The sequence below is a fragment of the Proteus penneri genome (assembly GCF_022369495.1).
Lineage (GTDB): Bacteria > Pseudomonadota > Gammaproteobacteria > Enterobacterales > Enterobacteriaceae > Proteus > Proteus penneri.
In genome coordinates this window covers 2,191,203-2,248,873 of record NZ_CP059690.1, presented here as the reverse complement: position 1 = coordinate 2,248,873, position 57,671 = coordinate 2,191,203, and the positions used below count along the sequence as shown (strand labels likewise).

Sequence of the window (57,671 nt, the reverse complement as noted above, 5' to 3'; positions counted from 1 at the left end):
GAATGAATTTAGAGGGCAAAGAAATGCGCAACTGCTTGTTGAGCACATTTGGCCTTGTTAATACGAATAATTTAAGCAATTTATTGTGATATAAAGTAAAACGTTGTTATGACAACAACTATTGAGTAGACAATTGTATATAAATGCTATAAACCCGTGGATATATCCGTTACAATATGCGGTTCAAAATTTATTCCAATTGTTTTTGAAAACAACATAAAGACGAAAAAGCATGTTTGAAATCAACCCAGTAAAACACCAAATTGAAGAAGTCTCTGAAAGAACACATGTTCTCAGGGGGTATCTTTGACTATGATGCCAAGAAAGAGCGTTTAGAAGAAGTTAACGCTGAATTAGAACAACCTGATGTGTGGAATGAGCCAGAAAGGGCGCAAGCATTGGGAAAAGAGCGTTCATCTCTTGAGGCTATCGTAGAAACTATCGACCAATTAGACCAAGGATTAGAAGACGTTTCTGGTTTACTTGAATTAGCGGTTGAAGCTGATGATGAAGAGACATTTAACGAAGCCATTGCTGAATTAGATGTGTTAAATAAAAAGCTTGAGCAATTAGAATTCCGTCGCATGTTCTCTGGTGAATATGACAGTGCGGATTGCTACCTTGATTTACAAGCTGGCTCTGGTGGTACAGAAGCACAAGATTGGGCAAGTATGCTGATGCGTATGTACTTACGTTGGGCTGAATCAAGAGGCTTTAAAACTGAAATTATTGAAGAATCTGACGGTGATGTTGCAGGATTAAAATCAGCGACTATCAAAATTATTGGTGAGTACGCTTATGGTTGGTTACGTACAGAAACAGGCGTTCATCGCCTAGTTCGTAAAAGCCCATTTGACTCCGGTGGCCGTCGCCATACCTCATTTAGCTCTGCCTTTATTTACCCTGAAGTTGATGACAATATTGATATTGAAATCAACCCAGCTGATTTACGTATTGACGTTTATCGTGCTTCAGGTGCGGGTGGACAGCACGTCAACAAAACAGAATCTGCGGTTCGTATTACCCACGTTCCTACAGGTCTTGTCACTCAATGCCAAAACGATCGCTCTCAGCATAAGAACAAAGATCAGGCAATGAAGCAGATGAAAGCGAAGTTATACGAGCTGGAAATGCAGAAGAAAAATGCAGACAAGCAAGTAATGGAAGATAACAAGTCCGATATTGGCTGGGGTAGTCAAATTCGTTCTTATGTTCTTGATGATTCACGTATTAAAGATTTACGTACTGGTGTGGAAACGCGTAATACACAAGCAGTATTAGACGGTGATCTTGATAAATTTATTGAAGCTAGCTTAAAAGCGGGCCTGTGAGGAAAAACATGTCGCAACAGCAACAAGGTGCGGAGCAGGCACCTGATTTAAATAACGAACTGCAAACACGTCGCGAAAAATTATCCGCTTTACGTGATAATGGTAACGCATTCCCAAATGATTTCCGCAGAGATTCTCTGTCTAACGAATTACATCAAAAGTATGATGCAATGAGTGCAGAAGAGTTAGAAGCAGCGAATGTGGAAGTTGCTATTGCAGGTCGTATGATGACTCGCCGCATTATGGGCAAGGCATCTTTCGCTACATTGCAAGACATGGGGGGGCGCATCCAGCTTTATGTTTCTCGTGATGATTTGCCAGAAGGTATCTACAACGAGCAATTTAAAAAATGGGATCTTGGCGATATCTTAGGTGCTCGTGGGCGAGTTTTCAAAACGAAAACTGGTGAATTAAGTGTTCACTGTACAGAAGTACGTTTATTAACTAAAGCATTGCGCCCATTACCGGATAAATTCCACGGTTTAGCTGACCAAGAAATGCGTTATCGTCAGCGTTATTTAGATCTAATTTCTAACGAGGAATCACGTAAAACTTTCCAAATTCGTTCACAAGTTATGGCGGGTATTCGTCAATTTATGGTGAACAAAGGCTTTATGGAAGTTGAAACGCCGATGATGCAAACCATTCCTGGTGGAGCAAGTGCGCGTCCGTTTATTACTCACCATAATGCGTTAGATATTGATATGTATCTGCGTATTGCACCTGAACTATATTTAAAGCGTTTAGTTGTGGGTGGCTTTGATCGCGTATTCGAAATCAACCGTAATTTCCGTAATGAAGGTGTATCACCACGCCATAACCCAGAGTTCACTATGATGGAACTCTATATGGCGTATGCAGATTACCGTGACTTAATTGAATTAACGGAAGAATTATTCCGTACATTAACTGAAAATGTATTGGGTTCTTCGTTAGTGAAATACGGCGACCAAGAGTTTGATTTTGGCAAACCATTTGCCAAATTAACCATGAAAGAAGCTATCTGCAAATATCGTCCAGAAACGGTAATGGCTGATCTTGATGATATGGATAAGGCAGTTGCTATTGCTCAATCTATTGGTATTAAGATTGAGAAAAGCTGGGGCTTAGGCCGTGTTCAGTGTGAAATTTTTGAAGAAGTTGCAGAAAGTCACTTAATTCAGCCAACTTTTATCATTGAATATCCGGCAGAAGTTTCACCATTAGCTCGTCGTAACGACGATAATCCATTTATCACTGACCGCTTCGAATTCTTTATTGGTGGTCGTGAAATTGGTAATGGTTTCTCAGAACTTAATGATGCACAAGACCAAGCCGAACGTTTTGAAGATCAAGTTCGTCAAAAAGAAGCCGGTGATGCAGAAGCGATGTTCTTTGACCATGACTATATTACGGCATTAGAACATGGATTACCGCCAACAGCAGGTTTAGGTATTGGTATTGACCGTATGGTAATGTTATTTACTGATAGTCATACTATCCGTGATGTCATTTTATTCCCAGCAATGCGTCCTAATAAATAATTGTTATTCTAATTAAAGAATCGCAATTAATTGAAAGCCACCGATAGGTGGCTTTTTTATGTTTATTATTAATAGATTATATTTTTCATGATGATTAAATAATCACTTAAATAAAAAGGGGATTGCTGTTAGATTAGGGGAGCGTATAATTGGAAAAAACAACTGCGGGCGTAGTTCAATGGTAGAACGAGAGCTTCCCAAGCTCTATACGAGGGTTCGATTCCCTTCGCCCGCTCCAAAAACTCTTTTCCTCAAATACTCTCTCAATATTGTCCACTCAACATTTATGTTTATTTAGCTAATTTAAGAATATTCCAAACCTTATTTTTCCCCTCAATTATTCTTTTCTCTCTTTAATGCTTCTTATTTATTTTTATCGTAATCATTATATCAACGTTATGATTTTAAATGATTTTTTGTTTTTTATCTGGAATTATAAAAAATGATATATAAGTAACATTTTTGCTTCCTGCGCATAACTCTTTTTATGTATATAAAATAAAAAATCAAATTATAAAAAACTTTAGTAAAAAATTAAAATAAATTGAAAAAGTGTCGATAAGAGTACATTACGCCCTATTGGGCTTACTTTATCTTGTTAGTTGAGAAATTCGATGCAGAAACTTCGTAACATTACTATTCGTCTGATGATGATAATCATATTGGGGACTTTATGTGTGTTATTTGGCAGTGTTAGTTTTTATAGCGCATGGTCACTATCAAAAATATCTGAAGGTAATCAATCTGATAATAAAATAATTAAGCAAATGGCTGCTCTTAGCATGGGAAATGATCAGTATTTTCGATTCACTTCTCGATTAAATCGTCTTGTTGAGGAAAAAGCAAAAGGTAAAGACGTCGATTTTACACAAGCACAGCTGGCGATGGAAAATATGGAAAAACAGATTGCGTATATGAAATCTGTTTCTCCTGGGCCAATGGATGCAAAAGTATCAAAAGAGTTAATGGATATATGGCAAGCGCTTTTTGAGCAAGGCGTAAAAAAGCAGATGGAATTAGCACTCAATGGCACCATAGAGCAATATGAACATCATGCAAAAAATGTAACACCAGCATTGAGTCGTGAATTAGGTAATGTGAGTGAAAACTTTAATAATGTCGCAAATATAAAAATTGATAGTACGATTAAAGAAGTGAATGAGCTTATTGAAGTGACACAAATTGTTATTATTATTAGCGCCATTTTAGGGGGATGTATCCTGATCCTCACTGATCGTTATTTAGTGGTAATGTTACAAAAACCACTAGAAAGCATTCGTCAACATTTTGTGAAAATTACAGAAGGTGATCTGAGTCAGCCACTAGAGCCTTTTGGTAATAACTGTGCTGGGCGATTAATACCGTTATTAAATGATATGCAAAATAGTTTACATGACGCGGTAAGCACGATCAGAATGGGAAGTGATAATATTTATCGTGGTGCATCTGAAATTGCCAGAGGGAATAACGATTTAGCTTCTCGTACAGAAGAGCAAGCAAAGGCATTAGAGCAAACAGCAGCAAGTATGGAAGAGATAACCGCAGCTGTTAACCAGAATATGGAACATGCTTATCAAGCGAGAGAATTGGCTGAAGTTGCATCAGTGACTGTTGAAAAAGGCAATGAATTAGCTGAATCTGTTGTAACAACGATGGATGGGATCTCTAATAGTTCAAGTCAGATTGCAGATATTATCAATGTCATTAATAACATTGCCTTTCAAACGAATATACTCGCTTTAAATGCGTCAGTAGAAGCGGCAAGAGCAGGAGCTCATGGTCGAGGGTTTATGGTTGTCGCCAATGAAGTGCGTAATTTAGCAGGAGATAGTGCTAAAGCTGCGAAAGAGATTGAAGCCCTTATTGCTGATTCTACAACACGCGTAAAAAAAGGTGCAAGATTAGTGAGTAATATGGAAAAAATGATGGAAGATATTTTGACGGGAGTTAAACAGGTAACGTCAATAATGAAAGAAATCACGATTGCATCTGAAGAGCAAAGTAAAGGTATTGGTCAAGTGAGTGTAGCTATTACCCAAATGGATGGTGTAACGCAACAGAATGCCTCTTTAGTTGAACAAGTTTCAGCGGCGGCCATTTCATTAGAAAGGCAAACCGAAGAATTACAGTTATCTGTACAAAAATTCAATTTTGTTCATCGTTGATATAAAAAATGCATAGAGTATGTGTCTAAGGTGGTAAGTTTTACTCGTTAGACGCATGAACATAATAAATATAAAGCTTAATTTAGTCATTTATTGAGTATTGAAACAGCATAGTTCATGACATCTTCCATGAGAAACAGAAAATTATACCCAAATTAAGTGAGCTATAAGTAATAGTATTATTTCATTTATATTCAATTAATCAAAAAGTACTTTCTATTTCAATTCTTATAGTCAATCAGTGATTATATTATAGCTTGAAGCGATTTGATTTTTTAAATATAAAGATATACATCCCCTCGCTTATTATAAATAATAAGAGAGGGTGCTAAAGAATACAGAATCAATATTTAGAGTATTTTTTTTATATATTGTTCTGTCTTGCTTATAACATCTTGGTATTGAGGATGATTGAGATAAGCCTCATTGACGGTCTTATTTATATCATGGATTACTCTTTCTTTTTGTTTATCTGTCAAAGTCAATAACAAGGCTTTTAAAATTACTTTCACTGCCGCAATTTCATACGCTATATTGACAACTTTTTTTTCCATAAGATCCTCAAAAGAACGGCAGTTTATTGCTTTGTGATAAATTGTTTTTTATATTAATTAATTACTTAATAAAATCCAAGAAAAAATTAACTTGATAAAGAATATACGATTTTATCATGTTGTATATTAGAACAGTAAATATGAGGATATTTGAGATTTGAAAAACAGATATTCAGTAAATTTAACTTAGCATTGTATTAATGGGTAGAAAATCACAGAATACCCTATAAAACTAAGGGGTAAATTTTATAGCAATAGTAAATATCATTTTCATTAAGGTTGAGTAAGCTTCTTCACATATTGTTCAGTTAAGTTAATGATTTCATTGAGTTGAGGATATTTGTTCGATGTATCCTCAAGTACTACAGATATATTGGCCAACATATCTCTTCGTTGTTTATCACTTAGCGTGGAAAGTAAGGATTTGATAACAATTTTTAGAGCGGCAATTTCGCATTCAATTTCTTTTAAATTTTTATCCATGGTTTACCTGCCAGTATTTAATAGGTGAGTAATATAGGTAATTTTTTTGTTTATCACAATTATAGAAGCATATTATTTAGAGAAGTATCGCACATTATGTCTAGTGTTTTAACCTAATATAAAACATTAAAAATAATTATCAAATAGTAAATTTTATATGTGGCTGTAGATTAAGGCTTTATTGATATCCTCTGACATTATAATGAATAAGATAAATGATTAAAATTGATGTTAAATTTAGTTCTCTTTTAATGGCTTTATTGCTGGTTGTATAGTAAACAATTCTTAGTTGTAATAATAAGAATATATCTTTTAAAGATAATCTATTTTTGTCTCACATTGCTTAATATTGAAATCAGCAAGGGATGTCGTTATTTGTTGTCTATGAAAGATTAAATTTTTTATTTGTCAGCGGGGATATTATAACCCAATAAATTACATTAGCTCTGGTAATAAAAAAAGAGCTTATATTTTTTATATAAAGCTCTTTGGAGTTTGATTAATGATTATTTTGCTTCACAAAAGCAATGTAGGCATCAACCCAGCTTTGTATAAAAGTTGCTGTTTTCTCTGAAAACTTCCCATTCTCAACCATTCCGTCATACCATTTTAGATAACATTCTGGTTGATTTAGTGTTGGCATATTCAAGAAGGCTAATGAATTACGTAAATGCTGTTGAGCTATTGCGGTACTAATATTGCCGGTTGAAACGCCAATAATACCGGCTGGAATTTCATTCCAAGCATTTGTTCCATAAGGGCGAGAGGCTTGGTCAATCGCATTTTTAAGCACACCGGGTATTGAGCGGTTGTATTCCGGTGTGATGAATATGATGCCTTGGCACGCTTTTATTTGCTGTTTAAAATCGATAACAGAGGCGGGGGTATTGCTGTCATCATCTTGGTTATAGAGAGGAAGAGTACTAATATCAATAAACTGACAGGTAAATTCTTGAGGAAATAACTTAATTAAGGCATGTGCTGTTTGTTTATTAAACGAATCTTTTCTTAAACTACCAACAACGATACCAATTTTAAAATGACTCATCTTAGTTCTCCTATTGGAAGGATAAAATGAATATCAACTCTTATATTAGATATTCATTTTTTGATTTTATCTTTGTATTCAAAAACAGCAACAGAATACAAGAATATTTTTACACGTAAGTTGCGTAACTAAATGATAAAATTCGTATTATTATTTTTATTATTATCTGGTATTATCTTAATAATATAAAAACGATATAGTTTATATGACAACGTCTTTACTAAATAAATCCAATATTCAAAAATTGATGTGTTTAGTGTGATGTAAGTAGTGTTTTAAGTAAAAAAATGAATTGATATGAGAACTCATTGAAATTAAGGACGCTAGCTTATTTATTTAGTATGCAGTAGGTAATAGAAAATTATAATAAAATGGCTTAAAATGCGACAACTCATATGCTCTTATTTAAGTCTGATCGGAATTAAGGAAAAATGATGTCCTTATTACAAAATAAAAAGAATGTCCTTGCTGTATTTATGGCAACCAGCGTTCTCACATTATCTGGGTGTACGTGGACTGATTATTCTCGTCCAGTTGAAACGCCTGCGCCAGCACAAACTTACACAGCCAGTAGTACAAACTCAGCCAGTGGCAGTTGCACAACCGCTTTCTATGGCACCCTCATCAGAGTCTGTAGATAGTGGTGTAGATGCAGGAAAACTGGGGATAGCACCTCAAAGTGCTTGTATCAAACAACTTGATTCTTTGAAAACTTTTTCTCCATCTGACTATAAATCTATGATGAGCGCATTTAAAGAAATTAGCGAAATCAATGCGATGTACCGTAGTGTTCAAAGTACAGCAAGTAAAGATAGCTTAGATTTATTAAAAATGAGCATTGAATCAAAAACAGAAGTTTTATGTGCAAAAGTTCGCTATTTGTCGATTATGTCAGTTAATTCGACATTAAAAAAATTAGGTGAATAATTACTATGAAATTAAAGCAGAGTGTTTGTCTCGCTTTTATGCTGTTTCCAACGCTATCGTTTGCCAATAATGAGTTTAATTCTGTTATTGAAGATTTTGACCGTTATTTTGAAACGCAAGAGCCAATTAAAATTGAGCCTAAAACATCTGCTATAACTTCATCGTCAACGAGAACTGGTCAGGTTAATCGTAGAGTAAACCTCACCACAACAGCGACTCAACAAACAAAACCAGAGCGACAAGTTAAACCTTCTACGCCAGCTAAAACAGATAATCAAGCAGTCGAACCTATTAAGACGCCTGATATTACGTTGGCAGAAAATTGCCTTGTGTTACCCACTAATTATTCAAAATTAGAGAGTGATTACACTCGTTATTTAACTCCGTTGCTTTCATTTGTTCCTATAAAACCACAATTTACACCAGAGGATCTTAATCGTTATAGCTACAGAAATAATACAACGGTTTATAACCCGTTGACCCTTTATTCAAAAGAAAGTTATACAAAGCCTCAACGTAATGACAATTTCTTGTTAGATATTATTCCAGGAACATTTTATTCTGTTACGGCTATCCCTTTTCACTTTGCATATCAGTTCAATCGTTCTGTACTCGATCATAAACAACCGCTTTTTAATAAAGAGCTATTAAATCGTTTAGCAGATACGAGAAATAAATATCAATCGTTGTATCAAAAATACACTGAGCAGGCAGCTATAACAAAAGAGCATTTGGAAAAACTTCAAAATGCAAATAACCAAATTAAACAACTTGAATTAACGCTGGCTGAAACAGAAGAAAAGTTAGCTATAGCGAACAACCTACTTACTGATGACACGTTAAAACAGGCGGTTGCTAAGCTACAAAGTGATTTAGAAACAATACAAAAAGAGCGTGATTTATTAGTTAAACAATTATCTGAAAAAGAGAACGTATTACAGGCAACAACAGTAAAAAATACAGAGTTAGCAAAACAGCAACAAAATTTTGAAAACCAAGCGGGAATACTTAAAACCTTAGAGGCAAAATATACTCAGCTTGAGCAAGAAAAAGAACAATTACAATCTCAGTATCAGCAGGCTCAAACTCTGTTAAAAGATGATAGCGCGAAAAAAGAGATTGATAAATTACAACGTTCACTTGAGAGTATAAAACTAGAGCAAGAAAAATTAATTAGCCAATTAAATGAAAAGCAGATATTACTCGCTAAAATTGAACAAGAAAAAGAAACGATACAAGCTCAGTATGTTGAATCTCAGCAATTGCTAGTTGGTAATAATAAGCAAAAAGAACAAGAATTAGCTAATTTAGAAGCAGTAAAAAATAAAGAGATAGCAACATTAGAAAATTCGTTATCAACAATAACAACGGAACAAGAAAAATTAACTAAACAACTCACAGATGTACAAAATCAATTAGCAATAATAAAGAAAGAGAAAGAAGATGTGCAGACTCAATTTACACAGGCTCAACTATTGCTAAAAGATGACTCTGCGAAAAAAGAAATAGATAAATTGCAAAGTACATTATTGAAGATCACATCAGAACGTGAAGATTTATCTAAAGAACTTGCATTAAAAGTAGCAGAAGCAGAAAAGCAACAAGATGCTAATAGCAAACTTGTTGAGGAACAACGCAAAGAAATAGCACAACTAAAAATACAAGTTGAAAAAAGTAATCAGGAACAAACTCAACTTAATAAATCGCTTTTAGCTGTTCAACAGCAAAAAGAGCAAGTGGATGAGAAATTAAAAGCGATCCCAGAATTAAAATCACAGTTAGATAATAAAGTCACTGAATTAGCTGATTTGAAGAAGAGTTTATCTGCCGGTGAAAAAGCTGTTGATAATTTAATTGCTGATAAAAATAATCTGATAGCCAAATTAGAAAAAGCGCAAACTGAGCTATCTGAGAAATATCAAACATTAGATACACAATTTAAAGAGAATAATATCGTCTTAGCTCAAGTTACCACGAGCAAAACAGAGAGTGAGAAAGCTTTAGCATTACTAGAAAAACAACTCGCTGAAAAGCAAAATACGACGGATAAATTGAGTGCTCAATTAGCTGAAGCAAAAGTACAATTAGAAAAACAGAATACAGAAAACACACAAAAAATCAGTATATTAAAGCAACAGCAAACAGAATCTATTGCTAAATTAAATGAGCAAATTAAAGCAAAAGATGCTGAATTAGCAAAAGTTAATACAGACACTAATAATATTTTAAAAGAGAATAAAACGCTAAAAGAGCAGCTTGAGAAAATGGCGGGTGAAGGGCAAATGATTGCTGGGCAACTTGCTTATGCTTATTCGATCATTGGAAAAGATAATGCCCAGCGTAATAAATCCATTTTATCTGAGATCCAAAAACAAAATTACGTACAATATGACGATAATACCTATTTTAAAATCTTAAAACAGGGTAAACCAGTGGCTTCAATTACAGGTAAAACAGTTGTATTTACAATGCATGAATCATTGACTGACGGTACTGTAACTCTTAATTATGATAAATCTAAGCCACTTATCTTACCTTACCGTCAACTGCCATTACCACTGAATACCTTTATTGCAAAAGCGGGTATCAATGGTAAAGCCAAAATTTATATAAAACCAAGTGGCGGTTATGGGAAAAATGGTGTACCTGGGCAAGTACCTCCAGAATCCATGTCTATTGTAACAATTGAGATTTTAGATATTAAATAGAATAATTAAAAGTTAGCATCAGCTCTTTTCTTTTTATTTAGAGAAGAGCTGAAATTTTATTATCGCCATAAATACTCATCGTTCTTTAAGCAAAGTTCTCTTTCTAGCAACCAATCTTTTAATTTTTGACAATTTTTAGGATGTTCTGGAATACTGTTTAAAATCTTCCATAATGGTTTTATTAATTCAGAATTCGGTGTTATTTTTTGGATGTAATCTAAAGTATTATTAATTTCAATATTAAAGACAGGTTCATTTTTCCAATTATCGAGGAGAAACTGGATATTACTCTGTAATAAGTCATCAATAACAATTAGTCTGGCTTTATCCGCATTAAGTTTAATATTTATATCATTTAAAGATAAAAAAGAATCACTTTTATTTGATAGTTGTTTTTCTTCAAATAACTTAATATTTTCACACTGCTTAATTTGAAGCTCAAGTTCTCTTTTTGTGTCATAAAGCGTGAAAAGCTGAGGTGTAATGTGTTGAACCCACCACATAAAAAGTGGTTTTATTACAGCTTGAATTAAACGCATATGCTCATTGATATTGACCGTTGCTTTTAACGATTTATCCCAATCCGCCGGTGTTATTGTTGAATATGGTTGCTCTGCATGAAAATGATTTGCGAAATTAATAACATCACGTATATCTTCTTTAGATATAACAACAAAGCAGTATTTCTTTCGTAAAAACCAAGTGGACTGTAATAAACTGTCTAAGCTTTCACGGCATAAAACCCGAGCTAGTATTTTTATTTGTTGTTCATTAATATCACATGTAGTAATAGTGTTTTTATTCGAGCGGAAAGAAAACTGTAGATCAAACAAGTTATCTACAGTTTCTTCATTATTTGATGCCATTATCTTTTTTAATAGGGCTAAATAGCCATAATAATGGGCTTTGGTACTATATATATTTTTTTTTATCACGATATACAATTCACGTATAAGAATAGATTTCAAGTATTCTAACTATAAATTGCTTTTAGATATTATGATATTCGGTCGGATTTTTTATAATTTTGATCTGATATTTCTCGCTTTACTTGGCGTCATATTAAAACGACGATGATAGCTTTGTGTAAAGTATGATTGGCTTGAAAAACCTGATTCCATTGAGATATCAACAATACTCATTTCTGTGGTCAGCAGTAGTTGGTGTGCGTAAATAATTCGTCTTTCACAGATCCATGTTCTTGGTGAAGTACCATAAACATGACTAAAAAGCTCTTTAAACGTTGTTAATCCCATTCCAAACTCTCGAGCAAATTGTTTGAGCTTCCAATTTTTTAAATGATTTTTTTCCATAAAAATCTTTAAGCGATCAACTTGACGATGGCTAAGTTGACGAAATAACGCCATTAAGTCAGAACCTTGTTCAGTTGAAAGCAATAGAACTAAAAGCTCTTCAATGCGTAATTGAGTGAAAGTTTCAGGACAAGATTGAGCAGTAAGATATTCAAAGCCATTACTACAAAACTGAATGAGAGGTGAGTTTTGAAAACAAATAAAGGCTCGAGAAAACTCTTCATCTCTTTCTATTTGGCACAAGATATCGTTATGCTTAGACATGAAGTTTCTTAAGAAGTCATCAGAAATAGGGATATAAATAATATCGCTAGGCTCTGCGCCTTGAGTTTTTATTGTATAACTACCTTGTTGTAGAAAAAGAACTTGGTTTTCATTAATTGTCACTGTGTCAGTACAATTTTGTAATATAAGTGCATTCTTTCTTATAAGAAAGATCGCTTTTTGTTCATTTTCTAATATTTGATATTGTGGATAAAAATAAGATTTTTTTTGAATAGTACAATTATATTGCTCGGTTTTGTCACACTGTATTGTATTCATTTTTCGCCCAAAAAATATTATATAAGTATCACTGCATTTTTATAAAGATAAATATCAGAATATTTATAAAAACACTTCTTTATTATTGAATGTTATTAAAAATAAAAAAGAGACTATTTTCTTTAATTTGATGTGGTTTTTTTTTAGATATTAGGCATTGCATTTTGTTTTGTTAATTTAAGATAAGTCATTTTGTTAATTTAATGACATTCCTTATAAATTGCAAAAAGAAATTAAATACGGATAAATTTTTTCTTTGAGGCGCTCAGTAATAGTATGAGTATTAATGTAATTAATAATTTACGCTTTTTATAAATTTAAATAAAACCCATATATAACAATTAGTTGATTTTGATTATTTCTTTACAGTGTAAAAAAATAATAAATGCATTTAAAATGCAAAATTTATTATAAATGCTAATTCGTAGTAATTATGAAAAATATTTGTTAAATAAATTTTAAAAAATCAAGCGAGGAACATAACTATAAAGAAGATCAAAATTGAAAAAATAAATAATAATATTAAGTTATATTAACCACTGTTACTATAACGTTGTTTCTATATAATATAAAACAAGCCATAAACCATAAAATAGTACACAAAAAATTTATTATTTGTTTATTTGCTTTGTTTTTATCGTTTGTTTTTATTGTTTGTGTGATCAATGTCTCGTATTTTTTTTGATAAATTTTAGATAGAGTTAATTTGAGATATTGAATTTTTTTGAATGAACTTTTGTGAAAATATGGATTTAGGTGTTAAATGTTAATTTTTAATGAAAAATATTTATCCAAATAAGCTGATAATTATTACGATTTATTTACATTGCGCGTAGATTGTTAAAATAGTGTGTTTTATCTCCTAATTTAATTAAGCTAAATTTTATTTTGTTCAAGGAACAAATCAAAAAACTAAAAGGTAATAATAGGCTTATTGCCGGCATTATGCTTGCCGTTTGTTTATTAGAATGGTGAATGCATAAGTGTATTTATTGTCAGGGAGGTAAAAGGATATAGCTAATTATGGATAATAAGCGAACACTGCGAAATATTATATTCAGTGGGATATGGATAATTTGGACTCTTGCCTTAATTGCCTTTTGGCGTTATCAAATGGCGGGTGAATTTTTGATTATTCTAATCCTAATTTTTAGCATTATTATTTATTCTATAACGTTGAGGTTAAAAAAGGCCGCTATGTTTAGTCGTAAAACTGAAACACCAAAAGCAGCAGAGCCTGTTGCACCAGTAGTAATAGAAGAGAAAAAACCGATGCCAGAGCAAAAACTATACACGATTATTGCGAAAGGAACAGTATTCCAAGGCGATATTAATGTTGACGGCGATATTCAAATTTGGGGTAAAGTTGCTGGTAATATTAATGTTAAAGATGGCGTTATTCGTGTTATGCATGCGGGGCAAGTTGAAGGTGAATTAACTGCACCTGATATTATTATTGATGGTTTTGTAAAAGGTATCTGCGCTGCAAATAATTTAGATATCTTAGAACATGGCGAGTTACGTGGTACTAGTCGTTGTGGCAGTATGTCTATTAAGCGTGGCGGTATTTTTACTGGGCAATCAGAGCAAGTTGAACATCAAGCAAAATCAGTAGCTCAACAACGCGTTGTTTCAATAAAAGAAAGCTCTAATGCAAATAAAGATAAAGTTGTTGCTCCAGTAGAAAATCAACTAAAAGAAAACAAAAAATAAAGTACCATTTTTCTTTTCATTGTTCGTTACTTATCCTATTTTATCGCTATTGTCTTAATTTTATATAAACAGAGAATAACGATGAATTTAGAGACTCCCAGGCTACACCTAAGAGAATGGCGTGAAAGCGATAAAGCGCCATTTTTTTCTGAAATCAACTCTTCATCTGAAGTGATGCGTTATTTTCCTTGCACTTTATCTCGATTAGAAAGTGATAATATGGTTGAGATTATCCGTGAAAAATTTATTCAACAAAATGGATGGGGAATGTGGGCTGTTGAATTAAAAGAGACTCAAGAATTTATTGGTTTTGTTGGGTTAAATATTCCGGTAGCGCCTTTACCATTTAATCCCTGCGTAGAAATTGGTTGGCGAATTGCGAAAAAGTTTTGGCGAAAAGGTTATACCTATGAAGCGGCTTTAACTGTATTTAAATTTGCATTTGAGACATTGGGATTAGAAGAAGTTGTTGCTTTTACTGCAGTTTCAAATCTTCCATCTCAAGGTGTAATGCAGAAACTTGGTATGCATCAATCTGATCATTTCTTTCATCCATCATTAGATAAAACACATCCTCTAGCTGAGCATGTTTTATACCGTTTGAAGAAATCTGATTTTACTTTTTAGTTGAACGAATAGTACGCTTTTTTTCAGGAAGTGGTGGAACAGGTTTTTTATCATCAATAAGGTGACGTATTGCTAAAATTGGATGATAAATTAACATTCGTGGACCAGCCCAACGCATGATTTGTTTCATTGTTTCTCGCTTAGCGGGTTGATAACAATGAATAGGGCATTGTTTACAGGCCGGTTTATCTTCACCATAACGACATTTATCTAACCGGTTGTAGGCGTAATCGATTAATTGTTGATAATAATCTGAGTCAGTTTCAGGGTGCGAATGAGCATAAAGGTGAACCATTTTTTGAATAGTTTTTTTCTCACGATTTATTCTTTTTCCTGACATGTCTTTCTCTCTTAGTAATATGTTGTATTTATTATACATGTTATCATTGAGTCGATAGAGACGCTAAAATATTATGTAATGCATAATGATAAAAATTTTTATCAAAAAGACTTTTCTTTTTTCTTAGAATATACTACTGTATTTATATACAGTTTATTTGCCTTTAAATGGTGAAACCAATGCGTGTGGAAATTTTATTTAATAAACAATCTAAGATAACTGACTCCTTATTTCCGCTCTTAGAACACGAACTGAGAAAAAAGATCACTCCAGAATATCCAGATATGCAGTTTCGTATCGCCTTTAGTAGCATGAACTCGATTCAAGTTACGGGCATAAAAGATGAAACTAAGCATGAACACATAATGGAACTTATTCAAAGTGTTTGGGAAGATGATGGTTGGTTACAAATAGACGATGAATAAAATGTAGTAAATAAAGTAATAACGATTGCCAGAACGAATTGGCTTTTTACTTGTTTATATAAAAAAGCCAATGACATAGAAAAGGAAATCACTGGCAATCTAACTTTAACACTGTATGTCTATCAATGATGACAAATCTTATTTTCACTTGTTGTAAATCCCCCCTCTGCAGGAATAAATTTACCTTTCCTTTCTAAGAAATCAACTAATTCAGTCGCTGTCATATTTTCAGCTGAGCAAGTATGAAAACGTGAGTCATCGCCGAATTGTTTATGGATAGCATCAATTAGTGATAATTTAGTGAATGTCATTTCTGAAGAAAGGATCATTTGCAAAACTTCATGACCATGTATTGATGACATAGTGAGTGAGCCCTTAAAAAAACAAAAGATATATTAATTATGCATCTTTATGATGTGGTATCTTTGTTTTTAATCATAAAAAGCGATGATAATAAATCATCGCTTAAAAAGAGCCTTATTTTTCACTTCGTTGAAGTATTTTTTGCATTTCATCTTTGAGATGAAGTTTTTCTTTTTTTAGTTTGGCAACTTCATCATTATAGCCAGCTCCGTTAGGGCCTTCTAATTTAGCAATTTCTTGGTCGAGTCGATGATGTTTATCGTAGAGAGCTTCAAAGCGGGGATCACTATTTCTTAATTGAGAAACAAGGGATTGTTGATCTGAGAACATATAACCTCCTATGAAAAGAAATTGGGTCTCTATTTCAGTATAATCATAGATAGCTTATCTGCACGGCGATGTATCACAAATTTACATTTCATGAAAAAACGTGATTTTTCTTTTTAAAACATTCAGAATTATCCACTCATAGTACTATTTACTAAGATGTTAGCATTCAAGCACTAAAAATATTAGTATTCAGATAACGAGCAATAAAAACATCTGACTAATTTTATTAACGGCGAAGTGTTCGCTGTAAAAATGGAGAGAGTGATGAACAAAGTAATATTATCTTTAGTAGCAGCAATGTCTTTATCTGCGTGTGCACAAGCTACTGACAGTTTAGATAAAGTTGCGCCTTATCCTAAGGCTCAAGAAAATCAAGTTCGTCATGTTATTGAGTTAGAGAAAAAAGATAATGAAAGCAATTATCAGGTTGAATTAATTATCGGTAAAGAACTTAAAGTAGATTGCAATCATCAGTGGTTTGGTGCGGATTTAGATGAAAAGAATTTAGAAGGTTGGGGTTATAGCTATTATGTTGTTGGTGATTTAAATGGCCCAATGTCTACAATGATGGGATGCGCTGACAATACGAAAAAAGATGCCTTTGTACAGGCTAATATAGGATCAGATGCTTTCATCCGTTATAACAGCAAATTACCTATTGTTGTTTATGCGCCAAAAGATGTTGATGTGAAATATCGTATTTGGTCAGCGGCTGAGACTACTCAAGATTCTGTGAAAAAATAACAGCCAGCCCTATTTAGGATAGATCTTCATTTACTAAAAAGCCCTTTGTTGTTGAGACAAAGGGCTTTGTTGCGATTTAAAAGCTAAATATTAACGTATAACTAAAACTGACATTTTGGCATGGCGTACAATTGATGATGCTGTTGAACCTAATAAATAAGAGGAAACATTAGGTCTATGTGAGGCAATCGCAATTAAATCAGCATCAATGTGGCGGGCATATTCTAAAATTTCATCTTTTGCATTACCAACACCCACATTACATATAATTTGCTCATCAGGAATTTTTGCATCTTTGATCATTTCTTGTAGTGCAACAAAAGCAAGGCGAGTACGCTCTGACGAATCTTTGAATTTTTCAGGAATAGCGGCAAACTCGATACCAAAGAAAAGTTCAGCATTAGGTATAACGGTGAGGAAGTGGATCTCAGGTTTACCCACCTTTGCTATTTGTTCAATGTGAGTGATTAGTTCCTGAGAAAGTTCATCTTCTAAAATATCAATGGGAACTAGGATTTTCTTATACATTACAAACCTCACTTAGCGTTAGTTTAAAATAATTACTATTATCTCCTAATAGTAAAAAATAGCTGTGATCTGTGTTTTAAATAAGAGTGAGAATGATTATTTACTACTTTATAGTATTAAGCATTAAAAATTAAAAATAGTCTAAAATAATATTAGAAATATAATCAAAATAAGTTATACACCTTAACTTGTTGACAGGAAAGCAATTAATAAAGTCGTATTAAAAACTAAATTTTCTTTTTCTCATTAAAAATAGAAAATGCATAAAAGAATGATTATCAATTATATTATTGTTTTGTATCTATAAGATTTTATTAGTAAAAATAAGAGACAGAAAGATTTAAATATGGCATATTAATAGGTAATGACATCTCAATATGATGTTTGGACAGCAATCTTAGTCCCTAAACTGGATTGTTATTCAGAGTCGTCCTTTATTCTCACCAATGAGTTATGGAACCTGAAATAACCTGTGGAACTCTATTTATCTATGGCAATAGAGTAGGCTATTTAAAACCAAATAAGATTATTATTATGACACATAATCACATTGATGATATTGAGTTGGCTCGGGCTGATAATAAGCAGTCTGAAAAATTTAAGGCAGCTAAAAAAAGTACGTTAGTGAGTGTTTTTGTCAATATCATTTTATCCATTTGGCAAATTACAGTGGGCTTTTTCTCACATTCTCAAGGTTTAATTGCTGATGGTATTCACTCACTTTCTGATCTTATTGCTGACTTTGTTGTTTTAATTGCCAATAAAGGTAGTCAGAAAAAACCGGATGCAGACCATCCTTATGGGCATTTTCGTTATGAAAACGTGGCATCACTTATTCTTGGGGTTATTTTATTAATTGTGGGTTTAGGGATGGTGTTTTCAGCCATTCATAAAATTTTAGATCCATCTACTATTCCAGAAGTTCATAGTGTTGCTTTATATGTGGCTTTACTTGCATTAGCGGCTAAAGAAGGATTATTTCGCTATATGCTTGCTGTTGCAAAGAAAGTCGACTCAAATATGTTAGTCGCAAATGCTTGGCATGCACGTTCTGATGCTGCTTCTTCATTAGTTGTTGCGATTGGTATTATCGGAAGTTTGGCTGGATTTAAATTTTTTGACCCATTAGCTGCATTAATTGTCGGATTATTTGTTGGTCGTATGGGATGGCGTTTTACTTATCAAGCTCTACAAGATTTAATGGACAGAGGCGCTGATGAAGAAACGCTGGAAGAGATCAAACAGGTACTGGTTTCAACACCGGGTGTACAAGGTGTTCATGATTTAAAGACGCGTCGTTCTGGTGATTATTTACTTGTAGATGTACATCTTGAAATCAGAGGTGATCTCACAGTCAATGAAAGTCACGAAATTGTTGTTAATGCACGTAATAATGTTTTGCAAAATAAACAGATCTTGAGTGTAATGGCTCACGTTGATCCTGCTTAAATTAAATTGAACAACTAATAAAAAAGGTAATGATAGATTTTCATTACCTTTTTTGTACTTTAAATGACTATTTTAAAAATTGACGCAGTTTTCTTTTACTTGATTACTTAGCGCTGCAATCAGATTATCTACGGCACATTCCGCCATCGCATAGCGAGTCTCTTTTGTTGCAGAGCCGATATGCGGAACAGCAACCACATTCTTCATTGTTAATAAAGGTGAAGATGAAGATAAAGGCTCTTTTTCAAAAACATCCAGTCCAGCACCTGCGATCTCTTTTTGTTCTAATGCACTGATTAGTGCCAATTCGTCCACTACAGCTCCGCGCCCTGCATTAATTAAATAAGCATCAGATTTCATCATCAAAAATTGTTTTTTCCCCATTAAATGATGCGTTTCTGGTGTTAATGGCAACGTGATACAAACGAAATCAGATTGCTGTAATAAGGCCTCTAAAGAGCAATGCTTTGCTGCAAATTTATTGTTTGCTTCTGTATGTTCCGTTCGTGAGTGATAAAGAATATTCATATTAAAACCAAAGTGCGCGCGCTGAGCTAAGGCTTTGCCTATTCGCCCCATGCCAATAATACCCATAGTTTTATGATGAACATCGGTGCCGTACCAATCAGGTGTAATACTTTTAACCCATAAACCTTGTTTAACATTATCAGCAAGTTCAGGAATACGTCTTGCTACAGCAAGGACTAACCCCATCATGGTATCTGCAACAGTGTCTGTTAATACAGTTGGAGTATGCATTAGTTTAATATTACGTTTGGTGAGTGCATTAACGTCAACATTATCATAGCCTACAGAAACCGTTGAAACGGCTTTTAAATGAGGTGCTTGGTTAATAAAATTTTCATCGATATTGCCACCTGCACCGAGTAATCCAGAGGCATTAGCAAGTGCTAAACGGAAGTCATTAGAGTCTAAAGAGAGCGTTTTAAATTGTCTGATATCAGCAAAATCAGATAGTTTGTTGTACAGTTTTTCGGGCAGATCTTGGTAGAGCAAGACAGTCGGTTTCATTATGTTCTCCATACTCGATACTCGTCATACTTCAAATCACAGCGTTGTTGACTGCGTTCATTCGCACTAGTCTCACATACTACTGTATGCTCCTAGCGACTCATTTACTTGTCGCCTAGCTACACCTTGAATTATTTAGCGTATATATTCAATGTGTTTATTAATGGTGACTATTGTATGTAGTCGTTGACCCGTTTTTCTCCGAATTATTTAAAGGGGAGTGTTCTTACTCCGCTTAAACATATTAGCGGAGAAGTTAATAAGGTATGATAAAACCCATTGAATGTCAGTCTTATCATGTAATTCACTGATTAATTGAAATGTAACCGTTTACTTTAAGTGGGTGTTTATTTTAGAGATAAATAGGTGGAATGTATTATGTATTTTATTAACTTACTGTAATGCAATCCTAAATTAAGATGTTGTATTAAAATTTAAAGCGTATCAAAAGAGTGTAAACGTTTACACTAAATGTCGGTTTGATCACGAAATGATTTTGTGGATCTTGCTAAACTCTGTGTCAGTGAACAGAAACCGTCTTGCGCTTTTCCTTTGAATTGAATCAAAAGAGGTGAATGTGGAAATATTAGTAACGGGTGGTATGGGATATATCGGTAGTCATACTTGCGTACAAATGATCGAAGCGGGAATGACACCGATTGTTTTAGATAACCTTAGCAATGCGAATGAAGAAGTACTTAATCGTGTTGAAGCCTTAACAGGTAAACGCCCTCTGTTTTATAACGGTGATATTCGTGATGGCCAGCTATTAGCATCAATTTTTGCGAAGCATTCTATTCAGTCTGTTATTCATTTCGCGGGATTGAAAGCGGTCGGTGAATCTGTTCAGAAGCCAATCGAGTATTACGATAACAATGTTAATGGCACATTGGTGCTAGTGCGTTGTATGCGTGATGCGGGCGTAAAAAGCATTATTTTTAGCTCATCTGCAACCGTTTATGGTGATCCTCAAACGGTTCCTATTACTGAAGATTCGCCAGTAGGAGGGACAACTAACCCTTATGGCACCAGTAAATATATGGTTGAGCGTATTTTATCTGACTTATTTGTTGCTGATGAAAGTTGGTCTATTAGTTTGCTGCGTTATTTTAATCCAGTAGGAGCGCATCCATCAGGTACGATGGGCGAAGATCCTAAAGGTATTCCAAATAACTTAACCCCTTATATTTCTCAAGTGGCAATTGGTCGTCGTGAACAAGTCGCTGTTTTTGGTAATGATTACCCAACAAAAGACGGTACAGGTGTTCGCGATTATATCCACGTTATGGATCTGGCTGATGGTCATATCGCAGCATTAAATGAATTAGGTAAAAAAGCGGGCTTACATATTTATAATTTGGGAACAGGTAATGGTACTAGTGTGATTGAAATGATTGAAGCATTTCGTAAAGCTAGCGGTAAACCTATTCCTTATCAATTACAAGCTCGTCGTCCTGGTGATATTGCAGAATGTTGGTCAAGCCCAGCAAAAGCAGAGAAAGATTTACATTGGAAAGCTATTCGTTCAATTGATGATATGGCTGCGGATGCTTGGCGTTGGCAGTTACAAAACCCAAATGGTTATCTGAAATAAGATTTAAAGTAAGTATTCAGATAATCTTGAATAAATAAGAGAGAAGGTTATGTCGAAACTGATTTTTGATCCTGTTGAACATCCTCATCGTCGTTATAATCCGCTAACGGGTCAGTGGATTTTAGTTTCACCACATAGAGCGAAACGACCTTGGAATGGTAAAGATGAAAAGCCTCAGATTGCGACACTTCCCTCTTATGATCCGCATTGTTATTTGTGTCCAAATAACATCCGTGTTTCCGGTGATAAGAATCCCGATTACACAGGAACGTATGTCTTTAATAATGACCATTCTGCGTTGTTGCAAGATGAATATGATGCTAAGCCTTCATCAAACCCTTTATTTCAAACTCAAACAGTAAGAGGTATTAGTCGAGTTGTCTGTTTCTCGCCTGATCATGGAAAAACGATCCCTGAATTGCCCGTCAGTAGCTTACGTAAAATTGTTGATACTTGGGATAACCAAATAAAAGAGCTCAGTAAAGAATACCTTTGGGTTCAAGTCTTCGAGAATAAAGGCGAAACGATGGGATGCTCTCAACCTCATCCTCATGGACAGATTTGGGCGAGTGATTTCTTGCCTAATGAATTAGCGCGAAAAGATACGCAATTAAAATCTTATTTTGAAAAATATGGACGCAATCTATTAATCGATTATGTTGATGCTGAATGTAAAGATGCAAGTCGTACCGTAGTTGAAACAGAACATTGGCTGGCAGTAGTGCCTTATTGGGCTTCTTGGCCTTATGAAACGATGTTGTTACCTAAAGTGCATATTCGAAGAATGAGTGAATTAAATAGTGCTCAACGAGATGATCTTGCTATTGCAATGAAAAAATTAACCAGCCGTTATGATAATTTATTCCATTGTTCTTTCCCTTATTCAATGGGATGGCATTTTGCGCCTTCTTTTAAAGATGAGAGAAATATCGATCACTGGCAATTACATGCGCTTTACTATCCGCCACTATTACGTTCAGCCACTGTACGTAAATTTATGGTGGGATATGAAATGCTGGCAGAATCACAAAGAGATCTAACGCCAGAACAAGCCGCGAATAATTTACGTCAAGTAAGTGATATTCATTATAAAGAGCAACATTAATGATCTGCGATATAGCAAGGTATTTTAATTAATCTGCTTTTTATTGAGCACGAAATAAATTAAATCAAACATCTCATTATTTACATAATGATGTGATGGGGTTTCTATTAATTAATTTTAAGCTAAGGATTTATTATGCAGGCACTTATTAATAATGTGACTCGTTCATTTTCAACTATTTTTGGTTACGCGCCTACACATTTTATTCAAGCGCCAGGTAGGGTAAATCTTATTGGCGAACATACTGATTATAATGATGGTTTTGTTTTACCTTGTGCAATTAATTATCAAATGGTCGTTGCAGCGGCAAGACGAGAAGATAATACTATCCGTGTCATTGCGGTTGATTACCAAAATGATGTTGATGAATTTAGCCTCGATAATACCATTGAGTTTTTACCTAATAAAATGTGGGCTAATTACGTTCGTGGTGTTATTCATTTTCTACAAAAAGATAACTACTCTTTTCATGGTATGGATATTGCGATATCCGGAAATGTCCCTCAAGGTGCTGGGTTAAGTTCTTCTGCTGCATTAGAAGTTGCCATTGGCCAAACGCTTAAAACACTTTATCAATTACCTATTAGCCAAAAAGAGATTGCATTAAATGGCCAAAAAGCAGAAAACCAATTTGTTGGTTGTAATTGTGGCATTATGGATCAGCTTATTTCGGCTTGTGGTGAAGAAAATCATGCACTATTAATCGATTGTCGCTCATTAGAAACGTCAGCGGTAACAATGCCCGAAAATATGGTTGTGATGATTATCAATACCAATAAAAAGCGTGGTTTAGTGGATAGTGAGTACAATACCCGTCGTCAACAGTGTGAAGAAGCTGCTCGTATTCTAAATGTGGCTGCATTAAGAGATGCCACATTAGATGATTTAGTTGCAAAAAAATCATTAATGAGCGAAGTGGTTTATCGTCGGGCACGTCATGTTATCACTGAAAATGATCGTACATTAGATGCTGCAGAAGCCTTACGCCATGGTGATTTAAGTACATTGAGTAAGTTAATGATGCAATCACATCTCTCAATGCGCGATGATTTTGAAATCACAGTTAAAGAGGTTGATTCATTGGTTGAAATCGTGAAATCGGTGATTGGTGATTGTGGTGGCGTAAGAATGACGGGTGGTGGATTTGGTGGTTGTGTCGTAGCATTAGTGACACCAGATTTAGTTGATAAAGTCGTTGACTCTGTTAAGGCGCAATACGAAGCTAAAACGGGATTAAAAGAAACTATCTATGTCTGCTCTGCAAGCCAAGGAGCGGGCTATTCGGAGGCAAAATAATGGCGACTAATGAGCTTCGCTTTCTTGAACCTGAACAAATGACAGCACAACCTGCATCAGATGGAAAACCTGCACAAGTGGTCGTGCTTAAAAATCGTTTTGGTATGTCTATCTCTTTAATGGATATTGGAGCAACTTGGTTAACCTGTATTGTACCGGTTAATGGATATCGTCGGGATGTGTTATTAGGCTCTGCGGATATGAATGCCCATAAACAACAAACCGCGTATTTTGGCGCAACGGTTGGGCGTTTTGCTAATCGTATTGCAGGGGCTAAGTTTGTATTAGAGGGGCAAGAATATAAAATTAGTGCTAATGAGGGTAAAAATACCTTACATGGCGGTAAGCAAAACTTTAGCCATCTTCGCTGGGGGATCACGGCGCAATCTTCGCAATCTGTCACTTTTTCGCTGATTTCTAGTGATGGTGACCAAGGTTTTCCCGGTACGGTAAAAGTAAGTGTGACCTATACACTGACAGATAATAATGAAGTATGTATTGATTATCAGGCGATGAGTGATAAAACTACGCCATTAAGTTTAACTAATCATGCATATTTCAACCTTGCGGGCGAACACACTGAGCGCACCGCGCTTGAGCATGATTTAAAAATTTGTGCGACTCATTATTTAAAAAATGGTAAAGGCAATATTCCTACGGGTGAGTTTGCAAGCGTAGCTGGAACTGGGTTTGATTTTTGTAAATTAAAACGTGTTGGCCTTGATTTTATGGCAGATGAATGTCAAAAAGCCGCAAATGGTTACGATCATGCATTTATTTTAGATAAAAAAGCGATTGAGGATAAAAAGCCCGTTGCGACCGTTATTGCCCCTGAAGGCGAACTTAAAATGGATGTTTTTACAACCATGCCTTCTGTCCAATTCTATACAGGTAACTTTCTGGCAGGAACAAGAGGAAAGAGTCGCCATTACGGTAATTACTCAGGATTGGCATTAGAAACACAATATTTTCCAGATGGCCCTAATCATCCTGAATGGCATGAAAACCAAGGTGTTTTACCTGCCAATACAGCATGGAATAGCCAAACAATCTATAAGTTTTACTCGTAATAACAAAAGGAAAGTGTAAACGCTTTCCTTTTCACTATTTATTTGATCTTTTTACTTTTTAAATTTCACTTCTTCGCTGATAATCAAGCCACTTAAATTCTATTATTCTCTTTTTTCTTTGTTTGTAGATTAACGGCTCGTTATTTCTTAACCATGAATAAAGGTGATCCATAAGGAGTGGATATGGCGACTATCAAAGATGTAGCGAAAGAAGCGGGTGTTTCTGTCGCGACGGTATCTAGAGTCATCAATAACTCGCCGAAAGCAAGTCAAACATCTATCGAAACTGTTAATGCAGCGATGCAAAAACTGGGCTATCGACCTAATGCGGCAGCAAGGGCGTTGGTTAGTCAAAGTACGCAAACTTTGGGGGTTTTAGTGCATGACGTTTCTGATCCCTTTTTTGGTACACTCGTTAAAGCGGTTGATAACGTTGCAAGACAATCAGGGAAACACATCTTAGTCTGTAATGGTTATCATGATGCTCAAGATGAGCGACAAGCTATTGAGTTATTGATTAATAGCCGCTGCGATGGCCTTGTTATTCATTCAAAAGCCCTCTCTGATGAAGAGTTACTGGCTTATGCGCATGAAGTTAAAAGCATGGTATTGATTAACCGTTTTATTCCTGAAATTGCCGAACGTTGTGTCGCTTTAGATAATTATAAAGGGGCATGGATGGCAACCGAGCATCTTATTCGTCAAGGTCATACTAAAATCGCGTATATTTCATCTACTCATCATATTGAAGATACAACTCAGCGCCTTGCTGGTTATAAAGCTGCATTAGAAGCTAATAATATCTCATTGCCTGAAAGCTATATTGAGTATGGCGAGCCGGAAGGTGAAGGGGGAGAAAAAGCCATGATGCATTTGCTAACAAAATCAATTGATTTTACAGCAGTAGTGACTTACAACGATTTTATGGCCGCTGGGGCTTTATCTGTTCTTGATGAAAATGAAATCCCTGTACCTGAAAAAATCTCAGTTATTGGCTTTGATGATGTCTTAATTGCACGCTATATTCACCCTCGTTTAACCACGGTGCGTTATCCTGTACAAATGATGGCAGAGCAAGCCGCAACACTTGCTATCAGGCTTTCTAAAGGTGAAATCCTCGAACAAAAACAACGTATTTTTTCACCCACATTAGTTCAACGTAATTCTGTTTTTAATCTTAGTCACCTCTCTAAATAACCTTATTTACTTTTTAATCTAGTCTATCCTCTTAATGGTTTTCACATTAAGAGGTCAAACTTAATTAACCTGTGTAATCGTTATCATTTTAAGGCCTTTTTCAACGATTATTTGAGAGTCTGAAATTTATTAAATAAAGCTATCATTGTATTTTAAGCTTAAATTCTGCTTTGTTCGCCATGGTAATCGTTTGTTTTCTTATTTTGTGATCCATTTACGTAACATAAGCGATAAATTTGTGAACGGAGTAACGGAAAAAGATTGTGAAAACGTTTACATTGAAAATCTACTCTCTCTATGGGTCTGAAAGGAAAATATTATGCATACAGAAGGTGTTGGATTAAGCACAATAGACTATGCAATTTTTGCCCTCTATGTCGTCATCATTATTAGTCTAGGATTGTGGGTTTCTCGTTCAAAGGATGGTGAGAAAAAAGGAACAAAGGATTATTTCTTAGCAGGTAAAACCCTTCCTTGGTGGGCAATTGGTTCTTCGCTTATTGCCGCGAATATTTCAGCAGAACAATTTATTGGTATGTCAGGTTCTGGTTTCTCCATTGGTCTTGCTATCGCCTCTTATGAATGGATGGCAGCGCTGACATTAATTATTGTTGCTAAATACTTTTTACCTGTCTTTATCGAAAAAGGTATTTATACCATTCCAGAATTTGTCGAGAATCGCTTTAAAAGCCGTAACTTAAAAACCATTCTTGCCGTGTTCTGGTTGGCATTGTTTATCTTTGTTAACTTAACATCGGTACTTTATTTAGGTTCATTGGCATTAGAAACCATCTTAGGTGTACCAATGATGTATGCCATTATTGGTTTAGCATTATTTGCGGTTATCTATTCACTTTATGGTGGACTTTCTGCTGTTGCATGGACAGACGTAGTACAAGTGTTCTTCCTTATCCTTGGTGGTTTATTTACCTCGGTATTAGCGGTCAGCTATATCGGTGGTGATGGCGGGATCATGGAAGGCTTAAGCAAAATGACACAAGCCGCGCCAGATCACTTTAAAATGATCTTAGAAAAAGATAACCCGCAGTTTATGAACTTACCGGGTATCGCTGTGCTAATTGGTGGTTTATGGGTTGCTAACCTTTATTATTGGGGCTTTAATCAATATATTATTCAGCGTGCCTTAGCTGCTAAATCTATCAATGAAGCACAAAAAGGACTCGTGTTTGCTGCATTCTTAAAATTAATTGTTCCTGTTCTTGTGGTTGTTCCGGGAATTGCTGCATTTGTTATTACAACTAACCCTGAATTAATGGCGGGCTTAGGGACAATGGCACAAGCGCATATTCCAACGTTGTCACAAGCAGATAAAGCCTATCCTTGGTTAACTCAGTTCTTACCAGTAGGTGCAAAAGGTGTTGTTTTTGCTGCACTTGCTGCTGCAATAGTTTCATCTTTGGCCTCTATGCTTAACTCTATCGCGACTATCTTCACGATGGATATTTATAAAGAATATGTCGGGCCTAAAGCTTCTGAAACGCGTTTAGTGAATGTGGGGCGTATCAGTGCGGTTATTGCTCTGATTATTGCTTGTTTTATCGCACCATTATTGGGTGGTATCGATCAGGCATTCCAATATATTCAAGAATATACTGGCTTAGTAAGTCCAGGTATTTTAGCTGTATTCCTATTAGGCTTATTCTGGAAAAAAACAAACGCAAAAGGTGCGATTATTGGTGTGGTCTTATCTATACCGTTTGCTCTATTCCTAAAATTAATGCCTTTAGGTATGCCATTCCTTGATCAAATGATGTACACCTTTATGTTTACAACCGTCGTGATTGGTTTAGTGAGCTTAACCTCAACGAAAACAGATGACAGCGTAGGGGCGATTACATTAACAGATAAAACCTTTAAAACACAAAGCGGATTTAACATCGCTTCCTATGCCATCATGGTCATATTATGTGTGCTTTATGCTGTGTTCTGGTAATAACAGTGTGATGATTTGTTGATCCGTTAAATCTATAAATATCCTACAAAAGAAGAAAGCAGAGGGTTAATACCTTCTGCTTTTTTTATGTTTGAATTGTTTACAAAGAGGTCTAGCGAAAATGGTGCTGATTTACTTTGATACAGATTAAAAAAAAACACCAAATATGAAAAGAAAATCATTCTCATGAATATTTGATTAAGTTAATATTAATCATTCTCATTACTATAACTGTTATCAATTCAGGGAACCACTATGAACTTTAAAATGGGTGTTTTAACAGCCTGTATTTTATCTGCCTCTTACCCGCTGTATGCACAAGAAAATAAAGAAGAGAAACTTGTTGTATCAGCATCAGGGTTTGCTCAACAAATTACAGATGCACCAGCAAGTATCACCGTGATTAGCAAAGAACAACTCGCAAAAAAACCGGTTCATGATTTAGCCGATGCCGTAAAAGGTGTTGAAGGTGTTAGCATTAACGGTAATGCCAACAAACAAGAAATCACGATGCGTGGTTTGCCGGGTGAATACACACTTATTCTTGTTGATGGTCGCCGTCAAAATAGCCGCGAGTCGCGCCCAAATGGGAGTGGTGGTTATGAAGGTGGCTTTATTCCACCCGCAGATGCGATTGAACGAATAGAAGTGATTCGTGGACCCATGTCATCTCTGTATGGTTCAGATGCAATGGGTGGTGTTATCAATATCATCACTAAACCAGTAACAAAAGAGTGGCATGGCTCTGTTGCACTTGGCGGTACATTGCAACATAACCGTGATGCAGGTGATTCTATTAATGGTGATTTTTATCTTTCGGGGCCTTTAATTGAAGATAAATTAGGCCTACAGCTTTATGGCAGTAGCTACTTACGTGCAGAAGATAAAATCACTTATGGGCAAGGTCGTAATGACAATAAAAATATTACGGCAAAATTGGCATTCACACCGACTGATAATCAAACCATTTTATTAGAAGCAGGTCGTAATACGTTACAACGCACAACGACACCAGGTAAATCCATGAGTGAATTTACCAATCGTGGTGGGCGTCTTGATAAAAACAAGATGTTAGAAACCAATAATGATCGTAACCATTGGGCATTAACTTATAAAAATCAGTTTGATATTCTTCACTCTGAATTAAGTGTTTATCAAGAACAAACTAAACGTATTCAAAAAACCGAAGCCGTTGATAAGGCGACGGGAAATAGCTATAAATATTACGAAGCTCGTCGCCCTGAGATCACTAATACCGTTTTTGATGCAAAATTTACCGCGTTTTTACCTTCAAATGTGATGACCTTTGGTGGTCAATATCAATATTCACGTTTAAAAGATGAATCATCTCTTGGTGGCAAAGATATAAAACAATCGACCATTACGGCTGATCAAAAAGCGTTATTTATTGAAGATGAATATAGCGTTACGGATGATTTAGCATTGACGGGAGGTGTGCGTCTTGATGATCACGAGTATTACGGTAATCACTGGAACCCAAGAGCCTATGCCGTTTATCATTTAACAGATGAATTGACTTTAAAAGGTGGTGTAGCGAAAGCCTTTAAAGCGCCAAGCCTGCGTGAAATCAGCCCAGAATATGGCACCTCAACCGATAAAGGCCATGCAATTATGTATGGTAATCGTGATTTAAAACCTGAAACTTCAGTTAGTCAAGAAATTGGTATTGGTTATGATAACGGCGATGGTGTTACTGCAAGTGTGACTTTCTTTAATACGGATTTTAAAGATAAGTTAACGAATTACAAAACTGCTGAGAAAGATCCAATCACTGGATTAGATTTATATCAGTATGACAATGTAGGAAAGGCGAATATTAAAGGAATTGAAACCGCGATTGGTTTCCCTATTGCTGAAAGCTGGCATATTAATGCGAACTACACCTATATTGATTCAGAACGTAAAAGTGATGACGAAAAGCTAGCTTCTGGTGAGTCATTAAAAGGATATCCACTAGATATGACGCCTAAACACAGTGCCAACGCGCGCGTGGATTGGCAGTTTGATGAAGCGACTAGTTTTTATGCCAATACCGCTTATACGGGCAAACAAATTTGGGCAGCACAACGAAATAGCCATTCAGGTGCACGTTATCGTAGTGGGTACACAACCTTTGATTTAGGGATGACTTACAACTTTAATAAAAATACCATGTTTAACTTCGCAGTATTAAATATTACAGATGAAACAGGGCCTGCTGTAAATGATAAAGGCGGTAACTGGGTAGTTGATGAAGGACGTCGTTATTGGGCGAACATTAAATATAGTTTCTAATTGAGCCTAAATTGAAATAAACCCCGTATTTTATATGGGGTTTATTTTTTATCACTTTCTATTATTTTCAGTTTAACTGTTCACCTTTTTATATTACTGACAGAGTATCTGATTTATGCGAATACTAATGTTATGTGGAATGATTATGTTATCTGCGGTTGCTCAAGCTAGACCTAACCAAGAAGTGCCTAAAATTGAAGAACAAGCACAATCTTATTATCAAATCACACAAAAAGAAGTGGCATATGAAGGAAAACAATATCGTCTCTTTCTTGCTATTCCTAAAAATACCACTAAGGCAGCGCTAATTTATAGTGTTGATGGAAATGCGCAGTTTCCATTGATGATAAACGAAGCTATAAAGCAGAAAAATAAACCGCTACCTGCAATTATTAGTGTGGGGTATGTGGGTGATAAAGCTTATTTTATTACAGAGAGAACGCATGACTATACGCCGAGTGTAAAAGGAGAGGCATTTAATCAAGGCGGAAATGCAGAGAGTTTTTATCATTTTATCCTAATGCAAGTCAGGCCTTATGCGTTTGAACAACTCGCGAAAGAGAATATTTCAGTTACCCAGCAATCTCTTTTTGGTCACTCTTTTGGCGGTGTATTTACGCTATATGTTTTATTTAATCATCCAGAAACGTTTCAACGTTATATAGCAGCAAGCCCTTCTTTATGGTGGGGAAACGGTGAGTGGGTAAAAAAAGAGCAATGGCAAGCTATTCCTGATGATATTTCTATTACAATAACGCTAGGTGAAAAAGAAGAAAAACCAGATTTAAGTAAATTAAGTGAAGAACAACAAAAGAATTATCAAGAACGTAGTAGTTGGTTAACGCAACGCCAGTTATGCCAATATTTATTGGATGAAGGAAAACAGTGTAAATTTTATCTATTTGAAGGTAAAGGCCATGGTGGTTCAATCCCTGATGCCATAAATATTGCTTTAGAAAAAAGTGCAGAATAAACAAAAGTATCTCTTTATTTTTAGCTATCCTATAGGGCGATAATAGGATAGCTATAAGTATTTCTTATTTTACTGAATACGTATTTATCCGTAATGATTTTAATAAAAAAGGTTTATCTTTTTATTAAAATAAATATTTTAATCAAGCTATTTATTTTTTGTAGGAAAAGACGATAATTGTGAGTGATATAAATAAAATTGTTTGTTGGCATTAGATTTTATAATTTTATTTATGGCAGTTTAAGCGTTATATTCGCGTCTCCTAAATTTAGGGACGCCATCCACTGTTTTCACCTTTGTTTCTTTTATCTTTCCTAGATAAAAGAACCGCCTCTATCTGGCATCGAGAAAACAGCGCATCATCAACCGTTTTGATTGTGGAGACGAGGGTAGTGAAACAGCACACTACTTTGGTACGCAAAGGCGACAGTACATTAGTACCTGTAGCTGGGTTAACGGTATTTGCTATCGCGTCAGGCTATTTAATGAGTTTAATTCCGCTGTCTATGAGCAGTTTTGGAATGGATACACTCTATGCCAGTTGGTTAGCAAGTATTTATTTTATCGGATTATTAATAGGTTCAGTCATGATAGAACCTATTATTGCAAGAATAGGGCATCGTCTTTCTTTCGTTGTATTTTTATTATTACTGGCAGTGACTGTCGGTGTGTTGCCTTTCATGCCTTATTTATCAGCATGGATAATTTTCCGTTTTATTGGTGGTATGGCGGTCGCAGGGATATTTGTTGTTGTCGAGTCATGGCTATTAATTGGCGATAATCCTAAAGAGCGAGCTAAACGCTTAGGTTTTTATATGACCTCGCTTTATGGTGGCACAACATTAGGACAATTGGCAATTGGCGCAATTGGTACGCAAGGCGCTATCCCGTTTATGGCGATATTAGTTTTGTTATTAATCGCCGTATTACCGCCTCTGCTTTTTAAACAAGGGCAACCACAAGGACATGATCATAAAAGTTTGTCACTCAAGCAGATGAGCCGATTAAATAAAGCGGCTTTAGTGGGCTGTATGGTCTCTGGTGTGGTGATGGGCAGTATTTATGGCATGATGCCATTGGCTTTAAATCAAGGGCAATTTACAACAGACCAAATAGGTGTGTTGATGGCAGCAATTATTTTAGGAGGAATGGTGGTTCAGCCTATTATTAGCAAATTGTCTGTGATGATAAGTAAGACACTGTTATTAGCGATGATGTGTTTAGTGGGCGTTTTTGCCATGGGACTGACTTATCTTTCTAGCGATTATATGGTGCTTATTATTGCACTAGCGTTATTGGGAATGTCTTCTTTTGCACTTTATCCTATCGCTATTACATTGGCGTGTGATCATGTTAATGCAAGTTATATTGTCGCAATCACACAAGTAATGTTATTAAGTTATAGCATTGGTTCTGCCATTGGGCCTTTAGGCGCAGGAATGTTTATGGCTCAAGCTGCCAATAATGGCATTATGAACTTCTTCTTTGTGGTGTTATTAGTGACGGCGATTTATATGCTTTTTGCCAGTTTACGACGCAAAAGCCATATTGTGTTGAACTAACAATTTCTCTTAATTAGATCTCTTTCTCTTTTATTTTATTATCAGCCGAGCTAACTGTAAAAAGTCGCTCGGTTTTTTATGTTATATTTAAAAATTAATTAAGATTCCACTTATATTTTTATACTGTGTTTTATCAGTATAAACAGATCATCCACTCCCTTCTTTAAAGATAATGGATTTAACTTTTCATGGAGATTATATAATGAGAATAACGGTACTCAGCTTTTTGCTTTTATTGATTATTCCTTTTTCAAGTGCCAAAGCAATAACGGCAGAGCAAAATAAAAAGCTGGTGGAATATGCCACTGATTTACCAAGAGCCGTAATTTATGACTCAGATTATCGCAAAATAGATTACCCAAATGGTGATGTTCCTGCTTATAAGGGAGTTTGTAGCGACGTTATTATTCGTAGTTATCGTGGAATTGATATCGATCTACAAAAATTACTGCATGAAGACATTAAAGCACATTTTTCTGCTTACCCAAGTAAAAGAATGTGGGGATTGAATAAGCCTGATACGAACATTGATCACCGTAGAGTTCCCAATTTAGAAGTCTTTTTTACACGAAAAGGAAAAGTAAAGCCGATTACAAAAAATGCAGAAGATTATGTTCCAGGCGATATTGTGAGCTGGCGTTTAGATAATGGACGGCCTCATATTGGCATTGTAGTAAATAAAAAAAGTTGGGATAACCAACGCTATCTCGTTATGCATAATATTGGATTTGGGCAAGTTGCTGAGGATGTCTTATTTTCATGGAAAATAACCGGGCATTTTACTTACTAAATAGGTAAGTGAGGAAAAATTGAGATGTTTAGTTTTTTATAAAAAATAGAATAAAAATAACAACAGTAAAAAATATAAAATTTAAAAAATAATGCCCATACTGATTTTATGTAAAGTATGGGCATTATTTCTGGGAAAGAATATTTTCATCAGAAATATTCATAATTATTCCTCTAAGCCACCGAGTAACATACTAACGACAGCAGTAGAACAGATAAAAGAAAGGAAAAGGATAAAAAAAGAGCTACTGATCATAATGCCCCCCAAGTTTGTTGCTTCTTTTAAATAAAAAACCTCACTAAATAAGAGTTATTAATTAATTCTCTTATATACTAGGTTATTTAAAAATAAAGTCAAACTAACGTGTTATTTAATAATGCTTTTTTGTTCTATTATTTTGTTTTTTATAAAAAATGCATATTGGGTAGTATTAAATGATCAGGAGGGGATTAACCCCTCTGATGTCTTACGCGCTGTGAGGTAATGTGATGTGAGTTAATGGCGGTAAACCATAAGCCGCTCTCGCACGATCGCAAGCTTCATTATGGATGCCATTTACCCAAGATTGTTGGAACTCACGGCAAGGAGAAGGGCGTTGCTCGTAGATAGAGCAGCTTACACACTCTCCCACCTCACCAATCAGTTTGTCACAGCGTGGTTTTTTAGAATTTGTTCCTTTCATGCAAGAGAGAAAAGGCGTTAATGGCTCTGTTAGTTCATCAGGAACCACGCCTCCACCACTTACCATTTCAGCCCAATAGAACGAAACTCTAAAATAGGCGCAACAAGCACCACAATGCATACAGGGGTTATCCTGCATATAAATAAAATCGTTAGAATGTTTGCTCATACCAGATACCATTTTATCTGACGTTAAAGTGACAAAACGCACGTTCTAAGTGTGCGGTAGTTTAAGAGAAGCAAAAAAGACAGAGAAACGATGCTTCTCTTAGAGCAATCATTATGCGCTGAATGAAAAATATTTTTCAAGAGAAATATTTCTATATGTAGAGCGTATTTATTAAAAAACAGACTATTATTTTGGAAAAATTATCTAAATAGACTATATAACTTAATGGTAAGTGATGGTGTTATTTAACCCTCCGTAAAAACCACACTATAAATAGTATTAAAAGTAATCAAAAAGTTAAGTTTTGAATAAAAAAGCCTTATCAGTTTTGATAAGGCGATAATAAATAAGCGTAGATAATATGCTGAAAAGATGAGCTAACAATATCTATTAATTGGTTTTTCTAAAAAGGACCTTTAAAGATAAATAAAGCACCTGCACCAATTAAAAGAAAACCAATAAAGTGATTTAATGTAAAATTTTCTCCTAAATAAGTGACAGAAAAAATAGCGAAAATAGTTAATGTGATCACTTCTTGTATGGTTTTTAATTCTGCCGCACTGTAATAATTATGACCAATGCGATTTGCGGGTACAGCAAAACAGTATTCAACAAAGGCAATCAACCAGCTTAAAATAATGACAACAATAAGGGGTTTATTGCCATATTTTAGGTGTCCATACCAAGCAAATGTCATAAAAACGTTGGAAATGATGAGAAGAATAATGGGAGTGAATTTGTAGAGCATATTGGTGATACCACTGGTCGTTTTTAGTTAAAAATTGCCAATAAGAATGGTATGAGATTACTGCAAAAAAAGTGGATTTTCTATTGCTATACTAAGAAAAAAAACAGGTTTAAATTTAAAAGGCATTAATAATGTTTTTTTATAATTACTTGATTGAAATTTAAAGTTATCAAGTAATATGCGATATATCATTAAAATGATACTGTTCACACTAATAGATGTAATATTGGCTATTTTATACATTATGTTGAGCATAAATTTTATTATAAATATCTATAAGGAGTTCGTGTGAAGATAAGTTTATTTATGATCTTCTGTAGCTTACTGACAGTTAGTTTTTTTTCTTTGGCACAAAACAAATACGATCCTTTAGCAAAATGTTATGAAGTGACTGCAAACGAGCCAAGAACAGCAGTGCAAGCTTGTTTATTGGATGAGTTAAAACTGGCAGAACAGCAAATGAATGTCATTTATGACAAAAGTAAGAGTGATCTTGAAGATACTGATTCTATTGCAGCGAAAAGTGCCATTGATGCATTAGCCAGTTCTCAACAGCATTTTATTCAATTTAGAAGCGCTGAATGCCAACGACAATCTGCGTTACTAATGGGGGGAACGGGGGCAGGAGATGTTTTACTCGCATGTGAAATAAAATTGAATCAATGGAGAGCAAAAGTTTTATTAAATAATTAATTGGTAAACAATAGAGAAAACCCAAAAGCCATTAACTTATCTTTTGGGTTTGATTTAGGAGTCGATGATTGACTCAGACTGTTAGTTATTTTGTTATCGTTTTAACGTTATTTTATCTTGAATTAGCAATCTTCAATAATTAAATAAGCCGCATGAACAGGGCCATGAACCCCCCACACTTTAATCAACTCAATATCAGCAGTAGAACTTGCACCACCAATTAAATTGATACAAGACGGCATTCTTACACCTTCTTGAGCCATCTTATGTAAACGCTCAGCAATTTGAGCCACACGAGGCAAAATATCACTTTTACGTAGAATAACAATTGATGTTTCAGGTAGTAAGCTAACGGCACGTCCTTTTTCTGGTGAAGAAAATAAGACAATCCCTCCTGATTCAGTTAGGCCCGCTTCAGCAAAGACAATTCCAATTTGAGAGCGTTCAGCATGAATAATATTTTCATGACCAAGTTCTGGGTTCCAAATATAGGTTTCGTATTTTTCACTAATCGCTTTTGTCACACCTAGTGCATCTAGGCGATCATCACCACTTATTACCACTGAGCCTTTACAATCATAACTTTCACAGAGATCAATTAAGCTATTGATAAGCTCTTCTGGTTTACTAACAACACATTTCACCATTTGAGTTTGTGCAAAATCGGTAAATTCTTTGCACAATTCATCTTGAGTTAAATTAGTTAACCGTGTTTTTGCTAAATTATTTACCGGTGTAGGTTGTGGCTGTGGTTTATGAGCGATAGGACGCCCTAATTTTTCAGCAATAGTTTGCAGAAATTCATTACGGTTTTGTTCGTTTAACATGTTATTTTTTTCCTTCTGCTTTATGGCGTTTAAACCAACTACGGAAGCTATAACCATCCGGTTCAGGGAGATCGCGCGATTCCATCCAATCGTTAAGAACACTGATTTTGATTGGTGTAGAACCATTTTTGATCATTAATCCCGCCATTTTCGCACCAACATTCATACCCACTTTCCAAAGAGCAGGGTGTGAATTGAGGTAGTTAAACATACCGGTGACTCGACGTTCAGCTTTGGGTGTAAGACCTGTTTCTGCCATCACTCGGCGATGTTTTAAAATGAGTTGTGCTAAAGGAATTTTGACTGGGCAAACCACATTACATGCATTACATAATGAACAAGCGTAAGGGAGATCATGGAAATCTTTATAGCCCCCTAGCAGTGGTGAAATGACCGCACCAATTGGACCTGGATAAATTGAACCATAAGCATGTCCACCAATATTACGATAAGCAGGGCATGTATTAAGACAAGCACCACAACGGATACAGCGTAAAATATCTTTAAATTGTGAGCCTAAAATTTCAGAACGGCCATTGTCGACAATCACTAAATGGAATTCTTCAGGACCATCAACATTGCCAGCTTCACGTGGGCCAGTTACCCAAGTGTTATAACTGGTTAAACGAGAACCAACCGCGCTACGGCATAACATTGTAATTAATGGATCAACTTCTTCAAATGTCGGTGCCACACGTTCCATGCCCATGACTGCAATATGGGTTTTAGGTAATGTGGTGGTCATTCTGGCATTACCTTCGTTAGTGACTAAACAGACGGTGCCTGTTTCAGCTACTGCAAAGTTACAACCAGTAACGCCAATATCTGCAGAAAGGAAATCTTGTCTTATACGTTGTCTAATGAAAAGCGTCATATCTTCAGGCGTTTCACTGCCTTCATAATTGAGTTTTTCATTTAAGACTTTGCGAATTTGATAACGATCTTTGTGGATCGCAGGAACCACGATATGAGACGGTGGATCGTTATCTAATTGAAGAATATATTCACCAAGGTCAGTTTCGATGATCTCAATGCCTTCATTCTGTAAGGCCTTATTCATCCCAATTTCTTCGGTGACCATTGATTTAGATTTTACGATCTTCTTCGCGTTTTTCTTTTTGGCAACGTCACAAATGTAACGAGAGGCATCTTCTGCTGTTTTAGCAAAATAAACATGACCTCCGTTTTCTGTTACTTTTTCAGATAATTGATAGAGATAAGCATCTAAGTTTTCAAGAACATGGTTACGGATTTGTTCAGCGCGATCACGCCACTCTTCCCAATCTCCCAGCTCTTTGACCATGATTTGACGGTTAGCCCCAATACGTTCTTGCGCCATAACAACCGCATTACGCATGATTGTGTCTTTCATTTCATGTTCTAGACGAGGTCTGAAATCTATATCACTGGTTTTGATAGACATAAGCAAGCTCCCTTATTGGCTCATTAAAACTTGTGCAATATGCAACACTTTTACAGGACGCTTTTCACGACTTAAGCGACCTTGAATGTTGATTAAGCAACTTGTATCGGCACCAATGACATAATCAGGGCTCACATCCATGATATGTTTTACTTTTTCGGTCACCATCTCGCCTGAAATTTCAGACATCTTCACGGAGAATGTCCCCCCAAAGCCACAGCAGGTTTCTGAGTTTGCAAATGGCAACATTTCAAGACCTTCAACATGTTTTAATAATGTTAAAGGCTCACTTACGACACCTAATTTTCTGGTTAAACTGCAAGATGGGTGATAAACCGCTTTACCAGGAAGGCGAGCGCCAACATCAACAACACCAAGTTTGTTAACAATAAAGCTGGTTAAATCAATCAGGCGATCGGCAACACCTTGTGCCCGTAATGCCCATTGAGGTTCATCAGCAAGGTAAGTTGGATAGCCTTTAATGGCATAAGTACAGGAGCCTGCGGGTGAAATAATGGGATAGTCGTTCACTTCCAATGTTTCAATTAACGATTTCATGGCTGGTTTTGCGTTATTTACATAACCGCTATTAAGCGCTGGCTGACCACAGCAACCTTGGCGTTCTTGAAACAAGACTTCGCAGCCTAATTTTTCAAGTAACAGGACGGTGTCTCGAGCTGAATCTGCTTTCAGCACATCACCAAGACAGGTCGCATAAAAATTAACTTTCATTAATCGAACTCCAAAACATCGCTCAGATGTTGTCATTTTTACTAAAGATAAAATTCTTTTATTGATTTGTTATAAGAGGAGAAGAGTGGGAATGAACACACTCCCTTCTCCTTATTAATTAGTTCATTAGATGATAAATAATACCGATCTTCGCCCCGAGAATAATGATATAGGCGATACAGTATTTTAAGGTTTCACGCATGATGGCACTGCTTTGACCATCCATTTTGGTCGCTGAAACAGCAATGGCGATACTTTGTGGTGAAATCATTTTACCGCCCGTAGCACCAGAGGTATTTGCAGCAGCCAGAATAAATGGATCGATATTGAGTTTAGCGGCCGCACTGGTTTGTAACTTACCAAACAGTACGTTAGAGTTGGTGTCACTACCGGTTACGAAGGTTCCCAACGCACCGATTACTGGCGCAATAAAGATAAATCCTGCACCTGTGAAATCAACTAAGGTTTCGGCGATACTGCCAATCATGCCACTGAAATCCATGACAGTTGCCATCGCTACAATTGCTGTGATGGCAATAATAGAGTTTTTCAGTTGGATCGTCGTTTTAACCAGAACAGAGATAAGTGTTGAAACGCTTGCACCTTGAATGGCGCCGCCTACAAAGCTGGCGAGAATAATTAATACACCTGGTGTACTTAACCAAGCAATGGTTTGATATTCCGTTTGTGTCTCACTTAATACAAATGGGATCTTTGTGGATATTGAACCCGCCATGCTTTGAAGTGTAGGGAATAAAGGTGAGCACGCTAAAATAAAAATAAAGGTAAACAAGTAAATAGAACTTGCTACTAACAACTCTTTGCCCGTGTGCTTTTTGATATTTTGTTGTTTATCACCACTGTTTTTCATGCGTTTAGCAAGGAAAATAACCACAATTAAGCTGACTAAGCTACCAGCAAACGCCGGTAATTCAGCACCTAAATTAGCAGCAACGATATATTGAGGGATCAGTGTACTGATACCACACATTAAAGTAATAAATCCGACACCTTTAATTGCTTTAATTCCACCACCAGCAATGGCAACGATGACAAAAGGCAAGACGATATTAAATAATCCCAACTGAATGATAATCGTTTTACTTAGCACTAATACATCAAGCCCAGTGTTTTGTGCCAAAATTGAAACAGGAATGCCGACTGCACCAAAAGCAGTAGGAACCGTATTGGCAACTAAAGAGGCAACAGCTGCTTTAAAAGGATCAAATCCAAGTGCGATTAAAATGCCGATAGGAATGGCAACCGCAGTACCATAACCCGCAACTGCTTCAAGGAAGCCACCAAAACACCATGAGATAAGCAGAACTTGCACGCGCTTATCATCACTTATACCCGCGAGTACATCTTTCAGTACATCCATGCCACCTGTCTTTAACATTAAGTTATAACTATAAATAGCGGCAAGAATGACGATGATGATTGGCCACAATCCTTTAACTGCACCATAAAGGACCGAGACTGAAGCAAATTGAATGGTGTTGTTCCAATGGAAAATGGCCAGCGCAACCGTTATCACTAAAGACACAAGCACGGCATGGTGAACGGCTGATTTCATTTTTAAGATCATAAAAATCAAAACCGCTAAAGGCACAATACCTAATAAGAATGATAGATAGTTGGACATGATTATTTTTATCCTTAAGTTTGCAATTTTTATCGTTTATAACTGCGTTGGCAAACCTATAAATTGGTCATCATATAATTGTGTAGGGTACTAGGTTTTATTAATGCTCTACTTTGCTGAAACGATAAATCATAAATAAAAAAAGATAGTTACCAACCTAAACAATGAAAAACATTATCACTCATGAAATTGTTAGGCTAGATTGGTTGGCTATTGTAGGGAATATTTATTGAGATGTAATAGAATAAAATCAATTGTGTGACAAATATAAAAAAATTCCTTTTTTCTCATTATTTGCTTGTTAATTGTCGTGTTTTTTGATGTTCATCAATGTAATTGGATTGCTAATGTTGTTATCAAATTGGTTTTTGATGAAAAAAAGAACGATATTGATGGTTTTAGCTATGTAATAAAAAGATGAATTTAAGTCTAAAATGCCATTTTTTAGGATAGAAATGATTATCTATTCTTTAATTAATCATAAATTAAATTAATGTATTGTTTGAAGGGGCTATTTTATTAACAAATAGCTTTAATGTTATATATTTTAATTTTTTATTATTATAAGTTTTTATTTTTTTATTATTTAAATTATCTTTAATTTTATTTTTCAATGGTTGCTTTTATTGTTGTATTTATTTTGTTTTTGGTTTGTTGTTTTTTTTTTTTTTGTTTTTATTTTGTTTTTTTATATTAATTATTTTCTTTACATTGTTTTTATTTCTTGTTTGTTTTTTTTGTTGTTTTTTATTTATAAATCACGATGTTTTTTTATTCTAATTATAGAAATTTTTGTTTTATTGTAAGAATATAATTTATTATGGTTTGTTTTTTCTTTTTTTTAAATTTAACAATGTTAATTATACAAAAATAATATTTTTATATTAACTGTTTAAGTCGATGTTAATATGATTTCATCATCAGTGATTGACTTCTTTTTGTCTCTTAACGCGCACAACCACTGGTTTTAATGTTAGGTTTAATTGTAATACAAATCATAAGGATAATGGAGGGTTGAAGAGTAAAATAAATATAAAATGAGAATGGTTCTTCCTAATTATTTTCAGTTAAAGATATGATTAAAGTGATCTTGATCGTATTGGTAAAAGTAAAAAATTTATTTTTCTTATTTTTTATGACTGAAAAAGCATAAAATAAATTCTATGTAATAAGAGAAAAATATTTATTTAATGGTTTTTCTATACATTATTTGAAGTGTTTAAGTTAACTGTTATAGAGCAAAGATAAGATATGAAATAATTTTGATGTAATAGTCTCATTTTTAGATGAGATATTCATTTTACCTAGAAAATTGTCACACAAATATTGAAAGTGAAAAAATGATTGAAAAATAAGTTTGCAGATAATTATTTTTGTTTTAACTACGTAATAATCTCTCGCGAAATGTTTTCTTTAGTGTGAGGGAGGGGGGAGGATATTTTTTAGCGCGATAAGCTTCACTTACAATAAGTGATATTACGTTGAGATTATTATGGAAGTATTAATAGTGAAAAGATTATTTTCATCATTAAATAGCCCTGTTTTGATAACAGAAATCAGCGATTATGTTAGCGATGTTTTAGGATTTAACATTTGACGCTATCCATTACCGTTGAAATAATTTTGCAAATACAAACAGTTTGTCTGATATTGGTAAATTTGTTTACATTTCATTGGCGATGTTGTTACACATAAAAAAAAGAACAAAAGTGTGAGCTAGGTTGCTTTTTTTCATTGGGATAAATGCGTGTTAATGTATAAATCGAATGCCATTATAAAAGCTATTGTAATGACACTCGTGACAAAGTAGGGATTATTTGTTCACTACTTTGATTGAGAAGTTTTACTTAGAGACAAGGATTAATCACCATTTCTTTGAGGTAGATCCAGTTGCTTAAATGGAAAATACTTTTGCTTAAATGGAAATAATTGGAATGAAGAATGAGATAAGAATTGTGTTAGAGTAATTTGAGTTTATTAATCAATGTACTTAACAATCTCATAGCCGAGCGATAGGATTTTATATGAACAATATCAGATTAATAGCCACTATTGTGGCAAAAGAAAATTATGAGAGCGATATTTTGTCTGCTTGTCTGGCGATGATAAAGCCAAGTCATCAAGACGAAGGTTGTATCCAGTATGAACTTCATAAGGATACCACTCAACCAAGAACTTTTATTTTCTTTGAAATATGGGAGAACCAAAGTGCCATTGATAAACATAATGAAACGGCACATATGAAAACATTTATCGAAAATTTAAAAGATAAAACTGATTCACTAGAGATTAAATTTATTGAGAAATTGGCTTAATGTTATTTTTTCCACAGTGAGTTAAGCAGGTATCTCATTAAGGATTACCTGCTTATTTTTTTGATATATACATTACTTATAGTAGATTATGACTAGTAACTCACTATATCTCTCTATTATTAACTTAATTGCAATAATGAAAAGATACTCGTATTCTTAAATTTCAGTGCGTTACTTAATGCTACCGAGGTTTATGATATGAAAGCAACATCAGAAGAAGCGAGAGTATTTGTTGAAGTCGTTGAACATAAAAGTTTTACAAAAGCTGCAGATAAATTGAATCTCGCTAATTCAGCGGTAAGTCGTACTGTAAAAAAATTAGAAGATAAATTAGGTGTTAATTTACTGAATAGAACAACCCGCCAAATAGCTCTTACTTCAGAAGGTGAACTTTATTTTCAGCGAATGAAAGTGATATTGCAAGAAATGCAAGCCGCTGAAAATGAGTTACATGGTACACAACGTTCCCCTAAAGGCTTATTGCGTATTGACGCTGCTACACCTGTGGTATTGCATCTTTTGATCCCTTTTATTTCTGTTTTTCGCCAACAATATCCTGATATTATTTTGTCATTAGTCTCTTCTGAAACCTTTGTTAATTTAATTGAACGTAAAGTGGATGTGGCTATACGAGTTGGTCATTTAACCGATTCAAGTTTACGTGCTCGTCCTTTATTTAATAGCCATCGCAAAATTATTGCTTCGCCAAAATATATTGAGCGAAAAGGATTTCCGACAACAGCGCAAATGTTGAGCGAACATACTTGTTTAACATTTACTGAGCCTGTTTCATTAAATACATGGCCTTTAGAAATCGAAAAAAATGTATTCATTACGGTAACGGAAGGGATATCTGCAAACAATGGCGAAATATTAAGGCAACTATGTATGAGTGGTGAAGGAATAGCTTGTTTATCTGATTTTGTGGTGAATAAAGATATTCAAGAAGGCAAACTAGTTGAACTATTTAGCGATAAAATACAATCTATGCCATTACCTTTTCATGCTGTTTATTATAGTGATCGAGTGGTGAGCCAGCGCATTCGCGTTTTTATTGATAGTTTAACTCAATATCTATCAGATACATTAAAGCTGTAACTTTTAGCACATTGATGTGCTTTATTTCTTACAATTTATCTCAATGTGATAGTAATACAATCCTATCTGGCTAGAAGGTACTCCTATTAATGTTATAACAGCCAGTCATTAAAAAAATAGCCTAAGAAACAATAGACTTTTACCTAAAAAGCAATAATCGCTATTATTAATATACGTAATCGTAAAAGTGATTGTTTCTGGTTTTTTGTTTTTAAAACTGATTTTTTTAGTCAAAATAAAGATTATAATTCTGCTTTTTGTTTGTTTTGTAATTTTATTGTCGTGTGCGAACTTATTTATTTCCTGTTAAATTAACTCCATTAGACACATCGCAAGAAAAAATTTAGGAGTTAGCATGAATATTTTACTGATTAATGGTGGCCAAAAATTTGGTCATTCTGCTGGTCAATTAAACCGCACATTGCATGATGTTGCTACTGAACATTTAGTCACATTAGGTCATGGTGTTAAAGAGACTCAAATAGAAGAAGGCTATGATATTGATGATGAAATAGAAAAATTTCTATGGGCAGACACCATTATTTATCAAATGCCTGGCTGGTGGATGATGATGCCATGGAAAGTAAAAAAATATATGGATGATGTGTATACATTTGGTCATGGCAAGTTATATGAGAATGATGGACGTACTCGTCGTGATCCTAAAAAGCAATACGGTACAGGGGGACTATTACAAGGTAAAAAATATATGCTCTCCGTAACATGGAATGCTCCCGTTGAAGCCTTTAATGAATTTGGCAATTTTTTTGATGGCAGAGGTGTTGATGGTGTTTATTTTGCTTTTCACAAATCACAACAATTTTTAGGATTATCTCAATTACCAACTTTTATGGTCAATGACGTTATTAAAGAGCCAAAAATTGATAATGATATTGCTGAATATAAAGCACATTTAACTCACGTTTTTGGTTGATATAAAAGGTTATTCTTTCATCTAAATATGATTTCAAGGTCACGACAGTTTCCACTGAGTGACCTTGAACAACACTATCTAATACAATAACGAATTAGATGCACTTAATCTGAAAGTAATTAACGAGTTTGGTTAGATTTAAGGCTTGGTCGTTAAGAGAATTTGCGGCTGCGACAGATTCTTCAACTAATCCTGCATTCTGTTGAGTTGTCGAATCAAGCTGACTTATAGCATTGTTTATTTGTGATATACCAGCGCTTTGCTCATTACTTGCTTGCCCAATTTCTCGTAATAATGCGCTGATCTCTTCAACATCGGTGATCATTTTTTTGATTTGAGAGCCTGCTTGCTCAACTAATTCCATCCCTTCCTGTGTTTGAGTTGATGAGTTATCGATAAGAGTGCGTATATTATTAGCGGAATCTGCACTTTTTTGTGCCAGTAGTCTGACTTCACCAGCAACAACTGCAAAACCTTTACCATGTTCACCTGCTCTGGCGGCTTCAACAGCAGCATTTAGTGCAAGAATATTAGTTTGGAATGCAATGGCATCAATTAAGTTAATAATATCTGTCATTTGAGATGATGAGCTATTAATTGCTCTCATTTTTTCAGTTAGCTGAAGCATCATTTTGCCATTGTGATGTACGGCGACTTCAGTTTTTTCAGCAACATTAATTGCATTATGAGTATGATCCGTTGTGTTTTTAACGGTTGACGTCATTTGCTCCATTGAGCTTGCCGTTTCTTCTACTGAGGTTGCTTGTTCTTCTGTTCTTGCTGCTAAATTTTGGCTACCAGCAGTAATTTGCTCTGCTGCCGATGAAATATTTTCAGCGCCATTTTGTACATTTTGCACAACCTCTAATAGGCGCTTTTTCATTTCAGCGAGGGCCCGTAATAATATCCCTACTTCATCATGATAATCAGTACTCACTTCTTGTGTTAAATCACCATTTGCAATGGCTTTTGCAAAGTTTATTGCCTTCTCTAATGGGAGAGTAATGCCTTTAGTTATAAACCATCCTAAAATACTGCCCACAATAATACTGACAAGAGTTAATAATATTAAAAATGTTCTTTTCTCAATAAAATTACGTTCAACAGCGTCACCTGCCTCCTCCATTTTTTGATTTTGTAATTCGATAAACTCTAATATTTTATCGCGATATTTTAATTGGATAGCGGAGGTTTTTGTGATCAGTTCATTGACTGCGGCGTGTCTGTTATTTTCATTAAATGCCTTTATTACAAAGTTTTGAGAGGTTATATATTGCTGACGAATGTCATAAACTTCTGCTAAGATTTTTTTTGACTCAGCATCGTGTGTAGTTTCATCTAACTCTTTCAGCAATTGCGCAACTTTAGCGGTGATCTCTGCTTTTTTGCTCTCTTGTTCAGTTGCTAAACTTTCTTGCTCATCAAGCATAGTGAGTTGCTGAAATATAATAAACTCATTGAAATTATTAATCAGTAAATTGGCTTTGACCGTGGTTGGATAGATATCATCAACGACATCATGAATATCTTGATTCGCACTATTTAAACCCATTAATGCGAAACTAGAACCCAACATAATTAACATCACAAAAGTTGTAAATGCGATGGTTAACTTTGTACGAATTTTAAAGTTTTTAAAGAACATGCTTAACCCTGGATAAATAAAAATTAATAAGTATTGGTAACTTATTTAAGAACAAACAGTATCGGTAAGTAGTGGCAGAACTTTAGTCATTAAACTAAGTAAAGGGAGATAAAAAGGCTTGCATTGATTTTTAACACATTGTTTTTATTTTAAAAAAGAGATTTCCTCTCTTTTTTATCTAAGAGTTCTGAGTATTTAAGTTTAATCCAATTTTATAAACTTGGACGTAAAGTAATAAAAAATTAAAGATATTCTTTATTTTTCGTTAACAATTGTTTGTTCGATTTTAATATTTGTTAATTAATTTTGGGGTGTTTAGAAGATAGAATAAAGGTCAATAAATTATAAGAGTGGCTAAATGTACGTTATCTAAGACTCGCTCACCGCTAAAATACTTTGGTCTATGATAGACTTAATGGCATCAAATAGGTGAGTTTATGGTTAATATTAGGTATGTTTTAATTTTCTATATTTCTTATACTTAATTGACTTAAAGGCAACGCTGTATGCGCAGTGTATTTATATTTTTGAGCATATTTATTTTAGGATTTAGTCATATGGCGTACTCCGATCAAACACTTGTCTTTATAAGGCATGGTGAAAAACCTGATAATGATAGTGGGCAATTGACCTGTAAGGGATTAAATAGAGCATTAGCCCTACCTGATGTACTTATAAATCAATTTGGCAAACCTGATGCATTATTTGCCGCTGCACCTAAACAGAGTAAATTAGGCAATTCATTGCGTTCACTCCAAACAATTTCTCCTATTGCTATTAAAACCTCGTTGCCTATTCATCTTCAATTTCATGCTAAAGAAGTAAAAGAATTGCGTGAAGCCCTGTTAAGTAAGAAATATGAAAATGCAGTTATTTTTATTGCATGGGAGCATGACAATTTAGTTAAAGTGGCACGAGATATTATGAAGCGAGTGGGGGGCGATCCTAAATTAATCCCTAAATGGAAAAGTAATGATTTTGATAGTATTTATATCTTAAAAATTATCCGAGAAGGTGATAATAAAAGTGTCACATTTGAACAAAGACAGCAAGGCTTAGATAGCGTGTCAGAAGTTTGTCCTAATTAGTGAGAATTTTATCTACTACTTAAAAAAATATATTTAAAGTGGAGTAATACAAGATAGATCTAGACAATTCTATTTTTTTACACACAAGCTTAATGCGATTTGAAGTAATACGGAAAATATATGCAGAATGAAGCTATACGCTCAGTAGAGCACGAGATCAAAGTATACCTTGTAAACTCATTTACTCGGAATAATACAGGGGGGAATCCTGCTGGCGTAGTACTAAATCCCCCTCAATTAAGTGATGAACAGAAAATAGCTATCGCTAAAGAAGTCGGCTTTTCTGAAACAGCTTTTGTCTATCGAGGTGATGAGACTGATTTTGAAGTTAATTTTTTCACTCCTGAAGGAGAAGTCGATTTTTGTGGTCATGCTACATTAGCGGTATTTTTCACTTTATCTTCACTCAATTTATTGGCTTCTGGCCATTACACACAAAAAACGAAGGCAGGTATTTTAAGCGTAGCAATTGATACTGAAAATGTTGTTATGGAGCAAACACTGCCTGTTTCACGACAAGCTCCAAAGATCGATGCAGTGGCTGCTGCATTGGGAGTAAATTGCGAAGTTATTTCAGAAACAGGCTTACCTATTGAGATATTTTCAACAGGATTATCTGATATTTTGATCCCCGTACAATTTGGGCAATTAGATACGCTAAAACCGAATTTTGATGCGATTGCAGACTTAAGTCGTGAATTTAATACTATTGGCTTTCATGTTTTTGAGCTTAGCCAAGATAAAGAAATTACAGCTCATTGCCGTAACTTTGCACCTTTATATGGCATCAATGAAGAATCTGCTACAGGGAGTTCTAGTGGCGCTTTAGGCTGCTATCTTGTTAAGCATGTTTTCCCTCATAAAACGCATTTTCTATTAGAGCAGGGGCGTGCAATGCAATGTTCTTCTCTTATTCACGTTATTATTGATTCAACAGAAAATACAATTAGTCGAGTGAGAGTGGGAGGAAAAGCAACAATGATAGGCTCGAAGATTATTACTTTCTATACAACCTGTTAAATGGGTTTCTTCCTTATCTTATGATAATGCGGATAAAAAATATGGTGCAGGGATATTTATGACTTATTCAGCACGAAAAGAAGGTAATCAAGCAATACGGAATGGCTGTGAATGGCTATATCATATTGATTTTTAAACTGTATTTGACACAACGGCTTACTATAATGTAAATAGTTTATTACAATTTATTAAAGCCTCTTAAATGAGGCTTTAATAAGCTCATTTATATAATATTAGAATTAAATTGGTGGGTAAATTATTTTATATATTAGTTGATTTGTTTTTTTTCTGTTGCCAAAAGCGAAAAAGGTAAGTTAATCCAATAATAATTAGATAAATAATAGGCTCTGGTGTTGGCGATTTTAATGATAAAAAATAATGAATACAGACTAATAATAAGAGTGGATAAAATAGACTATGTATTCTTTTCCATTCTTGATTAAATTTATTTTTTAACCAATCAAATGAACTTATAGCCATCAATAATAAAATTATCCAACATAAAGCGCCTATAATAAGATAAGTACGGGAAAAAACTTCGCTAAAAAAGAAAGTAATATTTTCCCAACCTATTTCAAGTAGCAGATAACTTGCTAAATGTAAATTAGCCCAAAAAAAACACCATAACCCTAATAGTTTTCTTACTTGAAATAATGTGTTTAATTTTAAGCAAAAAGCAGCCATAGGGATCAGAGCTAATATAATTAATAAACGTAACGTTGTAATTCCAGTAAAATGCTGAATATCTTTTGAAGGATCTGCGCTGAAATTTTGCGTATAAATTGTATAAATAAGCCAAGTGAAAGCCAATAAACCAATAAGATGGAATATGGTTTTTAATAATTTAACTTCTATTCCATATACTGGTTTCATTAGAAATTTCTCCGTAAATCTAAATCTTTATATAAATGCGCGACTTGGTCGCCATAGCCATTGAACAATAGTGTTGGTTGTCTTGTAACTTGACCTAATCCACCTGTGCCTATAAAGCGTTCTGTTGCTTGTGACCAACGAGGATGGCTAACATCTGGATTAACATTTGCATAAAAACCATATTCATGTGGTGCCGAAAGATTCCACGTTGTTGGTGGGATTGACTCAGTTAAGCGAATTTTGACAATGGATTTGATCCCCTTAAATCCATATTTCCACGGAACAACAAGGCGAATAGGTGCGCCATTTTGGTTTGGCAAGGATTTTCCATATACTCCTGTCGCCAATAATGTGAGTGGATTCATTGCTTCATCGAGTCTTAATCCCTCGACATACGGGTATTGCAAACCGCCGCCAATGAAGCGACTATCTTGTCCGCGCATCTCCAGTGGTGCATAACGCGTTTCAAAGGCAACATATTTTGCACGACTATTGGGTTCAACCAAAGAAAGTAAGCTCGCTAATGGAAAACCGACCCAAGGAATGACCATCGACCATGCTTCAACACAACGCATACGATAGATGCGTTCTTCTAATTGAAATTTATGATTAATATCGTCTAAGTTTAAAGTAAGTGGGCGATTAACTTCACCATCAATAGTTAATGTCCATTCTTCTGTTTTCATTGTGTGTGCATACTTAGCAGGATCGGATTTATTAAGGCCAAATTCATAGAAATTGTTATATCCGATTACCTTATCTTCATGAGTTAATTGTAATGAAGATTGATATTCTTCAGGTTGAATAAATTGTAATTCTTTACGGGATGATTTTGGTGTCGTTGGTTTGTTATCTTCAGTAAACCATGAAAATAAATCGGCTTTTACAGTGGATGAAACCGCTATTCCAGTAGCGCCGATGCCTAATAATTTTAGTAAATTACGTCGTTTCATCATAAAAACAGATTCAGGTGTAATTTCTGATAGATTATTTTTCCTGTTTTTTTTCATGATGTTACCTCTACATAATTAAGAAGATATTTGATTGATAAGTTAATTATGCAGATATGTTTTATAAAAAAGCTGACAAAAAGATGACAATTTTGTCATATCGCGTAATTAGCATGGAAAGGCTAAAATAAATACATTATGTTTTCCAATACGCTCGTAACTGACTTTACCCTCATGTAATGTCATAATCGCTTGTACAATTGATAAACCTAAGCCACTTCCCTCTGTTGTTCTTGCATTATCACCACGCCAAAAACGAGTAAATATTTGTTCATGTTGATTCAATTCATCACCAATATTACTGATACAAATCAGTAACTGATTTTTTTCTTTTTTACATTGAGTAACGACTTGTGTATTAGCAGGAGAATATTTAATTGCATTTGATATGAGGTTCATTAATATGCGAGTAAAAAGTAAGTGATCTGCACTAACTGTTAATGTTGTAGGCTCTTTTAATAAGGTAATCTGTTTTTCTTCTGCATAAAAGGAAAATAGGTTATAAATTTCATCAATTAGATCCGATAAATTCAAGCTTTCTCTATTTAAAATGATATTTTTATTTTCAGCACGAGCGATAAATAAAACATTTTCAATTATTTTTGCAAGTTTATCCAATTCTTCAATATTACTAATAATAATTGATTCATATTCTTCTACGCTACGAGAACGTTGTAACATAATTTCATTTTGAAGTTTTATAGCGTTAATGGGGGTTCTGAGTTCATGAGCCAAGTCATCTGCTAATTGAGTTAACTTTATAAAATCATTTTTTAACCTTTTTCTCATTATATTTAATGAGTCACCTAAACTTTTCAGTTCATTGGGAAGTTGTGAGATATTTATGGTTTGACTAAGAGTATGTATATCTGTTTTAGCCGTAATTTGGCTAAGAAAACGGATATCTCTCAATCCATGTTTAATTAACCAAAAACTTAATATTCCCATAAATAAAATAGAAGCCAATGAGATAATTAATATTTTACTTAAATATTCGCTTAGCATACTGATGCGCACAAAGGATGCTTTGGCGATCACAACATTTAACACGCCTATTGGTGATTCTATTGTAAAGTTAATAGCCGAAACAGGAACTCCTGATTCTGTTTCCCAGGAGGTAATCATGTTTAAATCTATATTCTTTGTATCAGTGGTTTTTAGATGATCTGTAAATAAAATATCTGAATTAGTATCAACTAAAATTTTATTATTAGCATCCGTAATATAAATAATATCTTGTTGCATATCCATCATACGTTGAAAATAGATAGGTAATGTTTTGATATCAATTCCACTATTAATTAACTTTACTAATTGGTCTGCACGATTTACAAGTAAGGTATTATCACGAGATATTAATTCATTTTTAAGCGATTGATAAAGCGTTAAAGACATAAAACCTGCATTTGCAATCATCAATATGATAAATAAAGAGATAATTTTAAATCTCAGTGATTTTGTTTTCATTATTGACTCCATTTAGCCTATATCCCATTCCTCTAACCGTTTCGATTAATTTGATTTCAAATCCATCATCAATTTTTTTTCGTAAACGACGGATAGCAACATCTACAATATTAGTATCACTATCAAAGTTAATTCCCCAAATCTCGCTTGCAATTAATGTCCTAGGTAATATTTCATTAATATGTAAAGCAAAAAAAAGTAATAAAGAATATTCTTGGCGAGTCATTGGGATCTGTATATTATTACGCTCCACTTCATGACGAGATAAATTGATTTTTAAGTCAGCAATTTCAATAATTGTTGAAATATTTTGTTGAACTCTTAATTGATTTTTGACCCTTGCCAATAATTCTGAAAATGAGAAAGGTTTTACTAAATAATCGTTTGCACCTAATTCTAATCCTTTAACTCGGTCATCTATAGCATCTCTTGCTGTTAAACAAATCACAGGGACTGACTTTGATGTGCGTAATATTTTTAAAATATTCCAACCGTTCATTCCGGGAAGCATGATATCAAGAATAATCAATTTGTAATCATTTTCTAATGCTAAATAGAGGCCATCACGACCATCATTCGTAATATCAATAGTATATCCAGCTTCTTCTAGCCCTTTTTTAACCCAATTGGCCGTTTTTTCGTGATCTTCAATTAAGAGTATTTTCATTATGATCCTCTTAAACTCTTTAGAATAGGTATTTTGTATTATTTTAAACTAGTCATATATAGGATTAATAGAGCTAATTAAATATGATAGTTTTTACTAAAAATGACCTTGTAATAATAGATTTCAGAGACTCATTACATTGTTATTAAATAGCTTTTATGTAAAAGAGTAAGTAACTAATTTTATTCCAGAAATTCACTCGTTTTTGTATTCTCATTCTTAATAAAAAATTGTAAAACTTATATGTATGCGGCTAGGGTTTAGCAATAATTTATTGATGAATATGCTATAAAAGTTGAAGAGGATAAAAGTATTTGCTTGGTCATTGAAACTAAAAAAGCCCACCGAAGTGAGCTTTTCTAAACTTTAAAACGCACGTGCATTTGGTGTGCACTTTAAAGTCTTTTTATTGTCAGTGTGTAGTCTTGCCAATTTCGCTAACTACTTGTTTTTGAAACCGTTGTCCTATCACTGACCCACCAAATTTGGTGGAGCTGGCTTGAAGCTCCTCCCCAATATAACTGTTTGATTCTTCTATCTATGTCGATGAGGTTAATGGCACAATAGTGTGGCACAGTCGGTTTATTATCACAATATCAATATATTATCTCTTTGAATTCAACTCCCGATCCATCAATTTATGGCTGCTTTTTTAGCTAGATGGGTAAATATTTAATCTTCTTCTTGCTATATTGAATTTTGGCAATAGGATCCAGTTATGTGACAAAAGGAGATAATATAATGAATAAGTGGCGTTGGGATCAAGGTAGGCTTGAATATTTTACAATTGAAAATATTAGAAAAATAGCTTCGGTTTTTGTTGAAATGAATGGGTGTAAAGATACAAAAACATCTATTGATATTTTAAGGATTCCTCTACAAAATGCCACAGAGTTACCATTTTCTCCCAGTACTTATAAAGTATGGCGTAATTACGCTCGAGTAGTTAAATTAGGTTTAATTGCATCAAGAGTTGATGGAGTATTTCATTGTACTGATATTGCAAAATCTTTATCCTTTGGAGAAATGGCTAGTGATTCAGACTTGTATTTCCTTACGCTAGCCCGGCGTTTTTACTATCCATCACCAGTGTTTGATCAGTATGATAGTTCTGCTACGCCTACATATCCTATGCTGGCGATAATTAAGCTACTTTTGACAGTGCCTTTCATTGAAAAGGGGATTACTGTCGATGATGTATTCACTTTTTTAGTAGGAAATAATGTTACTGGTCTTGAAGATTTTATTTTTTACTCAAAAATAAGGGCTACAAGTCATATTGCTAAAGGCGATGAACGCAGGCAAGTTAATGAAATGCTGAAAGTTATGAGTCAAATTAGTTTTCTATTTTGGAATAAAAATCATTTATATATTGATGTATTGTATAAACTAGATGAAATAGAGAAGCTATATTTAACATTGAAACCTGAAATAGTTTGCACGAATATACCTAATAACGCTGATTTAGCAATAATTGCTTTAGGGAAGAAGAAAGATAAATCAGATTTTTCAAGTGATTACCTTGAGCTATTAACCCTAAGAGAATCTGAGATTGATGTTATTGACCATATAGATAATGACCATGTAGTTGCGTATGAAGAAGGTCAAAGGAGGATGAGCAACCATATACGATTGGAGAGAAATAGTAAGCTACGTCAACATTATTTGAATGCATCAAAAGAACCTTCCAAATGTGATATGTGCCATAAAACTATGCGAACTCAGTATCCTTGGGTAGTTAATTTAATCGAAATCCATCACAAATTGCCATTATCTTCTTCAATACGAGTGCAAGGTAACTTTACTTTATTGGAAGATATCATTGGTCTATGCCCCTCATGTCATAAGGCGGTACATCAATTCTATCGTAACTATTTAAAAGTAAATAATAAATCGGATTTTTCTTCTAAAGAAGAGGCCTTTGCTGTTTATGAACAAGCTAAAGCACTGTATACTTCCACAGAGTAACGCATAACTTAAAGTAAGGTAATTCTCAATATACTGTATGAAAAATCCACTTAAACAAACTTTAGAGCAAAATTCCATATTAAGGGAAGCAGAGCAAGCGGGTGTTAAGCTTGATGAAATACTATGCCAACACGGTTGGACTTACGATGACCTACGTTATGAAAGTAATATTGAGATAAGTGGGAATGAGAAACTATCAAATGCTAAGTATGTGACATTAAATGATTTAAGAAAAAAAAACCATAAAGTTCCGGTTGTAAGTTTTTTTTCTGGTGCGGGGGGGTTAGATTTAGGGTTTGAATCCGCTGGATTCTCTCATGACGCTTTAGTTGAAGTTAATCCTATTTTTTGCAGCACATTAAGATATAACAGACCTCAGTGGACAGTCATAGGTCCCCCATTAGATAATGGGGACGTTTCCAATTTTGAAAATATATGTTTGACTTTAGAGCAACGAGGGGTATCTATTGATTACCCCGGGGTTTTTATTGGAGGACCACCATGTCAGCCTTTTTCTATTGCAGCGAATCAACGATTTAGTAAAAATGATGTGAATTTTAAAAGAGTTGGTTTTTCTCATGAAAAAAACGGGAATTTACTTTTTGATTACATAAGGTTAATTCTAAAGTTTCGACCAGCGGCTTTTCTTGTAGAGAATGTTGTTGGCTTAATAGATGTTGATAACGGAGTTCAATTAAATAAGGCAATTGAATTATTAACTGAAAATGGTTACACAGTAGAAAAGCCATTAATATTAAATGCTGCCAATTACTTAGTACCCCAAAATCGAAATAGAATGTTTCTTGTTGGTAATCGGCTCAATAAGTCTTTTATTGAACCTGAACCATCTGAACAGTTGGTGCCCTGTGGTGTGGCATTAAAGGGAAATATGAATCTATTGCCTAACCATGTGACGAGGAAGCATCAAGTTTCATCTATTGTTCGATATGTAAAATTGCCATTAGGTGGAAGAGATAAATTGGGTAGGGTTGATCGACTTGATCCACTTCTTCCATCTAAAACAGTTATTGCTGGAGGGGCATCAGGAGGGGGACGTTCACATTTGCATCCAATGATTCCTAGAACGCTATCTGTTAGGGAATCTGCAAGATTACAGACTTTTCCTGATGATTATGAGTTTCTCGGAACACATTCAAGGCAGTTTACTCAAGTAGGGAATGCAGTTCCCCCTGTTTTGGCTGCTCAGCTTGCATGGCAATTTTACGTATCATTCTTTGATAAATAATACAAATGTTAGTTATGCTTAGGTTTGAATTGTAATTATGTTGTGATTTGTATAAAACCCATATTGTCCGAATCTAATAGCAAGCCCATTATGTTTTGGACTTGCTGTTTTAATTGGGAATTAATCACACTTTCTTTTGTATTGGTACGCAGAAAAACACGGCATGCATTGCGGGTTCATTTTCCATATTCTTAGCCATTTCTTTTATAGCACCTACACAAGTTTCATATTCATCATCTTCAAATACGTGAAGTTCTGAATAAGGTGGGGTTTTACCTGCTTGGGTGCCTTTTCCACCAGCAAGAACACCGCTGAGATAAGGCCCTGAAGGGTAGTACATAGGTGTTTCTCTACAGGTGGATTTTATGGACATTCCTTTCGTACCTGCAACGGTCAGCTGGCTTTGAGCTTGCTTACATGTTTCCATATCATTGTATATTAGCACGTAGGTAAAGGTAGTGGGGGAGTTTTAATGTCGTCATGCGGTACATTCCTGCGGCACAATTTCGACATAATAGAAAGAAAAACGACCTGAAACTTGTTAAGAATCAGGTCGTTAGATAGTGGTGGAGCTGGCGGGAGTTGAACCCGCGTCCGAAATTTCTACATCCGCGGCACTACATGCTTAGTCTAGTCTTTGATTTCACTTACCCACTGCGGACAGACACGCCATGAATAAGCTAGCTTGATTAAATTTAACGCTTCAACCCCAAGCTAGGCATCCACGCGATCTCTTTTGGGTTTGACCTCTCTTGATCCCCGTCTTAAGAGCGGAAGCTAGGGAGAGAGGGCTCTGAGCAGGTTATTAAGCTGCTAGTGCTAGTTTGTTTTCGTCGTTTGCGACTATTTTTTGCGGCTTTTTACGAGGCCAACCGCCCCTCGGCATGCACCTTGGGTTTCGCAAATCCCGTCGAATCCAGAATCAGCCCCAAGTTGTTAAAAGCGAGTATATCAGAAAAATACTTGTAATAGCTAGTACTTAACGCAATTTAGCGGTTAGCATTTTTCATAATACGTGCTTTGTCTAATTTCCATTCACGATCTTTAATCGTTTCACGTTTATCGTGATCTTTCTTACCCTTTGCAACGCCAATTTTGATTTTGCACCAAGCGTTTTTCCAATAAAGGGAGAGAGCAACAACGGTGTAACCATCACGGTTAATTTGACCATAAAGGTTATCAAGTTCACGCTGTTTTAATAATAATTTACGGGTACGTGTCGGATCACAAACCACATGAGTTGATGCAACATTTAAAGGTGTAATGGTTGCACCAAAAAGATAAGCTTCACCGTCACGCATGACAACGTAGCTATCACTGATGTTGGCTTTTCCTGCACGCAGTGATTTAACTTCCCAACCTTGGAGAGCCAAGCCCGCTTCTATCTCATCTTCAATGAAATATTCATGGCGAGCGCGTTTGTTTAACGCAATGGTCGCA

52 protein-coding genes, 1 tRNA gene and 1 other RNA gene (2 of these 54 cut by a window edge) are annotated in these 57,671 nt (G+C 34.8%); 30 read left to right on the top strand and 24 right to left on the bottom strand.

From position 1 onward, the window contains the following. From recJ to H1225_RS10260, 5 genes are all read left to right on the top strand, one after another. Positions 1-61, top strand: partial view of a single-stranded-DNA-specific exonuclease RecJ gene (recJ, locus tag H1225_RS10280; RefSeq protein WP_239739109.1) — the 3' end only. 1,673 nt of this gene lie to the left of the window's left edge; the window shows 61 of its 1,734 coding nt (coding positions 1,674-1,734); its start codon lies off the left edge, out of view; it ends in the stop codon at positions 59-61. Positions 62-232: 171 nt separating this feature from the next. Then, positions 233-1,331, top strand: a protein-coding gene (prfB, locus tag H1225_RS10275) for a peptide chain release factor 2 (RefSeq protein ID WP_109399795.1) whose coding sequence is annotated in 2 segments (ribosomal slippage) — positions 233-307 and positions 309-1,331 — 1,098 coding nt in all. Because the reading frame shifts where the segments join, the coding sequence is not laid out codon by codon here. Positions 1,332-1,339: 8 nt separating this feature from the next. After that, a complete protein-coding gene (lysS, locus tag H1225_RS10270) occupies positions 1,340-2,854 on the top strand; it encodes a lysine--tRNA ligase (protein WP_109399796.1) in 1,515 nt (504 codons plus the stop codon). 164 nt (positions 2,855-3,018) lie between these two features. After that, positions 3,019-3,092 (top strand) — tRNA-Gly (locus H1225_RS10265). 376 nt (positions 3,093-3,468) lie between these two features. Beyond that, positions 3,469-5,019, top strand: coding sequence for a methyl-accepting chemotaxis protein (locus tag H1225_RS10260; protein WP_109847770.1), 1,551 nt, complete (start codon positions 3,469-3,471; stop codon positions 5,017-5,019). 350 nt (positions 5,020-5,369) lie between these two features. Here H1225_RS10260 and H1225_RS10255 read toward each other — a convergent pair whose 3' ends face one another. The 3 genes from H1225_RS10255 to H1225_RS10245 all read right to left on the bottom strand — a co-directional run bounded on the left by H1225_RS10255 (position 5,370) and on the right by H1225_RS10245 (position 7,104). Beyond that, entirely contained in the window at positions 5,370-5,573 is a 204-nt protein-coding gene (locus H1225_RS10255) for a hypothetical protein (protein WP_109847769.1), read from the bottom strand. Positions 5,574-5,846: 273 nt separating this feature from the next. After that, the gene (locus tag H1225_RS10250; protein WP_006533663.1) at positions 5,847-6,056 is read right to left on the bottom strand and encodes a sigma-S stabilization anti-adapter protein IraP; all 210 of its coding nucleotides are present in this window, start codon (positions 6,054-6,056) and stop codon (positions 5,847-5,849) included. Positions 6,057-6,555: 499 nt separating this feature from the next. Next, the gene (locus H1225_RS10245; RefSeq protein ID WP_006533662.1) at positions 6,556-7,104 is read right to left on the bottom strand and encodes an NADPH-dependent FMN reductase; all 549 of its coding nucleotides are present in this window, start codon (positions 7,102-7,104) and stop codon (positions 6,556-6,558) included. A 459-nt stretch (positions 7,105-7,563) separates the two neighbouring features. On the opposite strand from H1225_RS10245, the gene H1225_RS10240 reads away from it, so the two are divergent. Together H1225_RS10240 and H1225_RS10235 are read left to right on the top strand one after the other, a co-directional pair. Beyond that, the gene (locus H1225_RS10240; RefSeq protein ID WP_239739108.1) at positions 7,564-8,031 is read left to right on the top strand and encodes a hypothetical protein; all 468 of its coding nucleotides are present in this window, start codon (positions 7,564-7,566) and stop codon (positions 8,029-8,031) included. Between the two features lie 5 nt (positions 8,032-8,036). After that, a complete protein-coding gene (locus H1225_RS10235) occupies positions 8,037-10,739 on the top strand; it encodes a sugar transporter (RefSeq protein ID WP_115065513.1) in 2,703 nt (900 codons plus the stop codon). Between the two features lie 59 nt (positions 10,740-10,798). Here H1225_RS10235 and H1225_RS10230 read toward each other — a convergent pair whose 3' ends face one another. Beyond that, on the bottom strand, positions 10,799-11,674 hold the full coding sequence (locus H1225_RS10230) for a T3SS regulon anti-activator ExsD domain-containing protein (protein ID WP_006533657.1): 876 nt from the start codon (positions 11,672-11,674) through the stop codon (positions 10,799-10,801). An 84-nt stretch (positions 11,675-11,758) separates the two neighbouring features. After that, on the bottom strand, positions 11,759-12,595 hold the full coding sequence (locus H1225_RS10225) for a helix-turn-helix transcriptional regulator (protein ID WP_109847766.1): 837 nt from the start codon (positions 12,593-12,595) through the stop codon (positions 11,759-11,761). Positions 12,596-13,792: 1,197 nt separating this feature from the next. Between H1225_RS10225 and H1225_RS10220 the strand changes: the two genes are divergently transcribed. Next, positions 13,793-14,308 carry a bactofilin family protein gene (locus H1225_RS10220; RefSeq protein WP_229096485.1) on the top strand — a complete coding sequence of 172 codons (516 nt, stop codon included), beginning with the start codon at positions 13,793-13,795 and terminating at the stop codon, positions 14,306-14,308. 81 nt (positions 14,309-14,389) lie between these two features. After that, positions 14,390-14,935, top strand: a complete 546-nt coding sequence (locus H1225_RS10215) for a GNAT family N-acetyltransferase (RefSeq protein WP_239739107.1) — start codon at positions 14,390-14,392, stop codon at positions 14,933-14,935. Here the strand turns inward: H1225_RS10215 and H1225_RS10210 are convergent. Then, positions 14,925-15,275, bottom strand: coding sequence for a nitrous oxide-stimulated promoter family protein (locus H1225_RS10210; protein ID WP_072063331.1), 351 nt, complete (start codon positions 15,273-15,275; stop codon positions 14,925-14,927). The two genes, H1225_RS10215 and H1225_RS10210, sit on opposite strands and share 11 nt — an antisense overlap. Before the next feature lie 179 nt (positions 15,276-15,454). Here H1225_RS10210 and H1225_RS10205 point away from each other — a divergent pair, with 179 nt between their 5' ends. Beyond that, positions 15,455-15,700, top strand: coding sequence for a DinI-like family protein (locus tag H1225_RS10205; RefSeq protein WP_072063330.1), 246 nt, complete (start codon positions 15,455-15,457; stop codon positions 15,698-15,700). A 122-nt stretch (positions 15,701-15,822) separates the two neighbouring features. Here H1225_RS10205 and H1225_RS10200 read toward each other — a convergent pair whose 3' ends face one another. Together H1225_RS10200 and H1225_RS10195 are read right to left on the bottom strand one after the other, a co-directional pair. Continuing rightward, on the bottom strand, positions 15,823-16,062 hold the full coding sequence (locus H1225_RS10200; protein WP_006533650.1) for a YecH family metal-binding protein: 240 nt from the start codon (positions 16,060-16,062) through the stop codon (positions 15,823-15,825). 115 nt (positions 16,063-16,177) lie between these two features. Further along, positions 16,178-16,393: a DUF465 domain-containing protein gene (locus H1225_RS10195; RefSeq protein WP_006533649.1), complete on the bottom strand. Its 216-nt coding sequence runs from the start codon at positions 16,391-16,393 to the stop codon at positions 16,178-16,180. Positions 16,394-16,657: 264 nt separating this feature from the next. Here H1225_RS10195 and eco point away from each other — a divergent pair, with 264 nt between their 5' ends. Next, a complete protein-coding gene (gene eco, locus H1225_RS10190; RefSeq protein ID WP_072063329.1) occupies positions 16,658-17,137 on the top strand; it encodes a serine protease inhibitor ecotin in 480 nt (159 codons plus the stop codon). 90 nt (positions 17,138-17,227) lie between these two features. Here the strand turns inward: eco and H1225_RS10185 are convergent, their stop codons facing one another. Beyond that, complete coding sequence (locus H1225_RS10185; RefSeq protein WP_006533647.1) at positions 17,228-17,665, bottom strand: universal stress protein; 438 nt, start codon at positions 17,663-17,665, stop codon at positions 17,228-17,230. A 534-nt stretch (positions 17,666-18,199) separates the two neighbouring features. On the opposite strand from H1225_RS10185, the gene H1225_RS10180 reads away from it, so the two are divergent. Continuing rightward, entirely contained in the window at positions 18,200-19,114 is a 915-nt protein-coding gene (locus H1225_RS10180) for a cation diffusion facilitator family transporter (RefSeq protein ID WP_072063491.1), read from the top strand. 72 nt (positions 19,115-19,186) lie between these two features. Here H1225_RS10180 and ghrB read toward each other — a convergent pair whose 3' ends face one another. Next, positions 19,187-20,146 (bottom strand): glyoxylate/hydroxypyruvate reductase GhrB, encoded by a 960-nt coding sequence (gene ghrB / locus H1225_RS10175; RefSeq protein ID WP_072063328.1) that lies wholly within the window; start codon positions 20,144-20,146, stop codon positions 19,187-19,189. A 577-nt stretch (positions 20,147-20,723) separates the two neighbouring features. Here ghrB and galE point away from each other — a divergent pair. The 10 genes from galE (at position 20,724) to H1225_RS10125 (ending at position 33,982) form a co-directional block, all read left to right on the top strand. After that, entirely contained in the window at positions 20,724-21,740 is a 1,017-nt protein-coding gene (gene galE / locus H1225_RS10170; protein ID WP_072063327.1) for a UDP-glucose 4-epimerase GalE, read from the top strand. Between the two features lie 49 nt (positions 21,741-21,789). Then, positions 21,790-22,845, top strand: coding sequence for a UDP-glucose--hexose-1-phosphate uridylyltransferase (locus tag H1225_RS10165; RefSeq protein WP_109847760.1), 1,056 nt, complete (start codon positions 21,790-21,792; stop codon positions 22,843-22,845). A gap of 135 nt (positions 22,846-22,980) precedes the next feature. Continuing rightward, complete coding sequence (galK, locus tag H1225_RS10160) at positions 22,981-24,141, top strand: galactokinase (protein WP_006533639.1); 1,161 nt, start codon at positions 22,981-22,983, stop codon at positions 24,139-24,141. After that, positions 24,141-25,211, top strand: a complete 1,071-nt coding sequence (galM, locus tag H1225_RS10155) for a galactose-1-epimerase (RefSeq protein WP_109847758.1) — start codon at positions 24,141-24,143, stop codon at positions 25,209-25,211. Before galK ends, galM begins: the two co-directional genes overlap by 1 nt. A 183-nt stretch (positions 25,212-25,394) precedes the next feature. Continuing rightward, positions 25,395-26,408, top strand: a complete 1,014-nt coding sequence (locus H1225_RS10150; RefSeq protein ID WP_072063324.1) for a substrate-binding domain-containing protein — start codon at positions 25,395-25,397, stop codon at positions 26,406-26,408. A gap of 319 nt (positions 26,409-26,727) precedes the next feature. Then, on the top strand, positions 26,728-28,362 hold the full coding sequence (locus tag H1225_RS10145) for a sodium/sugar symporter (RefSeq protein WP_072063323.1): 1,635 nt from the start codon (positions 26,728-26,730) through the stop codon (positions 28,360-28,362). 255 nt (positions 28,363-28,617) lie between these two features. Then, positions 28,618-30,657, top strand: a complete 2,040-nt coding sequence (locus tag H1225_RS10140; RefSeq protein ID WP_161727718.1) for an IreA family TonB-dependent siderophore receptor — start codon at positions 28,618-28,620, stop codon at positions 30,655-30,657. Between the two features lie 115 nt (positions 30,658-30,772). Further along, complete coding sequence (locus tag H1225_RS10135; protein ID WP_229096483.1) at positions 30,773-31,630, top strand: alpha/beta hydrolase; 858 nt, start codon at positions 30,773-30,775, stop codon at positions 31,628-31,630. A 392-nt stretch (positions 31,631-32,022) separates the two neighbouring features. Continuing rightward, positions 32,023-33,192, top strand: coding sequence for an MFS transporter (locus H1225_RS10130; RefSeq protein ID WP_109399814.1), 1,170 nt, complete (start codon positions 32,023-32,025; stop codon positions 33,190-33,192). A 202-nt stretch (positions 33,193-33,394) separates the two neighbouring features. Then, a complete protein-coding gene (locus H1225_RS10125) occupies positions 33,395-33,982 on the top strand; it encodes a DUF1287 domain-containing protein (RefSeq protein WP_202611617.1) in 588 nt (195 codons plus the stop codon). A 466-nt stretch (positions 33,983-34,448) separates the two neighbouring features. Here H1225_RS10125 and H1225_RS10120 read toward each other — a convergent pair whose 3' ends face one another. Both H1225_RS10120 and H1225_RS10115 read right to left on the bottom strand, forming a co-directional pair. Next, on the bottom strand, positions 34,449-34,832 hold the full coding sequence (locus H1225_RS10120) for a YkgJ family cysteine cluster protein (RefSeq protein ID WP_072063318.1): 384 nt from the start codon (positions 34,830-34,832) through the stop codon (positions 34,449-34,451). A gap of 403 nt (positions 34,833-35,235) precedes the next feature. Next, positions 35,236-35,580 carry a DMT family protein gene (locus tag H1225_RS10115; protein ID WP_006533623.1) on the bottom strand — a complete coding sequence of 115 codons (345 nt, stop codon included), beginning with the start codon at positions 35,578-35,580 and terminating at the stop codon, positions 35,236-35,238. A 288-nt stretch (positions 35,581-35,868) separates the two neighbouring features. Between H1225_RS10115 and umoC the strand changes: the two genes are divergently transcribed. Next, complete coding sequence (umoC, locus tag H1225_RS10110) at positions 35,869-36,273, top strand: lysozyme inhibitor LprI family protein (RefSeq protein ID WP_109847756.1); 405 nt, start codon at positions 35,869-35,871, stop codon at positions 36,271-36,273. 122 nt (positions 36,274-36,395) lie between these two features. Here umoC and H1225_RS10105 read toward each other — a convergent pair whose 3' ends face one another. The 4 genes from H1225_RS10105 to H1225_RS10090 form a co-directional block, all read right to left on the bottom strand. After that, positions 36,396-37,100: a LutC/YkgG family protein gene (locus H1225_RS10105; RefSeq protein ID WP_109399817.1), complete on the bottom strand. Its 705-nt coding sequence runs from the start codon at positions 37,098-37,100 to the stop codon at positions 36,396-36,398. 1 nt (position 37,101) lies between these two features. Then, a complete protein-coding gene (locus H1225_RS10100; RefSeq protein WP_072063315.1) occupies positions 37,102-38,523 on the bottom strand; it encodes a LutB/LldF family L-lactate oxidation iron-sulfur protein in 1,422 nt (473 codons plus the stop codon). Between the two features lie 12 nt (positions 38,524-38,535). Further along, positions 38,536-39,255, bottom strand: a complete 720-nt coding sequence (locus tag H1225_RS10095) for a (Fe-S)-binding protein (RefSeq protein ID WP_072063314.1) — start codon at positions 39,253-39,255, stop codon at positions 38,536-38,538. Between the two features lie 118 nt (positions 39,256-39,373). After that, positions 39,374-40,900 (bottom strand): L-lactate permease, encoded by a 1,527-nt coding sequence (locus H1225_RS10090; protein WP_239739106.1) that lies wholly within the window; start codon positions 40,898-40,900, stop codon positions 39,374-39,376. Between the two features lie 2,024 nt (positions 40,901-42,924). Between H1225_RS10090 and H1225_RS10085 the strand changes: the two genes are divergently transcribed. The 3 genes from H1225_RS10085 (at position 42,925) to H1225_RS10075 (ending at position 45,247) form a co-directional block, all read left to right on the top strand. Continuing rightward, positions 42,925-43,215: a putative quinol monooxygenase gene (locus H1225_RS10085; RefSeq protein WP_006533613.1), complete on the top strand. Its 291-nt coding sequence runs from the start codon at positions 42,925-42,927 to the stop codon at positions 43,213-43,215. A gap of 198 nt (positions 43,216-43,413) precedes the next feature. Beyond that, on the top strand, positions 43,414-44,313 hold the full coding sequence (locus H1225_RS10080) for a LysR substrate-binding domain-containing protein (RefSeq protein ID WP_109847753.1): 900 nt from the start codon (positions 43,414-43,416) through the stop codon (positions 44,311-44,313). 355 nt (positions 44,314-44,668) lie between these two features. Beyond that, the gene (locus H1225_RS10075) at positions 44,669-45,247 is read left to right on the top strand and encodes an NAD(P)H-dependent oxidoreductase (RefSeq protein ID WP_072063310.1); all 579 of its coding nucleotides are present in this window, start codon (positions 44,669-44,671) and stop codon (positions 45,245-45,247) included. Positions 45,248-45,341: 94 nt separating this feature from the next. Here the strand turns inward: H1225_RS10075 and H1225_RS10070 are convergent, their stop codons facing one another. After that, the gene (locus tag H1225_RS10070) at positions 45,342-46,892 is read right to left on the bottom strand and encodes a methyl-accepting chemotaxis protein (RefSeq protein ID WP_161669665.1); all 1,551 of its coding nucleotides are present in this window, start codon (positions 46,890-46,892) and stop codon (positions 45,342-45,344) included. A 506-nt stretch (positions 46,893-47,398) separates the two neighbouring features. Between H1225_RS10070 and H1225_RS10065 the strand changes: the two genes are divergently transcribed. Both H1225_RS10065 and H1225_RS10060 read left to right on the top strand, forming a co-directional pair. Further along, positions 47,399-47,980: a histidine phosphatase family protein gene (locus tag H1225_RS10065; RefSeq protein ID WP_161671275.1), complete on the top strand. Its 582-nt coding sequence runs from the start codon at positions 47,399-47,401 to the stop codon at positions 47,978-47,980. Between the two features lie 120 nt (positions 47,981-48,100). After that, a complete protein-coding gene (locus tag H1225_RS10060) occupies positions 48,101-49,000 on the top strand; it encodes a PhzF family phenazine biosynthesis protein (RefSeq protein ID WP_109847750.1) in 900 nt (299 codons plus the stop codon). A 261-nt stretch (positions 49,001-49,261) separates the two neighbouring features. Here H1225_RS10060 and H1225_RS10055 read toward each other — a convergent pair whose 3' ends face one another. The 4 genes from H1225_RS10055 to hprR form a co-directional block, all read right to left on the bottom strand. Then, positions 49,262-49,873: a protein-methionine-sulfoxide reductase heme-binding subunit MsrQ gene (locus H1225_RS10055; RefSeq protein ID WP_109847749.1), complete on the bottom strand. Its 612-nt coding sequence runs from the start codon at positions 49,871-49,873 to the stop codon at positions 49,262-49,264. Further along, positions 49,873-50,883, bottom strand: coding sequence for a protein-methionine-sulfoxide reductase catalytic subunit MsrP (gene msrP, locus H1225_RS10050; protein WP_109847748.1), 1,011 nt, complete (start codon positions 50,881-50,883; stop codon positions 49,873-49,875). Before msrP ends, H1225_RS10055 begins: the two co-directional genes overlap by 1 nt. A gap of 108 nt (positions 50,884-50,991) precedes the next feature. Further along, complete coding sequence (locus tag H1225_RS10045; protein ID WP_109847747.1) at positions 50,992-52,350, bottom strand: heavy metal sensor histidine kinase; 1,359 nt, start codon at positions 52,348-52,350, stop codon at positions 50,992-50,994. After that, positions 52,325-53,017, bottom strand: coding sequence for a response regulator transcription factor HprR (gene hprR, locus H1225_RS10040; protein WP_072063303.1), 693 nt, complete (start codon positions 53,015-53,017; stop codon positions 52,325-52,327). Before hprR ends, H1225_RS10045 begins: the two co-directional genes overlap by 26 nt. 741 nt (positions 53,018-53,758) lie before the next feature. On the opposite strand from hprR, the gene H1225_RS10035 reads away from it, so the two are divergent. Both H1225_RS10035 and H1225_RS10030 read left to right on the top strand, forming a co-directional pair. Further along, the gene (locus H1225_RS10035) at positions 53,759-54,985 is read left to right on the top strand and encodes an HNH endonuclease (protein WP_161724810.1); all 1,227 of its coding nucleotides are present in this window, start codon (positions 53,759-53,761) and stop codon (positions 54,983-54,985) included. Between the two features lie 37 nt (positions 54,986-55,022). Continuing rightward, on the top strand, positions 55,023-56,231 hold the full coding sequence (locus tag H1225_RS10030) for a DNA cytosine methyltransferase (RefSeq protein ID WP_239739105.1): 1,209 nt from the start codon (positions 55,023-55,025) through the stop codon (positions 56,229-56,231). 124 nt (positions 56,232-56,355) lie between these two features. Here the strand turns inward: H1225_RS10030 and H1225_RS10025 are convergent, their stop codons facing one another. The 3 genes from H1225_RS10025 to smpB all read right to left on the bottom strand — a co-directional run. Then, a complete protein-coding gene (locus H1225_RS10025; protein WP_161724817.1) occupies positions 56,356-56,658 on the bottom strand; it encodes a hypothetical protein in 303 nt (100 codons plus the stop codon). Between the two features lie 137 nt (positions 56,659-56,795). Beyond that, positions 56,796-57,161: a transfer-messenger RNA gene (ssrA, locus tag H1225_RS10020) on the bottom strand. Positions 57,162-57,220: 59 nt separating this feature from the next. Further along, positions 57,221-57,671, bottom strand: partial view of an SsrA-binding protein SmpB gene (smpB, locus tag H1225_RS10015; protein ID WP_069367807.1) — the 3' portion only. Its footprint extends 32 nt past the window's final position; only the last 451 of its 483 coding nucleotides appear in the window; the start codon falls outside the window, past its right edge — the gene reads right to left on this strand; it ends in the stop codon at positions 57,221-57,223.

Coding starts and splice junctions, on each gene's coding strand:
- lysS (WP_109399796.1), top strand. CDS start 1,340: ATGTCGCAACAGCAACAAGGTGCGGAGCAGGCACCTGATTTAAATAAC.
- H1225_RS10260 (WP_109847770.1), top strand. CDS start 3,469: ATGCAGAAACTTCGTAACATTACTATTCGTCTGATGATGATAATCATA.
- H1225_RS10255 (WP_109847769.1), bottom strand. CDS start 5,573: ATGGAAAAAAAAGTTGTCAATATAGCGTATGAAATTGCGGCAGTGAAA.
- H1225_RS10250 (WP_006533663.1), bottom strand. CDS start 6,056: ATGGATAAAAATTTAAAAGAAATTGAATGCGAAATTGCCGCTCTAAAA.
- H1225_RS10245 (WP_006533662.1), bottom strand. CDS start 7,104: ATGAGTCATTTTAAAATTGGTATCGTTGTTGGTAGTTTAAGAAAAGAT.
- H1225_RS10240 (WP_239739108.1), top strand. CDS start 7,564: ATGTCCTTGCTGTATTTATGGCAACCAGCGTTCTCACATTATCTGGGT.
- H1225_RS10235 (WP_115065513.1), top strand. CDS start 8,037: ATGAAATTAAAGCAGAGTGTTTGTCTCGCTTTTATGCTGTTTCCAACG.
- H1225_RS10225 (WP_109847766.1), bottom strand. CDS start 12,595: ATGAATACAATACAGTGTGACAAAACCGAGCAATATAATTGTACTATT.
- H1225_RS10220 (WP_229096485.1), top strand. CDS start 13,793: ATGTTTAGTCGTAAAACTGAAACACCAAAAGCAGCAGAGCCTGTTGCA.
- H1225_RS10215 (WP_239739107.1), top strand. CDS start 14,390: ATGAATTTAGAGACTCCCAGGCTACACCTAAGAGAATGGCGTGAAAGC.
- H1225_RS10210 (WP_072063331.1), bottom strand. CDS start 15,275: ATGTCAGGAAAAAGAATAAATCGTGAGAAAAAAACTATTCAAAAAATG.
- H1225_RS10205 (WP_072063330.1), top strand. CDS start 15,455: ATGCGTGTGGAAATTTTATTTAATAAACAATCTAAGATAACTGACTCC.
- H1225_RS10200 (WP_006533650.1), bottom strand. CDS start 16,062: ATGTCATCAATACATGGTCATGAAGTTTTGCAAATGATCCTTTCTTCA.
- H1225_RS10195 (WP_006533649.1), bottom strand. CDS start 16,393: ATGTTCTCAGATCAACAATCCCTTGTTTCTCAATTAAGAAATAGTGAT.
- eco (WP_072063329.1), top strand. CDS start 16,658: ATGAACAAAGTAATATTATCTTTAGTAGCAGCAATGTCTTTATCTGCG.
- H1225_RS10185 (WP_006533647.1), bottom strand. CDS start 17,665: ATGTATAAGAAAATCCTAGTTCCCATTGATATTTTAGAAGATGAACTT.
- H1225_RS10180 (WP_072063491.1), top strand. CDS start 18,200: ATGACACATAATCACATTGATGATATTGAGTTGGCTCGGGCTGATAAT.
- ghrB (WP_072063328.1), bottom strand. CDS start 20,146: ATGAAACCGACTGTCTTGCTCTACCAAGATCTGCCCGAAAAACTGTAC.
- H1225_RS10165 (WP_109847760.1), top strand. CDS start 21,790: ATGTCGAAACTGATTTTTGATCCTGTTGAACATCCTCATCGTCGTTAT.
- galK (WP_006533639.1), top strand. CDS start 22,981: ATGCAGGCACTTATTAATAATGTGACTCGTTCATTTTCAACTATTTTT.
- galM (WP_109847758.1), top strand. CDS start 24,141: ATGGCGACTAATGAGCTTCGCTTTCTTGAACCTGAACAAATGACAGCA.
- H1225_RS10150 (WP_072063324.1), top strand. CDS start 25,395: ATGGCGACTATCAAAGATGTAGCGAAAGAAGCGGGTGTTTCTGTCGCG.
- H1225_RS10145 (WP_072063323.1), top strand. CDS start 26,728: ATGCATACAGAAGGTGTTGGATTAAGCACAATAGACTATGCAATTTTT.
- H1225_RS10140 (WP_161727718.1), top strand. CDS start 28,618: ATGAACTTTAAAATGGGTGTTTTAACAGCCTGTATTTTATCTGCCTCT.
- H1225_RS10135 (WP_229096483.1), top strand. CDS start 30,773: ATGCGAATACTAATGTTATGTGGAATGATTATGTTATCTGCGGTTGCT.
- H1225_RS10125 (WP_202611617.1), top strand. CDS start 33,395: ATGAGAATAACGGTACTCAGCTTTTTGCTTTTATTGATTATTCCTTTT.
- H1225_RS10120 (WP_072063318.1), bottom strand. CDS start 34,832: ATGAGCAAACATTCTAACGATTTTATTTATATGCAGGATAACCCCTGT.
- H1225_RS10115 (WP_006533623.1), bottom strand. CDS start 35,580: ATGCTCTACAAATTCACTCCCATTATTCTTCTCATCATTTCCAACGTT.
- H1225_RS10105 (WP_109399817.1), bottom strand. CDS start 37,100: ATGTTAAACGAACAAAACCGTAATGAATTTCTGCAAACTATTGCTGAA.
- H1225_RS10100 (WP_072063315.1), bottom strand. CDS start 38,523: ATGTCTATCAAAACCAGTGATATAGATTTCAGACCTCGTCTAGAACAT.
- H1225_RS10095 (WP_072063314.1), bottom strand. CDS start 39,255: ATGAAAGTTAATTTTTATGCGACCTGTCTTGGTGATGTGCTGAAAGCA.
- H1225_RS10090 (WP_239739106.1), bottom strand. CDS start 40,900: ATGTCCAACTATCTATCATTCTTATTAGGTATTGTGCCTTTAGCGGTT.
- H1225_RS10085 (WP_006533613.1), top strand. CDS start 42,925: ATGAACAATATCAGATTAATAGCCACTATTGTGGCAAAAGAAAATTAT.
- H1225_RS10080 (WP_109847753.1), top strand. CDS start 43,414: ATGAAAGCAACATCAGAAGAAGCGAGAGTATTTGTTGAAGTCGTTGAA.
- H1225_RS10075 (WP_072063310.1), top strand. CDS start 44,669: ATGAATATTTTACTGATTAATGGTGGCCAAAAATTTGGTCATTCTGCT.
- H1225_RS10070 (WP_161669665.1), bottom strand. CDS start 46,892: ATGTTCTTTAAAAACTTTAAAATTCGTACAAAGTTAACCATCGCATTT.
- H1225_RS10065 (WP_161671275.1), top strand. CDS start 47,399: ATGCGCAGTGTATTTATATTTTTGAGCATATTTATTTTAGGATTTAGT.
- H1225_RS10060 (WP_109847750.1), top strand. CDS start 48,101: ATGCAGAATGAAGCTATACGCTCAGTAGAGCACGAGATCAAAGTATAC.
- H1225_RS10055 (WP_109847749.1), bottom strand. CDS start 49,873: ATGAAACCAGTATATGGAATAGAAGTTAAATTATTAAAAACCATATTC.
- msrP (WP_109847748.1), bottom strand. CDS start 50,883: ATGAAAAAAAACAGGAAAAATAATCTATCAGAAATTACACCTGAATCT.
- H1225_RS10045 (WP_109847747.1), bottom strand. CDS start 52,350: ATGAAAACAAAATCACTGAGATTTAAAATTATCTCTTTATTTATCATA.
- hprR (WP_072063303.1), bottom strand. CDS start 53,017: ATGAAAATACTCTTAATTGAAGATCACGAAAAAACGGCCAATTGGGTT.
- H1225_RS10035 (WP_161724810.1), top strand. CDS start 53,759: ATGAATAAGTGGCGTTGGGATCAAGGTAGGCTTGAATATTTTACAATT.
- H1225_RS10030 (WP_239739105.1), top strand. CDS start 55,023: ATGAAAAATCCACTTAAACAAACTTTAGAGCAAAATTCCATATTAAGG.
- H1225_RS10025 (WP_161724817.1), bottom strand. CDS start 56,658: ATGGAAACATGTAAGCAAGCTCAAAGCCAGCTGACCGTTGCAGGTACG.